This is a genomic window from Hymenobacter mellowenesis (assembly GCF_030581005.1).
Taxonomy (GTDB): domain Bacteria; phylum Bacteroidota; class Bacteroidia; order Cytophagales; family Hymenobacteraceae; genus Hymenobacter; species Hymenobacter mellowenesis.
The window spans coordinates 1-57,671 of sequence record NZ_JAUQSX010000021.1; the positions used below are offsets into that span (position 1 = coordinate 1).

Sequence of the window (57,671 nt, forward strand, 5' to 3'; positions counted from 1 at the left end):
CACTGACGATGCACGCGGCCCGTATTAAAATTGTCATCGACAAGCACAACCTCACTCTGAATTAGACCACCGCCAAAAATTCAATAGATTCTAAGGCCATCCTTTTGGTGCCGTTGGACCAACTAGCCCTATTCAATTGTAGGGTTTGAGAACTTGATACAGCAAATTGAACCCCCTGTATAAAACTGCTTTTGCCAGAGTTGTTCGCACCTATAAAAATATTAATAGGGCCCAAGACCAGATTCGCTTTATCTATCTTCTTAAATTTCTCGATTGTGATTTCCATAAATATTTCTGATTTTTTTAATCTAGGCTAAAGTAACAGTAAAAAGTGATACTAACAGATTACTCGAATGATGTAGTTGCCTACGCCCGCGTCTCCAGTCAACCCCGCGAAGCTGCCGCCGCTACCCAACGTGCTTCCCATCAGCTTTATCCACCAGCGTGCGCTCAATGCGCCGGTCGGGGATGAGCCACATCAGCGCCACGGCTACGTAGATGCCACCCGCCACCCACGGCTGCCAGAAGCTGGCCGCGATGCCCGCTAGGTAAAGCACGGGCGAGGCCTTGCCCTTGAAATCGCGCCCGACGGCGCGGGCCAGCGTCGAGTGCGGCCCTTCGAGCGCGATAATGAGGCTCTGCAAAACCCAGTAGGCCGCGCCGGCCATCAGCAGTATGGCGCCGTATACGGCCAGCGTGGCGGGGGCGAAGTGGTTTTCGCCCATCCAGCCGGTGGCGAAGGGCACCAGCGACAGCCAGAACAGCAGGTGCAGATTTGCCCACAGCACGCCGCCGGAAATTCGGCTCGTGCAGGCCAGCATCATGTGGTGGTTGTTCCAGTAAATGCCGACGTAGAGAAAGCTCAGCACGTAGCTGAGCACCACGGGCAGTAGCGGGCGCAAGGCCGCAAAGTCGGCCCCATGCGGCACCTTGATTTCCAGCACCATGATGGTGAGGATGATGGCGAGCACGCCATCGCTGAAAGCTTCGAGTCGTTGTTTATGCATGCGGGGTTTGCGGCGGACTGCCGGAGGGGCAGTGCGTGCGTTGCGAAAGTAGCGCGACGCAGCGGCCCCTACTACTTTCGTGGCGTATACTTCGTTGAACGTCATGCTGAGCGCAGTCGAAGCATCTCTACCGCACAACTAATCCTGTCGATTGGATTTACTGCTGCGGTAAAGATGCTTCGACTGCGCTCAGCATGACGGCCTTCCAGATAATTTCCCCATGCAAACCCGCGTTTCCACCGCCCTGCGCCAGCTCGAAGCCACCCACGGCATCCGCATTCTCTACGCCTGCGAGTCGGGCAGCCGGGCCTGGGGCTTTCCCTCGCCCGATTCGGACTTTGACGTCCGCTTCATTTACTGCCACCCGCCGGCCTGGTACCTTACCCTGGACGAAGGCCGCGACACCCTGAATTTCCCCGTCGATGACGAGCTGGACCTCGCCGGCTGGGAATTGCGCAAGGCCCTGCGCCTGCTGCGTGCCTCCAACGCGGCACTGTTTGAATGGCTGCAATCGCCGGTGCGCTACCACGAGGCCCTAGCTTTCCGGGCGCGGCTGGCCGACCTCCAGCCCGCCGCCTTCAACCGCAAAGCCGGCCTGCATCACTACCTGGGCCAGCTTCGGCGGGGGCTGGAGGAGGACCTGACCGGGGAAGAAGTGCGCCTCAAACGCCTTTTTTACGCCCTGCGCTCGGCCCTGGCCGCGCGCTGGATTCGGGAGCGGCCCACGGTGCCGCCCATGGAGTTTGCGCCGCTGCGGGAGCTGCTGCCCGCTGCCTTGCAGCCCGATGTGGCCGCGCTGCTGGCCCGCAAAGCCACCGCCGACGAGAAGACCCGGGTAGCCCATCCGGCCGCGCTGGTCGAATTTCTGCAAGCCGAGCTGGCGGCCGGCCAGGCGGCCCGCGATACGCTGCCGGTACTGCGGCCCGGCAACGTGGCCAGCGAGCTGGATGTGTTGTTTCAGGCCCTGATTAGCGAGGCATTTGCCGGCGAAGAATAAATTGAAAATAAGATGACCATTGCGGACCTGCGTAGCCAGAAATTAATTCTTTTCGAAGCCATCAGCGGCAGCCGCGCCTATGGTACCAATTTACCGCATTCGGATACCGATTTGAAAGGGGTATTTGTGCTGCCGGAAGCCCAGTTTTATGGACTGGATTACATTCCTCAAGTAGCCAATGAAACCAACGACGAAGTATTCTACGAGTTGCGCCGTTTCGTGGAATTATTGCTGAAAAATAACCCCACTGTATTAGAGTTATTAGGTACGCCGGCCGATTGTGTTATCTACAAACACCCGCTTTTCGAACAGTTTCAAGCCGCTGATTTCCTTTCCAAGCTCTGCCGCCAAAGCTTTGCCGAATACGCGGTGGCGCAAATTCGCAAAGCCAAGGGCCTCAATAAGAAAATAAACCATCCCGAGCCGCCGGCCCGCAAATCGGTGCTCGATTTCTGTTACGTGACGGTGGGCGCGGGGGCCCAGCCCGTGGCGAGTTGGCTGGCCCGGCAGGGCTACGAAGTAGCGCAGTGCGGCCTGGCCAACGTGCCGCATCTCACCGATTTATACGCCCTGTTTGTCGATGCCACACCGGAGCGCCTGCACCATTACCGCGGCCTGGTGCGCGACGCCGAAACCTCGCAGGATGTGCAGCTGTCGGCCGTGCCAAAAGGGGAGGAGCCCGTGGCGTATTTGTCGTTCAACCGCAACGGCTACAGCACGTACTGCCGCGTGTTTCGCGAGTACTGGGAGTGGGTGGAAAAGCGCAACGCCGAGCGTTACCAGAACACCGTGCAGCACGGCAAAAATTATGATGCCAAAAATATGCTGCACGTATTTCGCCTGTTGCAAATGGCGGAGGAAATTGCCGCAAGCGGGGTATTGAATGTGCGGCGCCCCAACCGGGAATTTCTGTTGCAAATCCGGCGCGGCGAATTTGATTACGAAGAGCTGGTAGCCGAAGCAGAAAAGCTGGTGGACCGGGTCGACGGCGCATTCGCTAAATCAGACCTGCCGGCAATGCCGGACAAAGCAACCGCCGAGCAGCTGCTGCGCCGGGTGCGCCGGGAATTTTATCGGACTGGATGATTGGCTGGACTTGCGGTATCAGAGGAGTCGGAAAAATGTATCATAAGTTTCAATAATTATTGAAACTTATGATACATTTGCTTTGCCCAATGGCAATGCCCCGAAACGAATCGGCCGGTAATTGAGCTCCAGGGCACAGGAGCATGGAACAGCCTAAGATTGTCATTGCCGGCGGGAACGGGTTTCTGGGCAGGCACTTGCGTCAACACTTTGAGCAGCTTGGCTATCGGGTGGTCGTCATCGCCCGGCGCGTGGCTCCGGGGCCCAATGCCATGGTGTGGAATGCCCGAACCCTAGGCCCCTGGGCCGCCGAGCTGGAAGGCGCCAAAGTACTGGTGAACCTGGCCGGCCGCACCGTCGATTGCCGGTACAACGAAGCCAACAAGCGCGAAATCGTCGCCAGCCGGGTGGATAGCACCCGCGTGCTGGGCCAGGCGGTGGCGGCCTGCGCCGTGCCGCCCCGGGTGTGGCTCAACTCGTCAACCGCCACTGTTTACGCCCACACCGAAGGCGATAAACCCGCCAATACCGAAGCCGCGGGCCTCATCGGAACCGGTTTCTCGGTGGCGGTAGCCAAGGCGTGGGAACAGGCTTTCCACGACTGCCACACGCCCGCTACCCGCCAGGTGGCGCTGCGCACGTCCATTGTGCTGGGGCGCGATGGGGGCGCTTTCCCGGTGATAGCCCGGCTGGCCCGCCTGGGTTTGTGCACACCGCAGGGCACCGGGCGGCAATGGATAAGCTGGCTGCACATCCAGGATTTTTGCCGCGCCGTGGAGTTTCTGGCCACCAAAACGAACGAAGCCGGTGCCTTCAATATCTGCGCACTAAACCCGCTGACCAACCGCGACTTCAACCACCTGCTTCAACAGCAGTTCCGGCCGTGGCTGCGGCTGCCCCAGCCCCGCTGGCTGCTTGAAATCGGTGCGTTCGCGCTGCGCACCGAAACCGAACTGATTCTGAAAAGCCGAAAGGTGTATCCGGAGCGGCTGCTGGCGCTGGGATTTCAATTTGAGTACCCGGCCTGCGAAGCAGCGATAAAAGATTTGCTGCATGACTAGAAACCTTTGCCAACGGCTACTAGCATCCCGTAAATTTAGTTCGCTGCTCATCACGGCAGGATTTCTAATTTTTCTGATTCCCTTATTTCAGCTCCCTGGCGCGGTATTGCTGCTATTGGGAAGCTTTGTTAATGTAGCATCCCCCAGAACCCATCGGCAAAAAGTGCTCTGGTTACTGCCATTGATACTTCATATGCTATTGGTCGTAGCCATTATTGCCTTTCAGCGCTAATCTTTTCATTTAATCCAATGGCTTCCAGTAGTTCCGAAGATTCAAACACGCTTCCTATTTCCTTGGCCGAAGCCCGTTCCCAATTCATCCACCTGTGGGGCGTGACTGGGGCTAGCTGGGGCGTGAGCAAAACCCTGGCCCAGGTGCACGCCTTGCTGCTGGTGAGTCCGGCCGCCCTGAGCACGGAGGACCTGATGGCCCAGCTAAAAATTTCACGCGGCAATGCCAGCATGACCGTGCGCGAACTGCTCGATTGGGGCCTGATTTACAAAGAACTGCGCCCCGGAGACCGCCGCGAGTTCTTCGTAGCTGAAAAAGACATGCTGCAAGTGACGCGCTGCATCATCCGGGCCCGCAAGCGCCGCGAGCTCGACCAGATGAAGCGCCGCCTCGACCAGCTGGCCGCCGTGCCCGGCGATGCGGCCGATGCCGACTACAAAGCCTTTCACACGGCCCTGGCCGATATCAAGCAGCTGGCCGACGTGTCGGATAAGTTGCTTTCCCGGCTCATGCAGGCCGAGAGAAGCTGGTTTTGGAATACGTTTATCAAGCTGTTTGTGTAACCTGGTTTCTACCTTGCACCTATGCAAAATTCCCTCGAATCTGCCGCCCGAGCTGCCCTGCTGGGCCTGGCCGTGGGCGATGCCCTCGGCGTTCCCGTCGAATTCCAGAGCCGTGCCGCCCGCCGCCTCGACCCCGTAGTGACCATGCGCGAATACGGCACCCATAATCAGCCCGCCGGCACCTGGTCCGACGATTCCTCCCTTACTTTCTGCCTGGCTCAGGCGCTGGCCGATGGCTTCACGCTCGGCAAAGCCGCCGATTACAGCCGCCGCTGGTACTACGAGCAGCTCTGGACGCCCCACGGCACCGTATTCGACATTGGCATCACCACCCGCCAAGCCCTCAGCCGCCTAAAAGGCGACCCCGACCTCATACTGGCCGGCGGCACCGACGAATACAGCAACGGCAATGGGGCGCTGATGCGGATTCTGCCGCTGGCATTTTATCAGGTGGACGCGCCCCTGCAAGAGCGGTTCCAACTCATCCGCGACGTGTCGGCTATCACCCACGGCCATATTCGCTCGGCAGTAGCGTGCTTTCTGTACCTGGAAATTGCCCACCACCTACGCGCCGGCTTGGAGCCCGCCGCCGCCTACGCCGAACTATGTCGACAGGCCCCGGTCCAGCTGTATGAGCTGCAAATTCCAGCATCCGAGGCCGATAAGTTTGAGCGCGTCCTTGATGGCCAGCTGGCCGATTTACCCCAAGCTGCCATCGACAGCGGTGGCTACGTCATGCACACCCTCGAAGCCGCCCTCTGGTGCCTGCTGCGTCACGACACCTACGCCGCCACCGTGCTGGCCGCCGTGAACCTGGGCGACGATACCGATACCACGGGCGCCGTGGCCGGCGGCCTGGCCGGGCTGGCCTATGGCGAAGCCGCCATCCCCGCCGAATGGCTGGCCGTGCTGGCCCGCCGGACCGATATTGAGGACCTGGCCGCCCGGTTGGCGCAGGCAAGTTAGGCCGCTGCTCGCGCCGGCCGCACGAGTACCCCGAAGCTCCGCTTCGGCTCGGCCGAACGAAACCCGAACGAGCAGAAAGCCCTCACGCAGGCCTAAGCCGAGCTTCAGGGTACTCGTGCTAACCTTAGCGCTTCTGAAAATCCGTCACCAGCAACTGTTCGTCGCAGAAGCCATACTCCGCCGGCACGTTGGAGCTGAGCAGCAGCGTGCGGCCCACACGGGTGGCCTGCACGTGCTCCTGGTACCAGGCCACGCCGGTGGCGTCGAGGTTGGTGGTGGGCTCGTCGAGCAGGAGCAGGGGCGCCTCGGCATACAGGGCTAGCCCCAGTTTCAGGCGCTGCTTCATGCCCGACGAAAACTCCCGCACCAGCTGGTGGCGGCCCTTTTCGAGGTACATGATGCCAATGAGCTTATCGAGCGACACACCGGCTTGCAGCGGTTTGAAGCGGGTATGAAACCGCAACAGCTCCAGCAGCGTCAACTCCTCCAGCAGCTCCAGGTAAGGCGCGGCATAGGCCAGGTGCTGCGGCACGTCTTCCACGGCTACCGGGCGGCCAGCCAGCGCGTACGTCAGCGTGCCTTCGGTCGGCAGCAGCTGGCCCGAAATCGTGTTCAGCAGCGTGCTCTTACCGGCGCCGTTGGGGCCGAGCACCGCCGTGGCGCTGCCCGGCCGAAAGGCCCGCGTCAGCCCTCGGAAAATCCAGTCGCGCTGAAAGCGCTTGCCCAAACCGGTGGCCTCAATATTCATTTATCATCCAACATTTATCATTTAACACCTTCGAGCCGGGCAGCGCCGCCTGTGAGTTAAATGTTAATTGATACCTGTTAAATGAAAATTACTCGCCTTCTTCCTCGTCGCGCTTGCGCTTGCTTGGGCCTTTGATGATGCCCCGCGACGCGGCGCGGATGAAATCAACGGCAAATTCGCGCTCGGCCGAGGCCGGCACTTCCGTGGCGATGCGCACCAGCGCTTCCTGCGTGTTCAGGCCGCCGAGGTACAGCACACGGTAAAGGTGCTGAATGGTGTTCACCTGCTCGTCGTCGTAGCCGCGGCGGCGCAGGCCCACCGAGTTGATGCCGGCGTAGGTGAGGGGCTCGCGGGCCGCCTTCACGTAGGGCGGCACGTCTTTGCGCACCAGTGAGCCGCCGCCCACAAACGCGTGCGCCCCGATGCTCACAAACTGCTGCACCAGCGTGCCGCCGCCCACGATGGCCCAGTCGCCGATGGTGACGTGCCCGGCAATCTGGGTAGCGCCCGAAATCACGCAATGGTCGCCGATGGTGCAGTCGTGGGCCACGTGCACGTAGGCTTGGAGCAGGCAGTGGGCGCCCACGCGGGTTTCGCCCCGGTCCACGGTGCCGCGGTTCACGGTCACGTATTCGCGCACCACGGTGTAGTCGCCTACATGGGCCGTGGTTTTCTCGCCGGCAAATTTCAAATCCTGCGGAATGCCCGCCACTACAGCACCCGGAAAAATCTGGCAGTGCGCCCCAATCCGGGCCCCGTTCATGATGGTGACGTTGGGCCCAATCCAAGTGCCTTCCCCGATTTCCACGTCCGCCGCGATGGTCGTAAACGGGTCAACGGTGACGCCCTCCGCCAGGCGGGCATCGGGATGAATAGAGGCGAGGGGGGAAAGCATTCTTCTTTTGGAATTAAGAATTAAGAATTAAGAATTAAAAATTGAAGACCGAGGCTTTGAAGTAGCCAGTGATTCTTAATTCTTAATTCTTAATTCTTAATTAAAAAATTAGGCATCCTTGCGGACAATGGCGGCGCTCATTTCGGCTTCGCACACCACTTTGCCGTTCACGAAGGCCTGGCCGCGCATTTTGGCAATGCCGCGCTTGATGGGGGCCAGCAGCTGGCAGTGGTAGATGATGGTGTCGCCGGGCAGTACTTTTTTGCGGAAGCGGGCATTTTCGATGCCCAGGAAGTATTGCCAGTAGTTTTCGGGGTCGGGCACGGTGTTCATCACCAGAATGCCGCCGGTCTGGGCCAGGCCTTCAATCTGGAGCACGCCGGGCATCACCGGGTTGCCCGGGAAGTGGCCCTGGAAGAAGGGCTCGTTGATGGACACGTTTTTCACGGCCGTCACCACTTGGTCGTCCAGATGAATGACCTTGTCAATCATCATGAACGGGTAGCGGTGGGGCAGTACCTGCATGATGCGGTTGATGTCCATTACCGGCTCGCGGTTCAGGTCGTACACCGGCACGGGGTTGCTCCGCGCCTCCAGCATCTTCTTCTTGATTTTCTTGGCGAAGGCCACGTTGGCCGCGTGGCCGGGCCGCGCGGCTAGAATCTGGCCCTTGAGCGGGCGGCCTACCAGGGCGAGGTCGCCCACGAGGTCAAGCAGCTTGTGGCGAGCGGGCTCGTTTTTGTGGCGCAGGTCCACATTGTTGAGTATGCCTTCTTTCTTGACGGAAACGCGGGGCTTGCCCAGCATTTTGGCCAGGTCGGTCAGCTCGTCGTCGCTCACTACGCGGTCGACCACCACAATGGCATTGCTCAAATCGCCCCCGCGGATGAGGTTGTTTTTGTAGAGCATTTCCAGCTCGTGCAAAAAGCAAAACGTGCGCGAGGAAGCAATTTCTTCGCCAAACAGGCCAATATCCGTGAGTGTGGCGTGCTGCGAGCCCAGCACCGGCGAGTTGTAGTCCACCATCACCGTCAGGCGATAGTCGGAAAGGGGCAGGGCCGCAATTTCGACGCCGCGCGCGTTGTCGACGTAGCGAATGCTCTCGGGAATCTCGTAGTAGTTGCGCAGGGCGTTTTGCTCCTGCAGGCCCACGGTTTCGATGGCCTTGATGAATTCGGCCGACGACCCGTCCATGATGGGCGGCTCGGGGCCAGAGAGCTGAATCAGCACATTATCAAGCTGCAAGCCCACGAGGGCTGCCAGCGTGTGTTCCACGGTATTGACGCGGGCGCCGTTTTGTTCGATGGTGGTGCCGCGACTCAGGTCGACCACGTTGTCCACGTCGGCGTCGACGATGGGCTGGCCGGGCATGTCTACCCGCTGAAACTTGTAGCCGTGGCCCACCGGCGCGGGGCAAAACGTCATGGTGGCTTCCACGCCGGTGTGCAGTCCGATGCCGCGCACCGTCACGGGCGCCTGAATGGTGTGTTGCTTGTCGTTCATCTCATTAGTTGTCAGTTGTTTGTTGTTAGCTGTTAGTCATTTAAAGCTTGATGGCCCAACAACTGACAACTAGCAACGAACAACTAAGAAGCTGCAAAGCTAGGGCTTTTCCGTCGCGTTTTTCGCCTTTTCCAGCTGGGCCACGCGCTGCTCCAGCTCGGGCAGGCGGCGGAACACGATTTGGGCGCGCTGGTTCTGCTTGAAATCGAAGGCCGTGGAGCCCTGCAGGATGGTCCCTTCCTGCTTCACATTCTTGCCCACGCCCGACTGGGCCGTGACGGTGGTTTTGTTGGCCAGCGTGACGTGGCCGGCCATGCCCACCTGGCCCGCCAGCACGCAATGGTCGCCGATTTTGGCCGAGCCCGCGATGCCCGTTTGGGAGGCAATGACGGTGTGGCGGCCGATTTCCACGTTGTGGGCCAGCTGCACGAGGTTGTCGATTTTGCTCCCCGTGCGCACGATGGTGGAGCCCAGCGTGGCGCAGTCGATGGTGGCGTTGGCCCCGATGCTCACGTAGTCTTCCAGCACCACGTTGCCGATTTGCGGAATGGCCTTGTAGGAGCCGTCGGGCTGCGGCGCGAAACCGAATCCATCGGAGCCCACCACCGCGCCGGCTTTGATGACGCAGAACTTGCCAATGACCGTATCCGGATAAATTTTGGCGCCGGCGTGGATGATGCTGCCCTCGCCGATGGTCACCCGGTCGCCGATGTAGGCGTGCGGGAACACCAGCACATTGTCGCCCAGCCTGCACTGCTCGCCGATGTAGGAGAAAGCGCCGCGGTAGTGCCCCGCGCCGATTTCCGACGACTTGCCGATGAACGCAGGCTCCTCTACGCCGCGCTTGCCGGTGCGGGTAGCCTGCGCGTAGAATTCCAGCAATTGGCTGAAGGCCGTGTAAGGGTTTTCGACCCGAATGAGGGCGGGCTGCACGGCCTGTTTAGGCTCCAGCGTCTGACTTACAATTACGGCCGAGGCGCCGGTTTCGTAGAGAAACGGCTCGTATTTGGCGTTGGAAAGGAAGGTGAGAGAGCCGGGCCGGGCTTCTTCAATCTTGGCCAGGCTGGAAATGCGCAGGGTGGCGTCTCCTTCCACGGTGCCGCCAAGCACCTCGGCAATTTGCTGAACGGTAAATTCCATAGGCGGCAAAAATAGTTGTCAGTTGTTGGTTGTCAGTTGTCAGATTCGGGCCATCTGCTTGAAAAGAGCCTGGCTTAGAAGCCTGGCAACTGACAACCAACAACTGACAACTAAACAATCTCCTTCGGGTAGCAGATGTAGAACTTCTCTACCCGCTGGCTGAGGGCGCGAATGTTGGGCAGGTCGGAGGCTTCCATCACGTTCACCACGTCGCCTTTTTTGGTCAGGATTTCGATGGGCTCGCCGTTGGGGTTGTAGGCGCTGTTGCTCAGGCGGCCGGGAATCATGAGCAGCTCGGCTTCTTCGGGTGGCAGGCCGAATTTCTCCTCGATTAGCTCGCGGATGCCGAGGCGAAATTCCTCGTCGAAGGGCTCTGGCGCCAGCACAATTTTGAGCAGGTTGCGGTGCAGGATGCTCTTGGCGAGGTAGCTGAGCACCACGTCGGGGTGGCCGGCCCAGGCCTTGATGGCCGACCAGATGTCGTAGTCGTCGAGCTCCACGAAGTGGCTCAGGATTTTTTCGTCGTGCTCGAATTCTTCCAGGCTCACGGCGCGGCCTAGGAAATAGCCCAGGCAGGTGTTGGCGGGCACCTCCATACCGCGCCGGGCCAGGTCGCGGGCCCGCTGCACCACCCGAATGACCATCTGCTCGGCCGAGGTCACGGTTTTGTGCAGGTACACCTGCCAGTACATCAGCCGGCGGCTTACCAGGAAATTTTCAACTGAATACACGGCTTTTTCTTCGAGCACCAGCCGCTCGTCGTGTACGCGCAGCATTTTGATAAGGCGGTCGGCGCCGGGGCGGCCTTCCTCCACGCCGGTGTAGAAGGAGTCGCGGTTGAGGTAGTCCAGCCGGTCCATGTCGAGCTGGCTGCTCACTAGCTGGTGGAAAAACGGCCGGATGTACGTGCCCTTAAACATATCAATGGCCAGGCTGAGCTTGCCGTGAAACTCGGCGTTGAGCCGCTCCATCAGAAATAAGGAAAGCTGCTCGTGCGGCACATCCTGAAAAATGGCCGTTTCGAGGGCATGGGAGAGGGGGCCGTGGCCGACGTCGTGTAGCAGAATGGCGGCCATGGCGGCCTCGCCCTCGGCCGCCGAAATCTTCACGCCTTTGTCCTTGAGCGTGCGCAGGGCCAAACTCATGAGGTGCATGGCGCCCAGCGCGTGGTGAAAGCGCGTGTGCAGCGCCCCCGGATACACAAAGCCCGTGAGCCCAAGCTGCTGAATGCGCCGCAGCCGCTGAAAGTAGCGGTGCTCGATGAGGTCGAACAGAAACTCCGTCGGGATGGTGACGAAGCCATAGACGGGGTCGTTGAAGATTTTTTTCTTATTCACAGAGGCGGCCAAAAGGGAAGGGAGCGGAAGGCAGAAAACAGAAATGCGGGCAGACTGCCACGAAACAGGCAACATTTGCACCCGCCGCCCGTCCCTGACTGAACGCGAAACTACGGCGCACCGTTTGAGCAAGCTCATCAATCCGTAGTTGAACGCCATTGCGTTTTACTATATCCATTCGGGGCGTCTTACGTTACTAATGTGAACCAAGACCCTAAGTCCCCAAGACCCCAAGTCCCTACTATGCAACAAACCACCATTCTCTGGGCCGACGACGAAATCGACTTGCTCAAGCCGCACTTGCTGTTTCTCAAGGAGAAAGGCTACGACGTGACGCCCGTCAACAGCGGCGCCGACGCCATCGAGGAAATCCAGGAAAAGAGCTACGACCTTGTTTTTCTGGACGAAAACATGCCCGGCCTCACCGGCCTCGAAACGCTGAGCGAAATCAAAGCCATCCGGCCCACCGTGCCCGTGGTGATGATTACCAAGAGCGAGGAGGAGCACATCATGGAGTCGGCCATCGGCGCCAAAATCGCCGATTACCTGATTAAGCCGGTGAACCCCAGCCAGATTCTGCTGTCGGTGAAAAAGGTGCTCGACAACAAGCGCCTTGTGAGCGAAGCCACCAACTCGGGCTACCAGCGCGATTTCCGCCAGCTCGGCATGCAGCTTTCCGACCGGCTGTCGCCCAGCGAGTGGGCCGATGTATACAAGAAGCTGGTGTACTGGGAGCTGGAAATCAACGAGACGGAAGGCAAGAGCATGGCCGAAGTCTTCAATATGCAGAAGGACGAGGCCAACACCTACTTTGGCCGCTTCATCACCGAAGATTACGAGGACTGGGTGAACGGCGACGACAAAAACGCCCCGCTCATGTCGCACCAGTTGTTCAAGGAGCGGGTGTTCCCCACGTTGAAGGCCACCGGCGACACGCCCGTGTACTTCGTGCTCATAGACAACCTGCGCTACGACCAGTGGAAGGTACTGGAACCGATTATCACCGAGATGTTTACGGTGGATAGCGAGGAGATGTACTACGCCATTCTGCCTACCACCACGGCGTATGCGCGCAACGCCATTTTCTCGGGCATGATGCCGTCGGAGATTCAGAAGAAATACCCCAACCTGTGGGTAACCGACGACGACGACGAGGGCAAAAACCTGCACGAGGCCGAGTTCATGGAAATCAACTTCCAGAAGAACAACCAGAAGGCCAAGCACAGCTACCACAAGGTGACCAACCTGCAGGCCGGCAAGGACTTGCTGGGCAAGATGAGCAACCTGCACAACAACTACAAGTGCAACGTCATCGTGTACAACTTCGTGGACATGCTCTCGCACGCCCGCACCGACATGGCCATGATACGCGAGCTGGCCGCCGACGAATCGGCCTACCGTAGCATCACCCGCTCGTGGTTCCTGCACTCGCCGCTGTATGAGATGATGCAGCAGATTGCCGAGAAAAAAGGCAAGCTCATCATCACCACCGACCACGGCACCATCCGCTGCAAGCGCCCCTACAAGATTGTGGGCGACCGCAACACCAACACCAACCTGCGCTACAAGCACGGCAAAAACCTGGGCTTCGAAGATTCGCGCGACGTGTACGTAGTGCGCAAGCCGGAAAGCATTTTCCTGCCCCGCGAAAACGTGAGCACGGCGTATGTGTTCACGATTGGCGACTATTTCTTCGCCTACCCGAACAACTATAATTACTACGTGAACTACTACAAGGACACGTTCCAGCACGGCGGTATCTCGCTGGAGGAGTGCATTATCCCGTATGTGACGTTGACGGCGAAAGGTTAAGAAACGAATTATTGGCAACAACGAAAAGAGCCGTAACCCCAAAATGGGGTTACGGCTCTTTTCGTTGTTGCCAATAATTCGTTATCCGCTAAATACTGACCTTCAGAAATTTTAGTTTACTACGAGAACATAAAATTGATACAACGACAATATGCCTGGGGTAATAAAACTATGAAACCATGCTTGTTTGGAAATCCGACTATATGCAATTAGTGAAAATCTTCTTTGCAGCTGCCATTTATTGGGATTGATAAACATGTAAGATGTAGCTATTGCAAGAACAAAGGTCAATGCATGGCTTAAATAGAAGCAAGCGTTGGCATGTATGGGTAAATGACTTTGTAAAATCGCATGAGTAAAAAATATAATAATATTACTGGCAATAAAATAAAAAAATCTTTTTAATCCTATGCTAGTGTTTATTAGTAATGCAGCACCGTAGTTAAGACAGAAAAATAACACTATTAGAAATAAGTTGGATAAGAAATGCATAGGTAAAAAAAATTATATGTATTAATGTGTTTTACAAACGCTTGTGCTGGTCCGCGTAAATTTTGGTGGTGTCTTAATTAAGGGATGAATAGCCGCCGCACCCGCCGCGAATGCGCGCTGAAGTAGCCCAGCGCGCCGCCCGAAAAGTTGGATTTGGGGTTGGCGGGGGTAGTGCTGAAGGCGGGGTTGTTCTGCAAAATCTGGTTGAGGGTGCGGAAATACTCGTACACATTAGGGTCGATGTTCTGCATTTCCACGCGCAGGCTGTCGCCGGAGGCCAGTTTGTCGAGGTCGTCGGCGGTGCCGCCGCCGCCCATGTTGCGCAGCGACTGGCTCACGCGCTTGCCGTCGGTAAACTTGTCGTTCTGAATAAAATAGGTTTTGTTGAGGCGGCCGTTGCGGTATTGCCGGAACAGGTAGCTGTTGCCCTCGCCGACGGGGTCAGTATATTCCACCACGGCCTGGATGGATTTGGTGTCGAACGTGCCGGGCTGGGTGCGGAGCCCGTCGAACGGCACCACCACGGGCAGCGTCGAGACGGCCACGTAGGCGGTGCCGCCGGTTTCCACGCGCAGGGTGTAGGCCCGGCCGGGCACGCCGCGCAGGGTGGCGCCGCGGTACTGGCCTGGGCTGGCTTCGCGCAGGGTTTCGCGGGCGCCGGTGTCGTCGCTGAGGGTGACGGTGGCGCCGGTTACGGCCGGGAAATTGTTGGTTTCGGCGTAGTTCGCCGAGCGGTTGAGGCTCACCTGGCAGGGCTGGCCGTCGTCGGCGAGGTTGCCTTCGATGACGAGCTGCGAATCGGAGGTGTTCAGCTTCAGGTCGATGGTTTTCTCGCAGCCCGTGCCGGCGAGCAGGAGGGCGGCAGCGGCCAGAAGCAGCTGTTTGTTGAGGCGCGGCATGGCTTAGAAGCTGAAATTATAGGTGGCCGAGGGGATGAATTTGAACAGGGCCGTTTGCACGGCGCGGGTGCGGCTGGGGTCGTTGGGGTCGGCCTCGAAGCGGATGCTGTAGGCGTTTTCGCGGCCCAGGGCGTTGTACACCGAGAACGTCCAGCTGCTGTGGAAGCGGTGGCCTTCCTGGTGCGGCTTCTCGTAGGTGGCGCCTAGGTCGAGGCGCTGGTAGAAGGGCATGCGGTCGGCGTTGCGTTTGCCGAAGTAACTCACTAATTGGTTGCCAATCTGGTATTTGCCTACGGGGAAAGTCACGGCGTTGCCGGTGCTCGTCACGAAGGTGCCCGAGAAGCTCCACTTCGGGTTGAACTGGTAGATGGCCACCACCGAAAGGTCGTGGGTGCGGTCCTGGCGCGAGGGGAAGTAGGCGCCTTGGTTGATTTCGGTGAACTTGCGCTCCGAGCGGCTCAGCGTGTAGCCCAGCCAGCCGGTGAGGCGCCCTACGTCCTTGCGCACCAGAAACTCGATGCCGTAAGCCCGGCCGGTGCCGTAGAGCAGGCTGGCTTCCACGTCGAAATTACCCTGCAGTTGGGTGCCGTCGCGGTAGTCGAGCTGGTTTTGCAGGGCCTTGTAGTAGGTTTCTACCGTCATCGAATACTCCTTTTTCGGGCCCAGCGTGCGGTAGTAGCCGGCCGACACCTGGTCGGCCACCTCGGGCTTCACGTTGAAGCTGGTGGGGATGTAGAGGTCGGTGGGCGAGGAGGCGTTGGCGTTGCTGAGCAGGTGCAGGTTTTGCACGTTGCGGGCGTAACTGGCCTTCACCGAGCTGGCCTCGTTCAGCTGCAGGCTGGCGGCAAAGCGCGGCTCCAGCTTCACGTAGGTTTTCAGGAATTTATTGCAGGCGTAGTCGGTGGCGGCCAGCACGTTGCCGGCTGCGTCGTAGCTCGAATACGTGCCCGGTCCCAGCAGACTAAAGCCCGATAGCCGCAGGCCGGTGGTGAAATTGAGGCGCGGCGCGGCTTGCCAGTCGTGCGAAACATACGCGGCCGTTTCCAGCGAATAATTGGTTTTGTCGGCCGTGGCGTTAATGCCCGAGGAGGCATCGGCCGTGACGTGGCCCGGCGTGATGGTGTGGTAGATGGCCTGCCCGCCAAAGCGCAGGGTCTGGGCTGAGCTAGGGTAAAATTCAAAGTCCTGCTTCAGGTTCCAGTCCTGAATTTTGGAATCGATGCTAAAATTCCGGTCGTTCGAGGAAATCTTAATCTGGTAGTCGTACTTGCTGAAAATCAGCGAGGTGTTGGAGAAAATGCGGTCCGTGAACAGGTGGTTCCAGCGCAGCGTGCCCGTCTGGTTGCCATAGGTCTGGCCGAAGGTGTTGCTGAAGCCCAGCGCGTCGCGCCCCAGGTAGCCCGAGAAAAACACGCGGTTGCGCTCGTTCAGCACGTAGTTGGCCTTGGCGTTGAGGTCGTAGAAATACAGGCTCGACTGGCGCGTGGTGGGATTGGAGGATAATTTGAGGAAAATGTCGGCGTAGGTGCGCCGGGCCGTGACGAGGAACGAGCCCTTGTCCTTGACAATGGGCCCTTCCAGCGCGAGGCGCGAGGCAATGAGCCCGATGCCGCCGCTGCCGTGCAGCTGCTGGTTGTTGCCATCTTTCATCTTGATGTCGACCACCGACGACAGCCGCCCGCCGTACTGCGCCGGCATCCCGCCCTTATACACGGTCAGGTCTTTGATGGCGTCGGAGTTGAACGTCGAGAAAAAGCCTAGTAAGTGCGAGGCGTTATATACCGTTGCTTCGTCCAGCAAAATCAGGTTCTGGTCCACTGCGCCGCCGCGTACCGTGAAGCCGCTGCTGCCCTCGCCGGCGCTTTTGATGCCCGGTAGCAAGGTCAGGGTTTTGATGACGTCTTTCTCGCCAAACAGCACCGGTACCTTAGCAATCTGTTTCAAGTCAATGGTTTCGACGCCCATCTGGGCCTTGCTAATGCCGGCATCGGTGCTGCGGGCCGTCACCAATACTTCGGTCAGTTCGCTGCCGCCGGGGACCAGCTTGAAGTCGAGCCGCTGGCTGGCCGTGGTCGTCACGCTGCGCTTTTGAGTGGCAAATCCGACAAAACTGACTTCCACCGTATAGGTGCCCGACGGCACCGTGAGCGTGAAAAAACCGTAGGCATTGGCCCCGGTGCCTACGCCGGAAAGCTCCACTATCCGAATGGTGGCGCCGCTCAGGTTTTCGCCCGACGAAGCATCTTTCACGGTCCCGCTGAGCGTGATGCGGCTTTGGGCCCAGGCCGGCCCGCTCGCCAGGAGCAGTAGCAGGCACAAGCCCAGCAAAGAAAAACGTAGGGGCATAGCAGCGAGCGCAGTTGGTTGGAAAGGCGAAATTACCGCCGGCCTGCTGAGCCGGGCCCACTTTTCTGCCAATTCCCGGTTTATTCCACCCACAAGGCTCAATTCTACGGGCGGTTTCTGCAAATGCGAACGGCTGGCGGCAAAAGCCTATTTCAGCTTATCCAGCGCGGCCTTTAGGCGGGGCAGGGAGGCCAGAATGGACTCCACCGTTTCGGCGCCCACAGAGGCGCGGAACCACGGCTCCGTGGCCGGCGAGCCGAAAGCGGAGAAAGGCACCAGGGCCAGCTGGGCTTCGGAAATGAGGTAGGAGGTGAGCTCGGCGGTGGTGCTGAGCACGGTGCCATCGGGGGCGGTGCGGCCCAGCACGTCGATTTGGGCGGTCAGGTAGATGGCCCCGGCCGGGGCCACGGCATCCACAGGATAGCCTTCGCTCTTCAGAGCTTTCAGGCCGTCGAAAAGGGCGGTGAGGGAGGTTTGCAGGCGGCCCTTGATGCTGCCCAGAAATTCATCGACGGCGGCGGTCTGGGGCAGGAATTTGCCGGTGGCCACCTGCTCAGCCTTGGGCGCCCACGCCCCGACGTGGCCCAGAATGGACTTCATCTTCTCGATGATGGCTGTCGGGCCGAAGCCGTAGCCAACGCGCACGCCGGTGGCGGCGAAGCACTTCGACGTGCCATCGATATAAACGACGTAGTCGCGCAGCTCGGGGCGCAAACTCACAGGGTCGTAGTGCTGGGCCGCGCCGAAGGTGAGGAGCCAATAAATCTGGTCGTAGAGCACGTAGAGCGGCTTCTCGTCGGGGCTGCGGCGCTTATTTTCGGCAATCACCAAATCGCAGATTTCCGCTAGGCCTTCTTTGGTGAAGACCGTGCCGGTGGGGTTCAGCGGCGAGCACAATGCCAGCAGCGTGGCGCCCGCTACGTGCGGAGCTAGGTCGGCGGCGGTGGGCATGAAGTTGTTTTCCGGGCTGGTGGGCACGGCTACCGGCGTGGCGCCCACTAGGTGGCAGTAGTGGTTGTTGTTCCAGCTGGGCAGCGGGAAAATGGCGCGGTCGCCTTCGTCGAGCAGGGCCCGGTAGGTGGCGTAGATGAGCGGGCGCGAGCCGCCGGCAATTAGGATATCGTTGGGGTTGTAGTCGAGGCCCTGGCGGTCTTTCAGGAAGGCCGACACGCTGTTGCGCAGCTCGCCCATGCCGGCCGCGGGCGGGTAGTTGGTCTGGCCGGCCTGATAAGCTTCGATGATGCCGCTGGTGAGGCCGGCCGGAATCGGGAAGATTTTAGAGTCGAAATCGCCGATGGTCAGGTTGCAGATGTTGGCGCCCTGGCGCACCTGCTCGCTTACCTGGTTGCCAATTCGAATGATTTCGGAGCCGATAAGTCCGGCTGCCATCTTGGATACTTGCATGAGGAAAAACGGGAAACGTAAGGCCACAACGGCCTGCGAAGGTAGCCCACGCTGCGCTTAATGAGGAATGAGTGGTGTGCTCGGTAACCCAAAACGTCGTGTCGAGCTTGCCGAGACATCTCGCTCGGGGCAGTAACCAAATTGATTGGTGACAGCACGCGAGATGTCTCGGCAAGCTCGACATGACGTTTCTTCTACTCACTGCCCGTTAGCGCGGCGCAGCTCTTCTTCGGCCCCGGCGGCCCGTTTGCGCGCCGCCGCCACCTTGCTGCTGCCGAATCGGTAGGTGAAGGCGGCCGTGGCCACCTGGGTATCCTGGCGCAGCCGGAAGCTTTCCGTAAAGCTGTCGTAGGTGGAGGTGGAGCGGATGGGCGCAGTGTAGAGTACGTCGGCCACATTCAGGCGCAGGGTGGCCTGCTTGGCCCAGAAGCTGCGCTGCACCCCCACCAGCAGCTGGCCACGCGGCTGCACATGCTCAAAACCCCAGATTTCGCCCGACTGAAACGTCCCGTTCAGTTCACCCAACCAGCCGTGGGGCAGGCTGAACGTGTTGCTGGCCGTGAGGAGGCAGGCCGGCTGCCGGCGGTCGAGCGCCGTGCCCGCCAGATTGCCGCGAAACCGGGAATAATAGAACACCCCGTTGGCATAGAGCGTCCACCATTTGGCCGGCTCCAATGGAGCCGTGAGGGTGAGGGCGTAGTAGTCCTGGGTGGTCAGGTTTACGTCGCGGTTCACCACCAGGCGCCCGCCGTCGGGGGCAGGCTGCACCACCGTCACGATGGGCTTGTCGGTTTGGGCATAGCTCAAAGCCGTGCTGAATTTCTGCTTGTAGGTGTGCGTCAGCTCAACGTTGTAGCTGGTCTGGGCTACCAAATCGGGGTTGCCGGCGCGGTAGGAGGTGGCATCGAAGTATGACCGCAACGGGTTGAGCTGGCCGTAGTTGGGCCGGTCGATGCGGCGGCCGGCGGCCAGCGCCAGGCTGTGCTGCGCGTTGAGCACGCGCTGCACCGACGCCGACGGAAACAACTGCAAGTAGTTCCGTTCGCGCGGCAGCTCACCGCCCTGCTCGGTGCGAATGTTCGCCATCTCGGCCCGGAGCCCGACCTGGAAAGTGGTTTTGGAAGCCGTGCCCTGTAGGTTGGCATACGCCGCCGACACTTTCTCGAAGTAGTTGAAATGACTGGAAATCGAAGGATTATAAGCCCCGTTATTCAGGAAGACCACATCGTTGCGCGAAGTCACGCTGGTGGCTTTCGCGCCGGTTTCAAGGCGGGCCCGGTGGGGCAGGGGCCGGCTGAAATCCACCTTCACGGCCCCAATCTGCAATTCGCTGAGCTGGTCGCCGGTGAGCAGGGGCGAAGCCGCTGCCGGGTACTGATAAAATGTGTTCAGGACCAGCAGGCGGGTGGTGTTGTAGCGAGCTATATCCGCATCGGCCGTGAGGGCCGCCGCCGTGGACGAGTCGGCAAACGTGTGGCGGAAATTGAGGTTGGCGCTGCCGCTGGGCCGCCAGATGTCCTGCAGCGTGCGGGAGCTGTTGCGGCTGCTTGGGGCGCCCCAGGCGTCGTTAAACTGGGTCTGGCTGGTGTTGACGGTATTGGTTTGGCTGAGCAGCGTGGTCAGCGACACGCCCAGCAACGACGCCTTAGTCAGGTTGATATCGGTGCCGACCTTGGCGCTGTGCGATTCCAGGTCCAGCAGCCGCTTACCCGCAATGATGCCGCTCAGGGCCGGCAGCGCGCCATCGGCCGCAAATTGCCGGTCGAACTCCTGGCGGGCAAAATCGCGCCGGTTGACGTAGGTATAGGTGCCGTAAAAATTGACTTTTTTGCGGCGGTGGTTGAGGGAAAGGCCCGTGGTGAACTTGCCGTATTCGCCGCGGCCGTAACTGAGGTTGGCGCTGCCGTTGGTGCCCAGGCGCTGGTCTTTCTTGAGGTTGAGGGCGATGACGCCCGCGCCGCCCTGCGCATCAAACTGCGCCGAAGGATTGGTAATCAGCTCGATGCTTTGCAGCTGCTCGGCGGGCAGGGCGCGCAGGTAGCTGGCCAGCTCCTCGCCCGTCAGGGGCACGCGCTTGCCATCTACCAGCAGCAGCAGTCCCTGGCGGCCGCGCAGCCCCAGGTTGTTGGCGGCATCCAGAGTCACGCCCGGCGCGCGGCCCAGCACATCCAGCGTGGTGGCCCCGGCCGAGAGCGGGCTGTCGGCTACGTTCACCACCGTGCGGTCGGTTAAGCGTTCAAACAACGGTTTGCGGGCCGTCACGGTTACTTCCTTTAGGGCCGTGGCCTGGCTGGTAGCCAGCGTGATGGACGGTAGCGCAACCCCCGCGCTGGTGAGCTCAAACACCGGACCCCAATACCGCACAAAGCCCACCTGACTTACCGACACCAGGTAGCGCCGGCCGCCGGCCGCTTCGAGCCGAAAAGCCCCTTTTTCGTCGCTGAAGTTCGTCTTCACCGCCACCGAATCGGTGGCCCGGTGCAGCGTCACGGTTGCAAACTCAAGCGGGAGGCCCGCTGGCGCCAGCACTGTGCCGCTCACCGCGGGCAGGCTTTGGGCCGATAGTGCCATCGGGGATGACAGCGCCAGGAGCCCGCAAACCGCCCAGCGGCCCGGAATGACGACTACAGAATGCAGCCAGGCTGGCAAAAAAAGCGGCATACGAAGAAATGGGGTAGATGCAGGAAGGAATGCAGGTAGCTCGGGCAGCCGTCAAAAGAAGCGCTACTCTCTTTTAGCTGACCACTTTATGACGGGCTGTAAAGTGTAAAGGTGTGAGTTTCGCCCCGATTATCCAAGAACGAGCAGTGGCGTCCGGCTTGCCGCCGGTAAATTTGCCTTATGCTACCCCAAACCATTGCCATACCCACCCTGGCCGCACTGCCCATTGCCGCCGAGGCACTCCACGCTGCCATTGCCGAGGCCGGCTGCTCCGTGGTGGCCTTCGAAGGCGAGATGGGCGCGGGCAAAACCACGCTCATCCGGGCGCTGGCGGCCACGCTCGGCGTCACGGACGATGTGAGCAGCCCCACCTTCGCGCTGGTAAACGAATACCGCGACGGCCGCCAGCAGCCCGTGTACCACTTCGATTTTTACCGCATCAATTCCATCGCAGAAGCTGAACAAATGGGCGCCTCAGAGTACCTCGATTCGGGGTATCTTTGCCTGGTGGAGTGGCCGGCCCGTGTGGCCGATTTATTGCCCACGCCCCGGCTGGAAACGCGGCTGACAGTGCTGGACGATGAAAGCCGGAAAATGGAGTTACGGATTATTAATTAATGCTTGAACAACTACAGAACGTCATGCTCATCTGGCGTCCGCGCAGCCGAAGCATCTTTGTCCGCTTCGTTGATTCGATTGAATTAGTTGCGCGATAGAGATGCTTCGACTGCGCGGACGCCAGATGAGCATGACGTACTAATTCTACTTAATTATTAATTAGTCGAATCATTTATAATTATTAATTCATAATTTATAATTTCCCAAAATGCCCGAACAGCTGCCCTCCGGTTTTGAGTCTTTGGCCACGAGCCGCGCCTATTTCACCCAGGAATCGATGCTGGCCGTGGAGACGCGCAAGCGCAAGCTGTTTATCGGCCTGCCGCGCGAAACCTCGCTCCAGGAAAATCGGCTGGGCCTCACGCCCGAAGCCGTGCAACACCTCGTATCGGCGGGCCACGAAGTGGTGATGGAAGCCGGCGCGGGCGAGCCCAGCAAGTACGCCGACCATGCCTATTCCGAGGCCGGCGCCCAGATTGCCTACTCCACCGAGGAGGTGTTCAAGGCCGATATTCTGCTGAAAGTGGCGCCGCCCACGCTGGAGGAAATTGAGATGCTGCACGCGGGCCAGACGCTCATTTCAGCTCTGCAAATGGGCTCGATGACGCCGGAATACATCGCGGCGCTCTCGCGCAAGAAAATTAATGCCATCGGCTTCGAGCTGATGAAGGACCCCAGCGGCGCCCGCCCCGTGGTGCGCGCCATGAGCGAAATCGCCGGCTCGACGGTGATGCTGATTGCGGCCGAGTACCTGGCCCGCTCCAACGAGGGCAAGGGTATTATTCTGGGCGGTATCACGGGAGTGCCGCCGTCGCAGGTGGTCATCCTCGGGGCCGGCACGGTGGCCGAGTACGCCGCCCGCGCCGCCACCGGCCTCGGCGCCGAGGTGAAGGTGTTCGACAACCACCTCTACAAGCTGCGCCGCCTCAAGCACAACCTGGGCATGCAACTCTACACCAGTACCTTGGATACGTTTGCCCTGAGCCAGCAAATCCGGCGGGCCGACGTCGTCATCGGCGCGCTGGCGGTGGAGGATGGCCGCATTCCGTTCATGGTGCCCGAGGAAATGGTGGCCAGCATGTCGCCCGGCTCCATCGTCATCGACGTGAGCATCGACCAGGGCGGCTGCTTCGAAACCAGCGAGATGACCAGCCACAGCAACCCGGTTTTCCGCAAGTACGACGTCATCCACTACTGCGTGCCCAACATTGCCTCGCGCGTGCCCCGCACCGCCACCAATGCGTTGAGCAACATATTCACGCCCATCCTGCAGGAAATTAGCCAGCACGGCGGCATCAACGAAGTGCTGTTCACCAACGAGCATTTCCGCAGCGGCGTCTACATCTACCGCGGCTCGCTGACCAATTCGATGATTGCGAAGAAGTTTAATTTGCGGTACAAGGAATTGGGGCTGCTGATTGCGGTGCGGAATTGAGACTTCTAACGGGATTAATTATATGCGAATAATGCCTGTTGTTTTTGATTCTTTATTTGCAATTTCAATTATTGGGAAGTCAAAGGAGTTAGGTTGTAATGAATTGCGTTCACATAGGGCAGTAATTATGATGTCCTATGTTATTGGGTTACTGCTATCCAGTTCCATGCTATTCATGATATCATGTTTTGTGAGCATACAACGGCTTAGCATTGGATTGTTCATCTTCTTGTTTGTTGTCTGTTTGGTTGGACCGTATTTTATAGTAAATAAAGTTTATATACAGTGTGAGAGGTATTTAAAAGACGCCGTATTAACTAAGGCAATATTTTATTCCGATAAAAGAACATTGTTTTCACTTATTTATCTATTTGCTCATTTTTATTTCTTGTATATCGGGTTTCTTGCTGGAAAGAATTAACATACAATTTCTCTTAAGTAAACTGCAGTATCTGCTTTATAGACAACGCCTTCCAAGCCTCCGCCACCTTCCCTTCCGCCAGCAACTCTCTCCCCAGCTGCAGCAATTGCTTCTTAAGCTCCGGCGCGTCGGCGCGGTATTTATTCATTAGATAAGCCACCATTGGTTCGGATTTAAATTCCTCGACTTGCGCTGGCGTGGGCAGGGCGTCGCTCTCGATGTTGGCCAGGCGGCCCAGTTCGTTGCCGGTGAGGACGTCGGAGTTGCGCAGGTGCTCGGGCAGCTGGTCGATGCCGATGCCGATGTGGCGGTTGGGCTTGGGCACTTCGAAAAGGCTGGCGCCGCTGGCCCGGCAGTACCAGTCGCCGCCGAGGCGGGCCACGGCGTCGAGCTTGAAGGGGTCGATGCCGGTGGCGTCGGGCAGGAGGATATCTTGGCGGAAGTGGGCGCGCACCACGCGGCAGATGATGAGGTTGCCGGCCCCGTTGTTCTGGCCCAACTCAATGATTTGCTCCACCACGCACTCGAAGGCTGCTGGGGCCTCGGCCACTCGGGGCGGGCGCACCAGTTCCGAAGTCAGTTCAGTGAGGCCGGCTTTAGTAAATTCATTAACTTCCTTGCCATACTCGGTGCTGGCCAGCGACATCTGCTCCACCAGCGCGAAATCGCAGATGTTGATGACGACCTCGGGCACTTCGCGCACGTTTTGCAGCGTGTGTTTCTGGGTGTTGTCGCGCACGCGGTTGGCCGGCGAAAACACGAGGATGGGCGGGTTGGAGCTGAAGGCGTTGAAGAAGCTGTAGGGGCTCAGGTTCACGCGCCCTTCGGCGTCGATGGTGCTGGCGAAGGCGACGGGACGCGGGGCCACGGCGCCCACCAGAAACGGGTGCCACTGGGCGGGCGTGAGGTCGGTGGGGGTGAGGGAGTGGAATTCGGCCATAGGGCCGCAAAGAAACGGCGGCAGATTGTAGCGCGGGCTTTTAGCCCGCGCTTTTCAGGCCCATATGCAGCCAAGGGGTTTTCAGCTGCGCCTCGCGGACTAAAAGTCCGCGCTACTTTGCGGATTCAACCTTCACCAGCTGCTTGTGAACCAACCGCTACTCACCCCCTCTGCCACCACTCGCCCCGCCGTGGGCGTTTTCAGCGCCATTGTGTTGGTGGCCTCGCTGGGCAATTTTGTCGACCTCTACGACTTGGTTCTATTCGGAATTGTGAGGGTGCAGAGCCTGCACGACCTCGGCATCAGCGACCCGGCGGAAGTGACGAGCAGAGGCCTTTACCTGATGAACATGCAGATGGGCGGCATGCTGCTCGGCGGCTTGTTTTGGGGTATGCTGGGCGACAAGCGCGGCCGGCTCTCGGTGCTGTTCGGCTCCATTCTGCTGTATTCGCTGGCCAACATTGCCAACGGCTTCGTGCAGACCGTGGACCAGTACGCCTGGCTCCGGCTGATTGCCGGCATTGGGCTGGCCGGCGAGCTGGGCGCGGGCGTTACGCTGGTGGCCGAAACGCTGCCCAAGGCAAAGCGCGGCTACGGCACCATGCTGGTGACGTCGGTGGGGGTGCCGGGCGCGTTGCTGGCCTATTGGGTGGGAGAGCATTTTGGCTGGCGCAATGCATATTTCATGGGCGGCGGGTTGGGACTGGCGCTGCTGGTCCTGCGGGCGGGCGTGTTCGAGTCGGGCATGTTTGAGCACACCCGGCAGACCAGCGTGGCGCGTGGCAACTTCTTGAGTTTGTTTGCCAACCGGTTTCAGGCCTCGAAATACCTTCGTTGTCTGCTACTGGGCGTCCCGTTCTGGTTCATGGCGGGCATTTTGATTACGCTGGCACCGGAATTTGGCCGGGCCTTCCAGCTGCAAGGGGCCGTGACGGGCGGCGCCAGCATTGCCTGGTGCTACCTGGGCTGCACGGTGGGCGATTTCACCAGCGGGGCGCTGGGGCAGCTTTTGCGCAGCCGGCTGCGGGTGCTGCGCTACTTTTTCGGGGCCAGCGCTGTGGCGGTTGGCTGGTTTTTGTTTGGGCTGAACGGGGCCAGCGTGGCGGCGTTTTATTTCGCGTGCTTTCTGGTGGGCGTGGCCGGCGGTTTCTGGACGCTTTTCGTGACGGTGGCGGCCGAATCGTTCGGCACCAACATCCGGGCCACGGTGGCCACCACGGCCCCCAACTTTGCCCGGGGCTCGCTGGTTCTCGTGTCGCTGCTGTTTAAAGGCCTGAAGGAGATGCCCGCCCTGGGCATGGTGGGCGCGGCCGCGCTGCTGGGCGCGGTGCTGCTGGGGCTGGCCATTTTCAGTGCCAGCACTTTGCCCGAGACGTATGGCAAAGAGTTGGACTACGTGGAAGAAGTGTAGGGTCGGGGCAATTTAGTTGGGGGAGAGACGCAATAGTTGGAGTTTCGTCGTTGAACGGCTTGCGGTAGAACCGTGCAACGATTTCGTTTAGCGGTGAGACACAAATAGTGCGTTTCTACTACGTCGTATTTTAATCCACCCGGTCAAACTGCATGAAATCAATTCTGGCGCTGCTACTATGCTTGCTGATAGGCGAAGCGAAAGCTGCCATCTCAAACCCACCCGCCGATACCGCCCGGCTGCGTCAGCATCTGCAGTTTCTCACTGCTACCCCGCAGCCGCGCAATTACCAGCACCCGGCCGTGCTCGATTCGGTGGCGGCTTACATTCAAAGCCAACTACAGGCCGCTGGCGCGCACGAAATCGGCACGCAGCCCTACGTGGTGCGTGGCCAAACCTACCGCAATGTGCTGGCCTCGTTCGGCCCACTGGACGGGCCGCGCCTGGTAATCGGGGCGCACTACGATGTGTGCGGTGAGCAGCCCGGCGCCGACGACAATGGCACCGGTGTGGCCGCTCTGCTGGAACTGGCCCGCCTGTTGGGCAGGCGGCCGGCCCTGCCGTACCGCATCGACCTAGTGGCTTACACACTAGAGGAGCCGCCGTTTTTCCGCACCACCAACATGGGCAGCTACGTGCATGCCGCCGCACTGAAAGCCGCCGGCGTGCCCGTGCGCGGCATGGTGGCGCTCGAAATGCTGGGCTATTACGATGACCGCCGAGGCTCGCAGCGCTATCCCATCAGCCCGCTAAAATTCATTTATGGCAGCCGGGGAAATTATGTGACCGTGGCGCAGAAATTTGGCAACGGGCGGTTCGGGCGGCGCTTTGCGCGACAGTACCGGCAGGCGGCGCAGTTGCCGGTGAAGCGCTTCAAAGCACCGGCTTGGTTGCCGGGCATCGACTTTTCTGACCATCTCAACTACTGGAAATTCGACTTCCCGGCCGTGCTGCTCACCGATACTGCTTTCTACCGCAACCGCAGCTACCACGAAGCTACCGATACCCTGGCCCGGCTGGACATACGCCGCCTGGGACTAGCCGTGGATGCGCTGCTGGCGACAGTGTTGGCTAATTAATAAATTGTCATTCAATATTATATTGATGGCAGGCCGACGCGTAGTAGCGCCAACTTTGTCGTTCGCGTCTTCACGCCTTTTGACCTGTTTGAATAGCGCGGGGACGTGAACGACAAAGTTGGCGCTGACCCCGCTGCTGATGCGGCCTACACACTGACCCCGAAACCACTTCACATGAGGCTTGGATGGGCTCAAGCGCATGGCCTGGTAAAACCTAGCGAGCCCGTAATGAGTTGGAAGGGACTAGCTACGTCTTTCCCCCCAACTTGTATTATGCTAAAAACCCGCTACGCACTAGCCTTCAGCAGCCTGCTGTTTGCCGGCACCACCTTTGGCCAGGTGATTCCGCCTGCCACGGGCACCGCCCCACCACCCGCCGCGCCCACGCCGCCGCCGGCCCCCGCGCCCGCGCCGGCTAAGTCGACCGCCTACGGGCCCGGCATGAAGGTGAACCTTTCGCCCGACGGCTCCAAATACCTGCGCTTTATGCTCTGGACGCAGGTTTTCACGCGCTATAACGAAAACAACACCGGCACGCTGCGGGCGCCTAATCTGCCCAAAGCCAGCCAGGTCGATTTCGGCATCCGCCGTTCGCGCATGGTCATCATCGCCCAGCTCAACCCGCGCTTTCTCATCTACACGCACTTGGGCATTAACAACCAAAACGCAGTGAGCGGCGGCGTGAGCCCCACCGTGGACGGAAAAAAGCCGCAGTTCTTCATTCACGAAGCCGTGACGGAGTACAAGGTGAACAAGTACCTTAATCTGGGCGCCGGCCTGCATTACTACAACGGCATCTCGCGGCTGAGCAATGCCAGCACCACCAGCATCCTGGGCGTCGATTTGCCCCAAACTAATTTTCCGACCATCGATTTGCTCGACCAGTTCATCCGCTGGATGGGCGTGTACGCCAAGGGCCGGGTGGGCAAGTTCGACTACCGCGTGTCGGTGAGCGACCCGTTTCTGACCAACCTGCCCGGCAGCCCCAACTATGTGGTGGGCGGCGTGCAAACCGGTAACCCGCTGGGCTTGGGCATCACTAACGTCGCCACCGGCATCAACACCGGCACCAACACCGCGCAGTACAACCCGCAGGATGTCAACCACGTGTACCAGGGCTATTTCAGCTATAATTTCCTGGAGCCCGAGGCCAACCTGCTGCCCTACATGCAGGGTTCCTACCTGGGCACGAAGCGCGTGCTGAGCATCGGCGCGGGCTTTTTCTACAACAAGGACGGCACCTTCTCGCGCCCGGCCAACAGCACCGTGGCCCTGAGCAGCCTCACGCCCGGTACCGACCTGTTTGCCGCCGTGCCCACCACCAAGCACGATATCACGCTCCTTGGCGCCGACGTGTTCTACGACGTGCCGCTCGACACCGCCAAGGGTACGGCCCTCACGCTCTACGGCGTGTATTACAACTTCGATTTCGGCCCGAACTACGTGCGTTACGTGGGTACCGAAAACCCCGGCTATGGCGCGTCCGCCTTGCGCGGCAACGCCGTGCCCCAAGCCGGCACCGGCAACTCGGTGTACGTGCAAGGCGGTTTCCTACTTCCCAAAAACCTGCTCGGCCCCAAAGCCCGCCTGCAGCCCTACGTCGACTACCTGCACTGCAGCTACGAAGGCCTGCAAAACACCGCCGGCAACCGCCGCGGCGTAAACGTGTACGACGCCGGCGTGAACGTGCTACTCGATGGCCACAATGCCAAGCTTACGCTCAACTACCGCGCCCGCCCCGATTTCACCAATCAGGCGCCCCTGCCCGAAGGCGGTGTGCTGGTGAACGACGTGAAATACCGCCCCGAAATCACGCTGCAGACGCAAGTGTTTTTGTAAGCAGGAGAGTTAGAGTCGGCATATCTAACAACAGCACGTCATGCTGAGCGCAGCCGAAGCATCTCTACCGCAGCAGTAACTAAATTACTTGTGTGGTAGAGATGCTTCGGCTGCGTTCAGCATGGCGTGCTTTTTTTGGTGATTACTCAAAAACGTTCTCAGCCTGCTTTTCACCCAATCGCACCTATCCATTCCCTTCCGCCCACCATTGGGTTGTATGTTGCCGCCCGGTTTCAACTCCAACCCCACCCAGCACTACATGGAACAAGGTTTACCCCACGCAACGGACGCCGCGCCCGTGGCGCACGACAATAACACCACCACCACCGGCCAAATCTGGCAAGTGATAACCGCCTCGTCGGTGGGCACGGTCATCGAGTGGTACGACTTCTATATATTCGGCTCGCTGGCTGCTATCATCGGGCCGGTTTTGTTCGGCTCGAAGGGCAAGCCTGAGGACACATTGCTGGGTGCCCTAGCCGTGTTTGGGGCCGGCTTTGTGGTGCGGCCGTTCGGGGCGCTGGTGTTCGGGCGCATCGGCGACATGGTGGGCCGCAAGTATACTTTCCTGCTCACGCTGCTGATGATGGGCGGGGCCACCGTGGCCACCGGCCTGGTGCCGAGCTACGACAAAATCGGCATTCTGGCCCCGAGCATCGTGTTGGTGCTACGCCTGCTGCAGGGCCTCGCGCTGGGCGGTGAATACGGTGGCGCCGCCACCTACGTAGCCGAATACGCCCCCGACAAACGCCGTGGCTACTTCACCAGCTACATCCAGATTACGGCCACCGCCGGCCTTATCCTGAGCATTCTGGTGATTGTGCTCACCAAAAAATCCATGCCCGACGCCGACTTCAAGGAGTGGGGCTGGCGCATTCCGTTCCTGCTTTCGGGCGTGCTGATTATTGCTTCCTACTACATCCGCAAGCAGCTGCACGAGTCGCCACTCTTTGCCAAAGTCAAGGCCGAAGGCAAAACCAGCCGCAACCCCATCGCCGAAACATTCGGCAACCCCGTGAACCGCCGGCTGGTGCTCATTGCACTGTTTGGGGCCACCATGGGGCAGGGCGTGGTGTTCTACACCAGCCAGTTCTACGCCTATTCCTTCATGCAAAACACGCTGAAGCTCGATTTGGTCGATGCCTCCATCGTCCTCGTCGTGAGCATGCTCGTGGCCACGCCGCTCTTCGTCTACTTCGGCGCGCTGTCCGACCGCATCGGGCGCAAGCGCATCATCATGGCCGGCATGCTGTGCGCGGCGCTGTTCACCATCCCGCTCTTCTACGGCCTGCAGGCCTACGCCGGCCCACTCACCGAGGTGACGCCCGCCACCGTAGATGCCGCCGGGCAGGCCGTGGCCGCCGTGCAAAAAGCCCTCGCGCCCAACCTGACAATGATGACGGTGCTCACCTTTTTCCTGGTGCTGTTCGTCACGATGGTGTACGGCCCCATCGCTGCCTACCTCGTTGAGCTCTTTCCCACCAAGGTGCGCTACACCTCGCTCTCGGTGCCTTATCACATCGGCAACGGCATTTTCGGCGGCTTCGTGCCGTTGGTGGCCACTTGGATTGCCGTGTGGGCCAAGGGGCAGCCGGCCGGTTCCTTCGCCCACGAGCACGCCACGCTAACCGGTTTGGTTTACCCGGTTGTCATTGCAGCGTTGTGCTGGTTTATAGGTTCAGCGATGATGAAGGACACCCGCGATGTGCGGATTATGGATTAGGGAAGAAGGACAGTCTAAAAAAGAACGTCATGCTGAGCACAGTCGAAGCATCTCTATTGCAATGGTAACTATTTACTTGCGTGGTAGAGATGCTTCGACTGCGCTCAGCATGACTTCCTAATAGCTAAGACTCCAAGCCCGCAATCCTCTCAATCTTTGCCATAATCCTCTCAAACCTTCCAAGTAGGGTGTTTTTTCGTGCAAAAAGGTTTCTATTTGCCGATTAGAATCCTGCTTTCCTTCTCGCCAATTCCTCCCGCCATGTCCGTCTCCCGCATCCGCACTCTCGAAGAATACCACGCCGCCTACCAAAAATCCGTTGATGACCCCGACGGCTTCTGGGCCGAAGTAGCCGAGCCTTTCACCTGGCGCCGCAAGTGGGACACCGTGCGCAGCGGCGAGTTTTCGCCGGCCGGCGATAGCAAGTGGTTCGACGGCGCCCGCCTTAACATCACCGAGAACTGCCTCGACCGCCACCTGGCCCAGCGCGGCAATAAGCTGGCCCTTATCTTCGAGCCCAACGACCCCAAAACCCGTCACCTGCGCCTGACCTACCGCGAGCTGTACCAGCAAGTCTGCCAGTTCGCCAACGTGCTGCACGCCAACGGCGTCGAAAAAGGCGACCGGGTTATTATCTACCTGCCCATGATTCCGCAGCTGGCCATTGCCGTGCTGGCCTGCGCCCGCATTGGGGCGGTGCATTCGGTGGTGTTCGCGGGCTTCTCGGCCACGGCCATTGCCGACCGCGTGAACGACGCCGACGCTCACTTCGTCCTCACTGCCGACGGCCTGAACCGCGGCCCCAAGCAGATTCCGGTCAAAAGTGTGGTCGATGAGGCCCTGCTGCATTGCCCCGGCGTGCGCCGCGTCATCGTGGTGGAGCACCTGGGCTGGCCCGTGCACATGCAGGCCGGGCGCGACGTCTGGTTTCACGAGGAAGCCCACGGCGTGCCCCTGACCTGCCCGGCCGAGGAGATGAAGGCCGAAGACCCGCTGTTCATCCTCTACACCAGCGGTAGCACCGGCAAGCCCAAGGGCGTGGTGCACACCACCGCCGGCTACATGGTGTGGGCCGACTACACCTTCCGCAACGTGTTTCAGGTAGAAGAAAATGACGTGTACTGGTGCACCGCCGACATCGGCTGGGTCACGGGGCACACGTATTTGCTCTACGGCCCGCTGCTGGCCGGCAGCACCAGCCTGCAGTTCGAAGGCGTGCCCACCTACCCGGATGCCGGTCGCTTCTGGGAGGTGATTGACAAGCACAACGTCACCATTTTCTACACCGCGCCCACGGCCATCCGCAGCCTCATGGCCACGCCTTTGGATAATGTGCTCAGCTACTCGCTGAGCAGCCTGCGCGTGCTCGGCTCGGTGGGCGAGCCCATCAACGAGGAGGCCTGGCATTGGTATAACACGCACATCGGCAAGGGCCGCTGCCCCATCGTGGATACCTGGTGGCAGACCGAAACCGGCGGCATCATGCTCTCGGCCCTGGCCGACATCACGCCCAGCGTGCCCGCCCGCGCCGGCCTGCCGCTGCCCGGCGTGCAACCCGTGCTGCTCAACCAGGACGGCACCGAAATCGAAGGCAACGACCAGGAGGGCTACCTCGCCATCAAGGCCAGCTGGCCGGCCGTCATCCGCACCACCTGGGGCGACCATGAGCGGGCCCGGCAGACGTATTTCCAGCCCTATCCGGGTTACTACTTCACCGGCGACGGTGCCCGGCGCGACGAAAACGGTCTTTATCGCATCATCGGCCGCGTCGATGACGTCATCAACGTTTCGGGCCACCGCTTCGGCACGGCCGAAATCGAAAACGCCATCAACCAGAATGAGCACGTGGTGGAGTCGGCCGTGGTGGGCTTCCCGCACGATGTGAAGGGCCAGGGCATTTACGCCTACGTCATCTGCCAGGGCGGCCCGCCCAAAAACGCCGCCGAGGCCAAGCAGTGGGAAGCCAGCATTATCGAAACCGTGGTGGCCGAAATCGGCAAAATCGCTAAGCCCGACAAGATTCAGCTCGTGTCGGGCCTGCCCAAAACTCGCTCCGGTAAAATCATGCGCCGCATCCTGCGCAAAGTAGCCGAGGGCGAAACCACCAACTTGGGCGACGTGACCACGCTCCTGGACCCGGCCGTGGTGGACGAGATTCTGGCGGGGAAGAAGTAAGCTGGGGTTATTATCTAAACAAAGAAAGCCGACTCATTGAGCCGGCTTTCTTTGTTTAAACGGGTTGCCCAACTGCGCCACCTAGCGCTTGCCACCCTTCTTAGGCAGCAGCAGGAACACCACGCCCGCCGCCACGGCCGTGACGGTTGCCAGCGTCACAGCCAAGCCTTTTTTATCGTATTTCCACTCCGAGTTGTAGCCCTTTTCGGCCCAGATGTTGGGCACGGTGCCGTGGGCCAGGTCGTCGATAAGGCCTTCGATGATGTTGATTTTGTCGGCTGCAATCAGGGGCAGCCAGTGCAGGTACTCGTTTTCGCTGTAGCGGAAGGCGAAGCACCGTATGAGGCCGCTCAGGCCGGAGGGCGGCACCGAGTTGCCGACCACGGCCGTGTAATTGGGCCGCTCAATAGAATGCAACACCTCTTGGTCGAGCACTTGTTGGTCGGGCCGAATCCAGGAGCGGCCGTCGTGCTCCTCGCCCGTGCGCTGGCGCATGGGGTAAGTGGGTTCGTTTTTCGGGTCGGCATCGATGCCCCAGCCGGGGATGTGCGCGAAGTCTGCTGCGGTCTTTTTCATGGGAGAAGCTTACGAGTTGGCGGTGGGAGGGAGGAGCACCGGCTTTATCATGTTATCGAGCTTGGCCGAAAACATGTGGTAGCCCTCGGCCACGTCTTCCAGCGGAATGCGGTGGGTGATGAGCAGGCTGGGCTTCAGAATACCGTTCATCACATGGTCGATGAGGCGGGGCAGGTGGCGCTTCACCGACGCCTGGTTGCCGCGAATGGTGAGGCCCTTGTTCATGGCGTTGCCGATGGGCACGAGATTGTCGGTCGGGCCGTACACGCCCACTATCGAAACCACGCCGCCCTTGCGCACCGAGTTGATGGCCCAATGCACCGCCGTGGCCGAGCCGGCCTGCAGCAGCGACTTGCGCCCCGTGATAGTTTGCAGGGCGTTGCCCTGTGCTTCGGCACCCACCGCGTCGATGCAGGCATCGGGGCCAATCCAGTCAGTTTGCTTCTTCAGAAACATAACCGGGTCTTCCATATCGGTTTCGAAGTTGTAGGCTTCGCACTTGGCGAAGTTCTTGGCAAATTCCAGGCGGTAATCGAGGCGGTCGAGGATGATGACGCGGCCCGCGCCGAACAGCCAGCAGCAGCGCGCGGCCATAATGCCCACCGGCCCGGCCCCGAACACCACCACCGTGTCGCCGGGCTGAATGCCGGCCATTTCGGCGGCCTGGTAGCCGGTCGGGGTCACGTCGGTCAACATCACGGCATCGTCCAGGTCCATGCCGGCCGGAATCACCGTGGGGCCGAAGTTGGCGTAGGGCACCCGCACGTACTCGGCCTGGCCGCCGTTGTGGCCGCCGGCGGTGTGCGAGTAGCCGTAAATGGCGCCCACGGCCGTGGCTTCGGAGTTCGATTCGTGGCAGTTGCCGAACATGCCCTGCTTGCAGAAAATACACCGCCCGCAGGCGATGTTGAAGGGCACCATCACGTTGTCGCCCACCTTCACTTCGGTGACCTCGGAACCGATTTCCACGATTTCGCCGATGAACTCATGCCCGAAGGTCATGCCCACGCGGGTGTCGGGCACGTTGCCGTTGTAGAGGTGCAGGTCCGACCCGCAGATGCAGGTGCGCTTCACGCGCACAATCGCATCCTCGGGATGCTTGATTTCGGGCATGGGTTTTTGCACGGCGCGGACCCGGCGGGGCCCGCGAAAATCCATTGCTAACATAGGAAAGTAGGTTAAGGGTGACTGTAAGGTTTCGCGTGATTTGCCGCAGCACCCTGAGTTCCCTGAACCCACAATACCCCATCAAGTGATGGATAAGCTTACTCTATCCCCACTGTTAAGTTGTCCTTTTCCAGTTGTGCACTGGGAAACCGGTATTTATACTACCTGCCCGGTATAAGCACGTAAGGGTGGGCTGAAAACCGCGCCGCGCCACCTCATTACGCTGATAACCTGGGCGGTCAGCACAAGCAGCTATTTAGTCCACCACCAGCCGGCAGCTAAGGGCGCTCCCGGTGGCCGCGTCCTGCACCCGCAGCAGGTACAGGCCCGGGGCCAGGCCCGCGGGCAGTCGCAGGGGCACGGCTTCGGTGCCCGCCGCGTGGCGAATGGCTTGCGGCGAAGCCAGGGCCCGGCCCAGCGCATCGGTCAGCTGCGCCCGCAACTCGCGGGCCGGGCCGTCGAGGTGCAGCGTCGGGGCCGTGCCCTGGCCGGCGGGGTTGGGCGCCACCGCGGCCATGAAGTCTAGTAGCACTCCGGCGCGGGCCGCCAGCGGCGTGAAGGTGCCTTCGTCGGCCCCAATGTCCGGCCGTGTGGCGTTGCGGGTGTCGCCGTCCACGTCGGTGGGCACGGGTAGGGCCGTGGCAGTGAGCGACGTGCCGCCGCCTTCGGCGCGGGTGGGCTGCCCGGCCTGCAGGTGCGGGTCGGTGAGGGCGTTGACGAAGGGCGGCAGCTCGGTGAGCGAGGCCTGTTCCACGCCGGGCACGCGGGCCTGGTACTGGGCCAGGGTTAGGTCGAGGCCGGCGGGGGTGGTGCCCACGGCGGCCCCGTAGAAAACCGGCTTTTCGGCCGAGGGCGGGCCGGCGTAGTAGATGTTGTTGTTCGTGCCAGCGCTCAGGCTGGTCATCACGGTGTTGTTTTTGAAAAAGGCCGCCGCGATGCCGCCACCGCCCGGCGTCAGGCCGCTCACCAGGTTCACGAAGATGTTGTTGCGCAAATCCACGGTCTGGCCGCCCGACATGAATAGGGCCCCGCTCTTATTGGTCGGGTTAGTGGCCGCGTAGCCGATGACCACCGTGTTGTGGTAGGCGTAGCTGTTGCCGCCCCGGAAGCTGAAGGCCCGCACCGACGTGCCGGCGCCGCTGGCGGCGGCCCGCACGTCGTAAATCAGGTTGTTGGCCAGGTAGTTATTGGTACCTGCCGTGATGTCGAAGCCCGCCGCGAAGCCGCTCGTGCCAAGGGCCTCGATGTCGTAGGCCTTGTTGCGCAGGAAGCGGTGGGTGGTGCCGCTGTTCACGTAGTAGCCCATCACAATGCCGGTGCTGCCGCTGCCACTCATGGCGTGTACCCGGCAATCGGTCACGTCCACGCTGTTGGTGGTGCCGGTGGAGTAGATGCCGTACACGCCGCTGGTGCCGGTCACGCCGTTCACCTCGGTGGCAAAAACGCGCGCATTAGTTTGCCGGTTCAGGTAGATGCCGTAGGTGGCGAAGGCAATACCGCCCGGTGTACCCGCCGGCGGCACCCCAATGCTGAGCACCCGGCTGGGCACGGGGAAGCCCGGCAGCGGCCCCGGAAACTGCCCGATTTCCGTGCCGTCGTCGGGCAGGGCGGCGGTGCCCTCCAGGTCATAGCCATAGGAGCAGTTCTGCACCGTGAGGCCGTAGAAGTGGTTATTGTTGTTGCCGCCGTTGAGCATCACCACGCCATTGGTGCGGTTGGTGTTGGCCCGGTTCAGGGTCACGGTTCCATTCAGTAAGGTGTTGTTGGTGGCCCCGTTTTGCAGCAGAATACCGTTTTCGAGCTGTTGCACTGCCGTGGTGTTGGCCGCTTTGTCTTCCACATCAATGCCGGTGAACTGCACATAGTCGGCCCCGTCCAGCGTCAGAGCGGCATCGGCTGCTCCCGTGCCGGTCCCCTGAATCCTGGGGTTCGCCCCGTTGCCGCTCCGCACAAAGACGATGGGTCCGGCCGCCGTCCCGCTCACTATGATAGGCGGGACGATTTCATCGTACACCACCCCCGCTTCCACGTTGAAGATGACGCCCGCGGACGCTACGCCCGCCGCATTCAGCGCCGTGACTGCCGCCCCAAAGGTGGGATAGTTGTTCGTTCCCAAGCCGGCCGGATTGATGGTTTTGACGCCGCTGAGCTGAGCCTGGGCATTGGGCGACACGGCCAGCAGCGAGCTGCCGAATAGGAGAGTAAGTACCGGTTTTTTCATGGGATCAGCAAGGGAAAGGTGGCACATTCAGAAGGCTAAATGTAACCATTTCCCGCCACGCGCTGCCCTCACCCAAATATCTTCACCTTCTCGCCCTTACGTTTGATGCGCAGATGGTTGCGGATAATCTGTTGAATGTCCTTGTTGTCGGTATACTCCTTAATAACGTCCCGAAAATCGGCCAGCTTGCGGGCCGAAAACGTCTCGTCCACGTAGCCGAAACCGCGGTAGCGCCCGTTTTCCACCAGCACAATGCTCTTCTCCAACTCCGTGCGCCCGGGCCCGATGACCACAAACGACTCGTGCTCGTAGCTGATGCTGTCGATGGCCTCGTCCACACGCAGGTTGTAGCTCTCCGGCGATTCTTCGCCCACGCAGGCGCCCTGGCAGCGGTGCACCTGATAGTCGAAGCAAGGCCCTTGGGTTTTGTACAGCCCGCACAGCTTCTGGCACAGATTATACTTAGCCACTTTGTGGTACAGAAACCCCTGGGCCTTGTATTGGTTGCCCAGCGCAATGATGGGAATTTCTGCATTGCGGGCATCGGCCCGTCCGTAGGCTAAGCGCTTGTAGCCCTGCTCATCAATGCGCAGGTAGATACCCGCCGGAAACACCGAGCGCCGCTGCGCCCGATTATAGGCCGGTTTCATCTGCTTGATGAGGTGCGACTCGTACAGCAGCGCCACCAGCTCTGAGCCCGTCAGCTCCCAGGTAATATCAGCAATGGAGTTTTTGAATTCCAGGCTCTTGCGCGACTTCACATCAATGGCAAAGTGCTGCTGAATGCGCTTGTAGATATTAATGGACTTGCCCACGTAAATCACCTCGCCCGCCTCGTTGTGGAAGTAGTACACGCCCGTGGCCTGCGGCAGATTGGCCACCACCGAGGCCGGCAGCAACGGCGGCATCAGCGCCTCCTTGATGGCCGTTTGAACGGCCGCCACGCGCTTGGGCGAGGGCGTTTTGGTGCCGTCGGGCCGGCGGCCTGCCGGGGCCAGGGCATCCACGCGGGCCAGGGTGTGGCTGGTGTCAGTGCCGTGGGGCAGGTCGTCGCTTTCGCTCGTGATTTTGAGGAGCTTGCCGAAAAGCAGGGCCGTGGCATGAGCGTCGCCGGCGGCGCGGTGCCGGCCTTCGAGCGGAATGCCGATGTTTTGGCACAGCTTGCCGAGGCTGTAGCTTGGCTGGCCCGGAATGAGGCTGCGCGAGAGCCGCACGGTGCACAGCGTTTTGCGCGAGTAGTTATAGCCCAAATCGGCAAACTCCTTCTTCAGAAACGAGTAGTCGAAGCGGACGTTATGGGCGACGAACACGCAGCCCTCGGTCATTTCCACCACCTTACGGGCCACCTCGTGGAACTTGGGCGCGTCGCTCACCATGTCGTTGGTGATGCCCGTGAGCTGCGTGATGAACGGCGGAATGGCCCGCCCGGGGTTGAGCAGCGTGGCGTACTCGTCCACGATTTTCTCGCCGTCGTGAATGTAAATGGCTATTTCGGTGATGCGGTCCTGGGTGGGCTGCCCGCCGGTGGTTTCAAGGTCGATGATGGCGTACAAGGGCGCGCGGGAAAGTGGTCGGTAGGAAAGCTAACAAACTTAGCCCCGCAGAAGGTTGCAAGAAAAAAGGGCCCCGTCAGAACGGTCATGCCGAACGCAGCCGAGGCATCTCGCGTGCCACCACTAATCCTTGCGATTGGATTACTGTTGCACACGAGATGCCTCGGCGACGCTCGGCATGACATTCTTAATTGACCACTAACATCACATGCGCTTCACCATGTGCCAGAACGTGCCCCACACCTTGCGCACGCCGGTCGGCTTCTCGCTCGGTTTGGGGTTCGACGAATCCTCGCCCTCAGCCACGTCGCCAAGCAGGAAGCCCCAGGGCTCGGTGGATTTGCTGGCGTCAAGCACCACTTTAATCACAGCTATCAGCGGGATGCTCAAAATCATGCCCGGCGTGCCCCACAGCTCGCCGCCCAGAATCAGGGCCACGATGGCGGCCATGGGGTTGATGCTCACCTTCGAGCCCGTGACCATGGGCGTGATGAAATTGCCTTCTAGAAACTGCACCACCAAAAACACGCCCACCACGGCCGCCGCCTTGGCCGGCGAGCCGGTTTCGACCAGCGTAATCACGGCCGGAATGGTGGCGCCCACCATGATGCCGATGTAGGGAATAACGGCCAGCACCGAGGCGAAAATGGCAAAAAACACGGCAAACTTCACCCCCAGCAGCAGCAGCCCGATGGCATTAAGCACCGCCACGATGACGATGACCGTGAACAGCCCCTGAATGTAGGCCTGCACCACGGTCTGCACGCCGTCCATGGTGTGGAGCACGGAGGTGCGCTTGTCGGGGGCCACGAAGCGGAACAGAAACTGCCGCATGTGGTCGCGGTAGTACAGAAAGCAAAAGATGTAAATAGGTATCAGCGTGGTCACGCTCAGCACGGTGGCCGTGGTGCTCAGCGTGGAGCCCAGGTAGCCGCCGGCCGATTCCTTGAGGCTGTTCAGGGAGTTGTCAATCACTTCCTCCTTGCTCATGGGGTGGTAGCCGAACTTCACGCTGGCCCACTGCTGCAGTTGGTCGAAGAAAACAATGCCCTTTTCCTGGAGCTTGGGCCACTCGTCGCGCAAACTCATAAGCTGCGTGCCAAACAGGAAAAACATGCCCACCACGGCCCCAATCACTACCAACAGCGCCACGATGATGGCCCAGATGCGCGACAGCTTGTGCCGCTCCAGCCAGGTGACGAGCGGCAGCAGCAGCACCGACAGCAGCGCGGCGTAGAGAATGGGCAGCAGCACGCCGTCGAGCTTGCGCAGCACGAACACGAGCAGCGACATGCCGATGAGCAAAAACGTGTAGTACACCACCGGCGTCTGCCGCACCTCGGCCGGGGCGTGGTGCTGCGAGGCGGAGGGAATGTTGCGGGGCAGGTTGAAATTGCTGGCGCGCGGAAGCGTAGTGGGAGGAAGCATAACTGGGAATAGGGGAGAGGCGGCTGGCGTGAACCCCAGCCGGGGCGCGGGTGTTGGTGGCTAAAGAATTTGGCGGATTTGGCTAAGCAGCTTGGCGGGACGGGCTTGGCTTGCCGCCGTTTTCTGCGTTATTTTACTGCCAAACTGCCCCGCTTACGTATTTTTTGGAATGAACGACGAACAATTACCGCTCGCGCCCGCCGTGCCCGACCACGGCTACACCGAAGACAGCATCCGCTCGCTCGACTGGCGCGAGCACATTCGGCTGCGGCCGGGCATGTACATCGGCAAACTCGGCGACGGCTCGGCCTACGACGACGGCATCTACGTGCTGGTGAAGGAAGTCGTCGATAACTGCATCGACGAGCACGTGATGGGCCACGGCCGCACCATCGACATCAAGATTTCGGACTCCCGGGTGCAGGTGCGCGACTACGGCCGCGGCATCCCGCTGGGCAAGGTGGTCGACGTGGTGAGCAAAATCAACACCGGCGGCAAGTACGACAGCAAGGTGTTCCAGAAGTCGGTAGGCCTCAACGGCGTGGGCACCAAGGCCGTGAACGCCCTGAGCGGCTATTTCCTGGTGCAAAGCGTGCGCGAAGGCGTGCTCAAAGCCGCCGAGTTTGCCCAGGGCAAGCTCGTGAGCGACCCCAAGCCCCAGAAAACCAGCCAGCGCAACGGCACGCTCGTCACCTTCCAGCCCGACGACACGATTTTCAAAAACTACCGCTTCATTCCGGAGTACCTCGAAAATCAAATCTGGAACTACGTCTACCTCAACGCCGGCCTCACCATCAACTTCAACGGCCAGAAGTACTACTCCGAAAACGGCCTGCGCGACCTCCTCGCCCGCAAAGCCGACGAGGAGAGCATGCGCTACCCCATTATCCACCTCAAAGCCCCGGATATTGAGATGGCCATGACCCACGGCAACGACTACGGCGAGGAATATTATTCCTTCGTCAATGGCCAGTACACCACCCAGGGCGGCACGCACTTGGCGGCTTTCCGCGAGGCCGTGGTGAAGGCCGTGCGCGAGTTTTACAAGAAGGATTACGACGCATCCGACATCAGGGCCAGCATCATTGCCGCTATTTCGGTGCGCGTACAGGAGCCGGTGTTTGAATCCCAGACCAAAACCAAGCTCGGCTCTGTGAACATGGGTGAGGACGGCCCCACGGTACGCGGCTTCATCGTCGATTTCGTCAAGGACAACCTCGACAATTACCTGCACAAAAACCCGGTGGTGGCCGAGGCCCTGCGCAAGCGCATTGAGCAGAGCGAGCGGGAGCGCAAGGACATGGCCGGCGTGAAAAAGCTGGCCAACCAGCGCGCCAAAAAAGCCAACCTGCACAATCGCAAGCTGCGCGACTGCCGCTTCCACCTGGGCGAAAATGCCAAGGACGGCGCCGAAAAGGAATTGCTAACCACCCTTTTCATCACCGAGGGCGACTCGGCCAGCGGCAGCATCACCAAAAGCCGCAACGTGGAGCTGGAGGCCGTGTTCAGCCTGCGTGGCAAGCCGCTGAACTGCTTCGGCCTCAAGAAGAAAATCGTGTACGAGAACGAGGAGCTGAACCTCTTGCAGCACGCCCTCAATATCGAGGAAGGCATTGAGCATCTGCGCTACAACCGCGTGGTGGTGGCCACCGACGCCGACGTCGACGGCATGCACATCCGGCTGCTGCTGCTCACCTTCTTCCTGCAGTTCTTCCCCGATTTGGTGCGCAACGGCCACGTTTTTATTCTCGAAACGCCGCTGTTCCGCGTCCGCAATAAGAAGGAAACCATCTACTGCTACAACGAGCAGGAGAAGCAGAACGCCATGCGCAAGCTGGGCAAAAACCCCGAAATCACCCGCTTCAAGGGCCTCGGCGAGATTTCGCCTGACGAATTCGGTAAGTTCATCGGCGAAAACATCAAGCTGGAGCCCGTGATTTTGCAGTCCGACCGCAGCATTCAGCAGGTGCTCACCTACTACATGGGCAAAAACACCCCCGCCCGCCAGGAATTCATTATTGACAACCTGCGGTTGGAAAAGGACCTGATTACGTCGGATGTGCTGCCAGCCGCTGAAGTGGTAGAAGCTGATTAAATTTTTTTAGCACGTATTGCCTAGCAATGAAAGCGTCTGCACTGAGCCTGGTTATGCTGTAAATTATTAATAATTATTTATATAGATTGGACTATCTGCTTTCCCGTTTTTAGAAAAAAGGGGCCAACGCAAACAACTGAACAAGAAAATGTCTCCCAATTCATGCTTGACTTTTGGGAATTATCATTTTTGTGTGTAGGTTTGAACCGTCGGCCAGGGGTAGACTGGTCGACAAATTCCACGGAAAAGCCCGAGCCTTTGGTTCGGGCTTTTTTCGTGAATTGGTTTTGACTCAGAATTGCGAAGCTTCTTTCGACTGGTAATTTTGCTTATTGGCTATTTTATTTAGCTTGTTTGTGAGCTGAAAAATAGCGTATTTTGGAGTGTTAACCCATTATTGTATCCGCAGTCGGCAGTTTGCTGAATCAGGCGTCGCTAATAATTTTGGGAACTTTCCGGCCCCAGCTGGAATTGTAATTTGTTGCGCTCCGCGCTGATTCCGGTATTTTTGACGGCACTTCGCCGACCTCATTCGTTTCCCTCGTGGCTACTCTCGATACTCCCGCTTCCGACACTCCCGACCAGGATTTTTTGCAACCCGGCGATTCGGTGGATTTTGACTTAGGCGCATTCTCGCCCGCCGCGGCCGCCGATTCAATCGAGCCGACTGATTTTCAGGACGCTGCCTTGAGCGAAGGCGCCGGCGAAGCAACCGATGAGGAAACCGATGAAACGGCTCCAGCGCCCGACTTATTCGGCCATTTGGCGCCCGAGGTGGAAGCCCCGCCCGTGACCGAACCCGAAACTGAGGAGGAGCCCAAATTCGCCCCCGGCGAAACCATCCACGACGTGGCCACCGTGCGCGGCATGTACCAGAACTGGTTTCTGGACTATGCTTCCTACGTGATTCTGGAGCGTGCCGTACCGGCCATTGAGGACGGCCTCAAGCCCGTGCAGCGGCGCATTTTGCACGCCATGAAGGAGATGGACGACGGCCGCTTCAACAAGGTGGCCAACGTCATCGGCCAGACCATGCAGTACCACCCGCACGGCGACGCCAGCATCGGCGACGCCATGGTGAACCTGGGCCAGAAAGACCTGCTCATCGAAACCCAGGGCAACTGGGGCGACGTGCGCACCGGCGACGGCGCCGCCGCGCCCCGCTACATCGAGGCCCGCCTGAGCAAATTCGCGCTCGACGTGGTGTTCAACCCCGACACCACCGAGTGGCAGCTCAGCTACGATGGGCGCAAGCGCGAGCCCACCACGCTGCCCGTGAAGTTCCCGCTGCTGCTGGCGCAGGGCGTGGAGGGCATTGCCGTGGGCCTCAGCACCAAGATTATGCCCCACAACTTCCAGGAGCTGTGCCGGGCCAGCATCGACGTGCTGAAAGGGCGCGAGGTGCAGCTGTTTCCGGACTTCTCGACCGGCGGCCTGTGCGACGTGAGCAACTACAACTCGGGCATGCGCGGCAGCAAAATCCGCCTGCGCGCCACCATCGAGAAGGTGGATAAGACCTTGCTCGTCATCCGCGACATTCCCTATGGCTCCACCACCACGGCGCTGATGGAGAGCATTGTGAAGGCGAGCGAGGCCAACAAAATCAAGATTAAGAAGGTGGTCGACAACACGGCGGCCGACGTGGAAATCCAGGTGCAACTGCCCACCGGCGTGAGCCCCGACCTGACCATGGACGCGCTGTACGCCTTCACCGACTGCGAAATCAGCATCTCGCCCAATACCTGCGTCATCATCGACGAGAAGCCGCGCTTCGTGGGCGTGGAGGACGTGCTGCGCCAGAGCACCAAGGCCACCGTGCGCCTGCTGGAGCGCGAGCTCGAAATCCGCCAGGACGAGCTGTGGGAGAAGTGGCACAACGCCTCGCTGGAGAAAATTTTCATCGAAAACCGCATCTACCGCAAGATTGAGGAGTGCGAAACCTGGGAGGAAATCCTCGAAACGATTGACAAGGGACTCAAGAAATTTGTGCGCGTGGAAGGGGAGAAGGCCCGCGCCGACGATTCGCGCATCGTACTGCGCCGCCCCATCACAGAGGACGACCTCACGCGCCTGACCGAAATCCGCATCAAGCGCATCTCGAAGTTCGACGGTTTCAAGGCTGACGAATACCTGCAGCGCCTCGAAACCGAGCTGGCCGAAGTGGCCGACCACCTGGCCAACCTCACGCGCTACGCCATTCGCTACTTTGAGGGCCTGCTGAAGAAGTACGGCGTGGGCCGCGAGCGCCGCACGCAGCTGCGCACTTTCGACGTGGTGACGGCTCAGAAAGTGGCCGTGGCCAACCAGAAGCTATACGTGAACTACGCCGACGGCTTCGTGGGCTACGGCCTGAAAAAGGACGAAAACGCGGTAACCATCTGCGACTGTTCGGACCTGGACGACATCATCGCCATCCGGCGCGACGGCACCTTCACGGTAAGCAAAATCGCCGAAAAGACCTTCGTGGGCAAGGACATTCTGCATGTCGGCGTCTATAATAAGAACGACGACCGGCTGGTATATAATATGGTCTACCTGGATGGCACCTCGGGCATCAGCTTCGCCAAGCGCTTCCTGGTGTCGGGCATCACGCGCGACAAGGTGTACGACCTCACCAAGGGCACCAAGGGCACCAAAACGCTCTACCTCACGGCTAACCCCAATTCGGAGTCGGAAATCGTTAGCATTCAGCTTTCCGATAAGGCCCCGGCGCGGGTGAAGCAGTTCGACTTTGATTTTGCCGACCTCGCCATTAAGGGCAAGGGCTCGATGGGCAACATCGTGACCAAACAGCCCATCAAAAAAATCACCCAAAAGTCGCTGGGCGACTCCACGCTGGGCGGGCGCGAAATGTTTTTCGACAGCGTGGTGGGCCGCCTCACCACCTCGGCGCACGGCCGCTACCTGGGCGCTTTCGATACGGATGACACCATTCTGGTGGTGTTCAAGGACGGCAGCTACGAGCTGACGCCGCCGGATACGGCCATCCACTTCGACGTGCCCAATATTCTAATACTGCGCAAGTTCGAGCCCGATACCGTTCTTTCGACGGTGTATATGGACGGCGAAACTAAAATTCACTATGTGAAGCGTTTCAAGATTGAAACCAGCACGCTGAGCAAGCGCTTCACCTTTATTTCCGAAACCAAGGGCTCGAAGCTGCTGGCCGTGACGGCCAACTCCGAGCCGCTGGTGGAATTGAAAGTGCAGAAGGACAAGAAGGCCGACAAGGAAACCGAGAAAATCGGCCTGCACGAGTTCATCGACGTGAAGGGCTGGAAGGCGATGGGCAACAAGCTCAACTTCTACAAAATCCACTCCCTCGCCCTGCTCACCGACGAAGGCCCCGAGCCCCAGCGCCGCGAGCAAGCCAAGAAGCGCGCCCTGCCCAAGCCCGGTGAAACTAGTTCGGTAGCGGAGGACGCAACCCGCCCGGAGCCCGCCGGCCCCGTCGACGTGACGGCCGAGGAGGTGGCCCGCGCTCAGGAGTTGCTCAAGCGGCCCAAGGCGCAACTGGGGTTGTTTTAAAGGAACCGAAAGAATCTGTGGAAAAAGATGGGCGCCGTTCTCGTTGTAAGCGGGAACGGCGCCCATCTATTATTTTACGCTATAGAGCTAGGCGCTGTGCCGTTTCTTTGCGTTTATGCCCGTGTTGCGCTTTTTCCTGTTTCTGCTGGGCTTGGCCCAATTGCGTCGGGCCGGGCTGTTGCTTGGGCTTGGGATGCTGGCCGCCGTGCCGGCCCGGGCGCAGTTCAGGGACAAGCCACACAAGCCGGCCACTGTAACGGCCCGGCCGCCGGCCGCGGTTTTGCCCGCCGACCCGCCGGCCGTGCGCGTCAAGCTGTTTCAGGCGGCCAGTTTGGCCAATCAGTTCAAGGATTCCGAGGCTCTGGCCGTGTACCAGGAAGTGCTGGGGCTCGCGCCCACCCACTACCTGGCGCTGTGGCAGTCGGCGGTGCTGAGTGTGCGCATTGGCGGGCGCTACTCCGATGAAACCCGCAAATCGGCCTATTTCAACGCGGCTAGGGGCTACGCCGACCGCGCCCTGCTGCTGCGGCCCGAAGGCGGCGAAAGCAACTACGCCGTGGCCCTGGCCCTGTTCAACCAGGCCACCCTCTACAGCGCGGGCGCCCGGCTCACGGCCTTCCGCGACCTGCGCTCGCACGTGTACCTCGCCACCGAGCGCCGGCCCGACCTGCCCGAAGCCTGGCAGCTGCTGGGCCGCTGGCAGTACCGCGTGGCGCACTACAACCTGCTGGAGCGCATTTACAGCAAGCTCGTGCTCGGCGACGTGCCCGACGGCGGCGACAGCCGCGAGGCCATGGACGACCTCGAAAAGGCGCATCAGCTGGCTCCTAAAAACCTGCAGTTCTGCTACGACCTGGCCCGCATGTGCCGCTACCAAGGGCGTCGGCGCCGCGCCATCGAGGTGTTGCGTGCGGCCGAGAAAATCCCCCCTATTACCAGCGACGACCTCGTCATAAGCCGCCTGTGCCGGAAAATGCTTCCGCCCTTGCTCCGCGCCGATGCCCGCTACCAAAAGCGCCAGGGCCGCGACCGGGTGCCACCGGCGGCGTCCGATTCTGCAAAATCGGCGGTGGGCAGCACCGGCAGGAGCGAATAATGGCTGCGGACATCTCCACGTCCTGCTTGCTGGCCACGCAGCTGTTTTCTTTGTAGTAATTCTACGGGCATCCCATGTATGTTAATCGGTTTTTCAGGCTGACTCTTGTGCCGCTGCTTCTGCTGGCTGCCCCGGCCTGCCAAACCGCGCCCGACGAGCGCGCCGATACCTTGGTTAACTTAGCCACCGTGCAAAGCGGCCCTCGCGTACAGGCCGACGAGTTGAACGGCGCCATCGCCCGCGCGCCCCAAAACACCGCCCTGCTGGCCAAGCGCGCCACCCTGCGCCTCGCCGCCGGCCAGCCCCGCGCCGCTCTCACCGACGTGGCCGCCGCCCTGGCCATCGACGACACCGACGGCAGCCTCTACTTTCTGCAGGCCCGCGCCTTCCGGGCCCTGGGCCAGCTCAACGAGGCCCTGGCCGCCGCGCGGCGGGCGGCCGGGCACGGCTTCGGCGGCCCCGAGCTGCCTTTGCTGGTAGGGGAGACGCACCTGGCTGGCCGCAACTACCCCGCCGCCCTCGATAACCTCGACCGTACCCTGCGCCTCGACCCCGACCAGCCCGCCGCCCTTTTCTACAAAGGCTTAGCCTACGCCGCCACGGCCGACACCAGCACCGCCGTGCAATACCTGCAAGATGCCCTGGCCCGCGACCCCCGCGAGCCGGAAATCCTGCACCAGCTGGCTTTTTTGCTCAACGCCTGGCGCATTCCCGCCGAAGCTGCCCGCTACGCCGCCCAAGGCATGAAGCTGGATACGACCTCGGGCCTGCTACGCTACGACTACGGCCGCCAGCTCGAATTGCAGGGCCGCCCCGACAGCGCCCTCTGGTACTACCGCCGCGCCCTGACCCTCGACACCACCGTTTACCGGGCCGACTACCGCCTGGGTCTGGCCGCTGCCAAAGCCAAACAGCCCAAAGCCGTAATCCAGCACCTCGGCCGCGCCATCCGCCGCAACGCCCGCCTGCCCGAGGCCCGCGCTCTGCTGGCCGAAGCTTACGAAGCCCAAAACCGCCTGCCCGAAGCCCTCGACCAATACCGCCGCCTGGTGGCCGAAAACCCGGGCAACGCGCACTGGACCTACAAAGTCTGGAAAACCAACGGACTGGTGCAGGCTTCCCTACCCGATAGCCTACGCACCGGGCCGCGCTACTACTATCGTCGGCCGCTGGCGCCGCATCGTCCGGCGCCTATCGCCCCGCTGCCGACACGCGCCCCGCAAGCCGACTAACGGCGAAAAGGCACTTGCCAAGCCAGCGGGACGTTAATAATCTCGTCATTCGTTATTTCACGGGCCGGATTCCGCTTTAAATCAAGCAACGCGTAACTTGCGCCCCATTTTGCCGCTCAGGCACCCATTCTGCTTTATATGCTCAACATCACCCTCCCCGACGGCTCCCAGCGCCAGCTAGCCGACGGCGCCACCGGCTACGACGTCGCCGCCAGCATCTCCGAAGGCCTCGCCCGCAACGCCCTCGCCGTCACCGTCAACGGTGAAGTCCGCGACCTGCACCGCGCCCTGCCCGACAACGCCACCGTCAGCATCCTCACCTGGAACGACCCCAGCGGCAAATCCACCTATTGGCACTCCTCGGCCCACCTCATGGCCGAGGCGCTCGAAGCCCTGTACCCCGGCGTGAAGCTGGCCATCGGCCCGGCCATCGAAAACGGCTTCTACTACGATGTCGACCTCGGCGAGGGCCGCAGCATCAGCAGCGAGGACTTCCCCGAAATTGAGAAGAAAATGCTGGAGCTGGCCAAAAACAAGAGCCGCTACGAGCGCAAGGAAGTCTCGAAAGCCGATGCCATTGCCTACTTCACCGAGAAGCAGGACCCCTACAAGCTGGAGCTGCTCGAAAACCTCGAAGACGGCAACATCACCTTCTATACGCAGGGCAACTTCACCGACCTCTGCCGCGGCCCGCACATTCCCGACACCGGCACCATCAAAGCTGCCAAGCTCATGAACGTGGGCGGCGTGTTCTGGCGCGGCGATGCCAACCGCCAGCAGCTCACCCGCGTCTACGGCATCACTTTCCCCAAAGCCAAGGACCTCACCGAGTACCTCGAACGCCTCGAAGAAGCCAAGCGCCGCGACCACCGCAAACTGGGCAAAGAGCTGAAGCTGTTTGCTTTCTCCGAGAAAGTAGGAGCGGGGCTGCCCCTGTGGTTGCCCAAAGGCACGGCCCTGCGCGAGCGCCTTGAACAGTTCCTGCGCAAAGCTCAGGTGAAGGCTGGCTACCTACCCGTCGTGACGCCCCACATCGGCGCCAAGGAGCTGTACGTGACCAGCGGCCACTACGAGAAGTACGGCGCCGACTCGTTCCAGCCCATCAAAACGCCCAACCCCGGCGAGGAATTCTTCCTCAAGCCGATGAATTGCCCGCACCACTGCGAAATCTACAAAACCGAGCCCCGCAGCTACCGCGACCTGCCCGTGCGCTTCGCCGAGTTCGGCACCGTGTACCGCTACGAGCAGTCGGGCGAGCTGCACGGCCTCACCCGCGTGCGCGGCTTCACGCAGGACGACGCCCACCTCTTCTGCCGCCCCGACCAAGTGAAGGACGAGTTCATGAAGGTGATTGACATCGTGCTCTACGTGCTCAAGGCGCTGGATTTTAACGATTTCACCGCCCAGATTTCACTGCGTGACCCCGAAAACAAAGCCAAGTACATCGGCACCGACGAAAACTGGGCCCTGGCCGAAAGCGCCATCATCGAAGCCGCCGCCGAAAAAGGCCTCACCACCACCACCGAGCTGGGCGAAGCCGCCTTCTACGGCCCCAAGCTCGACTTCATGGTGCGCGACGCTATTGGCCGCCGCTGGCAGCTCGGCACCATCCAGGTCGATTACAACCTGCCCGAGCGCTTCGACCTCGAATACACCGCCGCCGACAACTCCAAGCAGCGCCCGGTGATGATTCACCGCGCCCCCTTCGGCTCGCTGGAGCGTTTCGTGGCCGTGCTCATCGAGCACTGCGGCGGCAATTTCCCGCTCTGGCTCACGCCCGAGCAGTTCATAGTGCTCCCGATTTCCGATAAGTACAGCGACTACGCCTATCAGGTGAAAGCCCAGCTGGAGCAGCACGACCTGCGCGGCACCGTGGATGGCCGCGACGAGCGCATCGGCCGCAAAATCCGCGACGCCGAAATGGGCAAAATCCCTTATCTGCTGGTAGTAGGGGAGAAGGAAGCCCAGGACAACATCATCTCCGTCCGCAAGCACGGCGAAGGCGACCTCGGCTCCATGCCGCTGGCCGATTTCGTGAAGAGCGTGCAAAGCCAGATGGTAGAGGCAATGTAGTTTCGTCTAAGTGCATAGAACGTCATGCTGAGCGAAGTCGAAGCATCTTTACCGCAATAGTAATTATTTACTCTCGCGGCAGAGATGCTTCGATTTCGCTCAGCATGACGTTCTTTTTTGCCCTTTTAAGCTCCCTCACAAATTCCTTCTGTAATCAGCTTGCCTTTCCCATTTTAAATACCGATATTTGCCCCTTGATAGCCAGGCCTTACCCGGCCTGAACTGCCTAGAATCTCATTCCCCGCCACTTTTTTAGCAGGAGGACCAAACCATAGCAACCCCGAATCGTCGGTACGTGCCCCGCCAGCAGGTGGAAGAGCCGTTCAAAATCAATCAGAAAATCACGGCCCGCGAAGTGCGTCTCGTTGGCGACAACGTCGAGCAAGGCGTTTACCCGACCGACCAGGCCCGCAAAATGGCCCAAGAGCAAAATCTCGACCTCGTTGAGATTTCGCCCACGGCCACGCCGCCCGTTTGCCGCGTCATCGACTACTCGAAATTCAAGTACGAGCAGAAGAAGAAAACCCGCGAGCTGAAAGCCAAGCAAACCAAAGTCGTCCTCAAGGAAATCCGCTTCGGCCCCAACACCGACGAGCACGACTTCGCCTTCAAAGTGAAGCACGCCCAGGAGTTTTTGCGCGAAGGCGCGAAAATCAAGAGCTACGTGCACTTCGTCGGCCGCAGCATCGTGTTCAAGGAGAGGGGCGAAATCCTGCTGCTCAAGTTTGCCCAGGCCCTTGAGGACCTCGCCAAAGTAGAGCAGCTGCCCAAGCTCGAAGGCAAGCGCATGTTCCTCTACCTCGCCCCCAAGGCCGCGGTAGTGGCCAAAGCCGCCGCCTCGGCCAAGCCCGCCGCCCCGGCCGACGCCAAGCCCAAGGCGCCCAAGCCAGCCGAGCCCAAAGCCGACGCCACCGACAAGACCTCCGAACCGGCCCCAGCTCCCGCTGCCGACGCCGCCGAATAGCATTTACCCGGTTGAAGATGGCTTCCCGACCACTGGTCAGTCAGCAATCAACAATCAACAACCAACCCTCCAACAACCACTACAATGCCGAAAGTAAAGACCAAATCCGGTGCTAAGAAGCGCTTTGCGCTCACCGGAACGGGCAAGGTGAAGCGGAAGCACGCCTTCAAATCGCACATTCTGACCAAGAAGACGACCAAGCAGAAGCGCGGCCTGACCCACACGGGCTTGGTAAGCAGCGCCGACATGAACCGCGTGCGTCAGATGCTCAACATCTGAGTTAACTAACAAGCAATTTTCACCAGGCTTCCGGCTCTAAGACTCAATCCGTCGCCGGCTGCCAAAAACTCCCTAGGTTATGCCAAGAAGTGTCAACCACGTGGCCTCGCGCCACCGCCGTAAGAAAATCATGCGTTTGGCGAAAGGCTACTACGGCCGTCGCAAAAACGTGTGGACCGTAGCCAAGAACGCCGTTGAAAAAGGCCTGCTCTACGCTTACCGCGACCGTAAAGTAAAGAAGCGCGAATTCCGCGCCCTCTGGATTCAGCGTATCAACGCCGGCGCTCGTGAGCACGGCCTGTCGTATTCGCAACTGATGGGCGGCCTGAAAAAGGCTGGCATCGAGCTCAACCGCAAAGTGCTGGCTGACTTGGCCCTGAACCACCCCGAAGCCTTCAAAGGCATCGTGGAAAAAGCGAAATAGTCGCTTCCGGCCGCTATTGACCAAGAAGACGCTGGCCACTGAGTGGGTCCAGCGTCTTCTTGTTTCAGGCTTTCCCAATTTCGCGCCGTTTGATACGTTGGGCCGCTAGGCTGACGTTTGACAAAAAGGCCGGAAACGAAAAAACCGCTCCAGCGCAATGCTGAAACGGTTTTCGATGTAGCGGGAGGCGGGCTCGAACCGCCGACCTCAGGGTTATGAATCCTGTGCTCTAACCAGCTGAGCTACCCCGCCGGGTTTTGTGGGTGCAAAGGTACGCTGACGAAAAGCCGCCGTGCAAGCCCACAGGCCAAAAAACACTGTTTTTATCTTGCGCCCCGTTGTTTTCAAACCAGGGAGGGCGCCGAATTTCCGACTTCCTCTGATGGCTTTATCTGATACTCAAACGAAAGCGCGCTTCGTGGTGGAATTCCCCATCAATGCCTCGCCCAAAATTCTTTTCCCTTATCTGGCCACCGCCTCGGGCCTTTCCCAGTGGTTTTGCGACGATGTGCGCTATGTGGAGGGCCAGCGCCTCAATTTTATCTGGGACAACGACAACCATTACGCCGAAATTTCGGGCCAGCGCCTGAATCGTGCCGTGCGCTTCGTTTTCCTCGATGAGCAGCGCCAGCCCGTGACCGATGCCAGCTTCCTGGAGTTCACCCTCGACTCCTCGCAGGTGACGGATGAGGTTTACTTGCGCGTAATTGATTATTCGGCGGCCCACGATGCGCGCGAACAGCATGAAATGTGGGAAGGCCTGGTGGGCAAATTGCGCGAGCAGGTGGGAGGATAGGCTGAAATTTGGCCAGACCGGGTATTTCCGGGCCTAGCGGTACTTTTTCCTTCCTGTCATCGTTTTGCCCAAAGCCACAACCGATGCCAAGGGGCACATTTTATGCTTAAGAAGCTCGATAAACTTATTCTTAAGGCCTTTGCCGGGCCCTTCCTGCTCACATTCGCCGTAGTGCAGTTCATTCTGCTCACCCACACGCTGTTGAAATACCTCGACGATATCATCGGCAAGGACTTGGGCACGGGGGTATTGCTGAAATTGCTATTCTACTTCAGTGTCCTGATTGTCCCTGTTTCGCTGCCGTTGGCCGTACTGCTGTCGTCGCTGATGACGTACGGCAACCTAGGCGAACACCACGAACTGACGGCTATTAAAGCCTCTGGCATTGCGCTAACGCGCATTTTGCGCCCAGTGCTGCTGTTGACAGCGGCGCTGGCCGTAGGCGCTTTCTGGTTTAACGAAACGATTGTGCCGCGCGCTAATCTGAATGCCTACAGTTTGTTGTGGGATGTGCGCCAGCAGAAATTGGCCTTGGATATCCGGGAAGGCGTTTTCTACAACGGCATTCCCGGCTACACCATCAAAGTGAATAAGAAAACCGGCGAAAACGGTGACCGACTGCACGGCGTTATGATTTACGACCATACCCAGAAGTCGGGCAACGCTACTGTGATGCTAGCAGATTCAGGCCGTATGCGCACAACACACGGTGGCGGGTATTTAGCTTTTGAACTCTTTCATGGCCACAACTACGTGGAGCAGCCCGATGCCCAAGACCGGGCCGGAGCAAGCTTCGTTCGCCAGGCATTCGACCACAACGTAATTACGTTTTCGCTCGCTTCCTTCGGCATGACGACAACTAAAAAAGAGTTGTTTGCGCAAAACCGGATGATGCTGAACATACCACAGCTACACTACGCCACCGATTCGGTGCAGAAAAAAATGCACCGCGAGGAGCAACTTCTGCCGATGCAGATGAATTCGTACTATTCTTATTTGCGCTTTGATACGACGGGACGGGCGGCCAATCGCAAAGTAGAAGGCTGGCAGGTGCCCGTGAAGCGGCTGGCTACGCTGACGCCGCCGGTTATGGAGCAGGCCCTCAATCGCGCCCGCAACCTGAAAACATATGCCGATTCCTCGGCGGAGCGACTGACGGACTTGGCCAAAAATTCGGCCTTGTTTCGCATTGAGATTTTTCGCAAATATTCGCAATCCGTTGCAGTACTGCTCATGTTTTTGATTGGCGCGCCGCTTGGTTCCATTATCAAAAAAGGCGGCTTGGGTGTGCCCATTCTCATTTCCATCCTCTTCTTCATCGTGTACTACGTGCTCAGCATCATGGGCGAGAAGTACGGCCGCGAGTTTGTGATGCCGGTGGGCATCGGCATGTGGATGTCGAATCTGGTGCTGCTGCCAGCGGGGTTGTTTTTCCTATATCAGGCGTACAACGACTCCGGCTTGCTGGAACTGGATTTCTGGCGTCGGCTGCCGCAGCGGCTGGGCATTCCGGCCCTGCGCAAAATCACGGAGCCGGAAGAAGAGTTGGTGGCTTAAGCGTCGGCTTCTACGACAAAACTTTCGACGCTGCTTTCATCCTGTTTTTAAATTTCGTACCTTTGCGGCACCCCAATGTGTGGGGTAGTCAAATTTTCTTTTTTCATCCTAAAATCTAAGACGGGGTCACACCTATCAACCGATGATTTTAAATACCGAAGCCAAACAGGCCATCTTCGAAAAGAACAGCCTGCAGAAGTCAAAAACCGATACCGGTTCGGCCGAGTCGCAAATCGCCCTCTTCACCCACCGCATCACCCACCTCACCGAGCACCTCAAGGTGAACAAGAAGGACCACAGCACCCGTCTGGGCCTCCTGAAGCTCGTAGGTAAGCGCCGCAGCATGCTGGATTACCTGCAGCACCGCGAAATCAACCGCTACCGCGCCATCATCAAGGAGCTGGGCATCCGTAAGTAAGTCCAGAATCTGAGAGTAGGGAGCCTTCCAACGAAGGTTCCCTACTCTTTTTTTGTTCGGGTTGGTTTGGCGCCGAGGCTACCCCCGACGGTTGGTTTTATCGGCGCACCGCTGTTATCAATACCTGAGTAACGAGGGCCGCTGGCGGCACTCGTTTTTGGCTGCTCGCCCGCTGTCGCTTTTCCAAGCAAACCCCGCTGATGTCCCAACCCCACGCCATTACCAAAACCCTGGCGCTGCCCGACGGCCGCGTCATCTCCATCGAAACCGGCAAGCTGGCCAAATTCGCTGACGGCGCCGTCGTGGTGCGTCTCGGCGACACCATGCTGCTCGCCACGGTGGTGTCGGCCCCGAGCCAGCGCGAAGGCGTTGATTTCCTGCCGCTGTCGGTTGATTACCAGGAGAAATTCGGCTCGGCCGGCAAGATTCCCGGCTCGTTTCAACGCCGCGAAGGCCGCTTGAGCGACTACGAAATCCTGATTTGCCGCCTCGTCGACCGCATCCTGCGGCCGATGTTCCCCAAAGACTACCACTACGAGGTGCAGGTGATGATTACCCTCATCTCGGCCGATAAAGAAGTGCAGCCCGACGCGCTGGCCGCCCTGGCCGCCTCGGCCGCGCTGTCGATTTCTGATATTCCGTTTGCTGGCCCGATTTCGGAAGTGCGCGTGGCGCGCATCGACGGCCAGTTTCAGATTAACCCCAAGACCTCCGACCTTGCCCGCGCCGACATGGACCTGATGGTGGGCGCTACGGCCGACTCGGTGGCCATGGTGGAAGGCGCCATGAAGGAAGTGAGCGAGGAGGAAATGGTGGCGGCCATTGCCTTCGGCCACGAAGCCATCAAGGCCCAGTGCCAGTTGCAGAAGGAACTAGCGGAGGCCGTGGGCCGCACGCCGGAGTCGCAGCCCCGCGAGTACCCCAAGTACGAGGAAAACGAGGCGCTGAAAAAGCTCATTCAGGAAGGCGTTTACCAGGGTGCTTACGACGTGGCCCGCTCGGGCAACACCAGCAAGGGCGGCCGCAAGGAAGGCTTCTCGGGCGTGAAGAAGGCGTTCCTCGACAAACTCGTGGCCGAGCAGCCGGAGCTGGACATGAAAATGTTCAGCCGCTATTATGGCTCGGCCGAGAAGAAGGCCATTCGCGACATGATGGTGAAGGAGCGGGTGCGCCTCGACGGCCGCCAGCTCACCGAAATCCGCCCCATCTGGTCGGAAATCAACTATTTGCCCGGTGCGCACGGCTCGGCCATCTTCACCCGCGGCGAAACCCAAAGCTTGACTACGGCCACGCTCGGCACCAAGCTCGATGAGCAAATTATCGACCAGCCGCTGACCAAGGGCTACTCGAAGTTCATGCTGCACTATAACTTCCCCGGTTTCTCGACCGGCGAAGTGAAGCCAAACCGCGGCGCTGGCCGCCGCGAAATCGGCCACGGCAACCTGGCCCTGCGTTCACTGCGCCAGGTGCTGCCTTCGGAAGAAGAAAACCCCTACACCATCCGCATCGTGTCGGACATCCTGGAGTCGAATGGCTCCAGCTCGATGGCTACCGTGTGCGCCGGTTCGCTGGCTTTGATGGACGCGGGTGTGAAAATTACGTCGGCCGTGGCGGGTATCGCCATGGGCTTGGTGCAGGATAAGGAAACCGGTGAGTACGCGGTGTTGAGCGACATTCTTGGCGACGAGGACCACCTTGGCGACATGGACTTCAAGGTGACCGGCACGGAGAAAGGTATTTGCGCTTGCCAGATGGACATTAAAATCCAGGGTCTGAGCAATGAGATACTGACCGCTGCTTTGCATCAGGCACGGGAAGGCCGCTTGCACATTCTGCGTGAGATGGCGAAGACGATTTCGGCCCCGGCTCCGGAGCTGAAACCGCATACCCCGCGTTCGCACAAGATGCTCATCGACAAAGAGTTTATTGGTGCGGTAATCGGGCCGGGCGGCAAGGTGATTCAGCAGATTCAGAAGGACACCAATGCCACGGTGATTATTGAGGAGAAGGACGAGAAGGGCCACGTGAGTATTTACGCCTCCAACCAGGAGGACATGCAGGGCGCCATCGACCGGATTCGCGCCATCGCGGCCCAGCCCGAAGTGGGCGAGGTGTACAAAGGCAAAGTGCGCAGCATTCAGCCCTACGGCGCTTTCGTGGAGATTATGCCGGGCAAAGACGGCCTGCTGCACATCTCGGAAGTGACGCACGAGCGGATTCAGACGCTGGAAGGCCTGTTGGAAGTGGGTCAGGACATTGACGTGAAACTGGTGGAAATCGATAAGAAAACCGGCAAGTACCGGCTCTCGCGCAAAGTGCTGCTGCCGAAACCGGAAGGTGCGGCTGCCAGCAACGGCGAAGCCAAAGCCTAAGCCCAACCGTAGGCCTGAACTAATAGCAGAGGAAGCCTGTTGGCTTCCTCTGACTTAGGGACTGCCCGAACGGACTTTTCTTTCGTATAACCCCATCAGATATCGTTCTTACCTAGTCCCCCATGAGACAGCTAAAAATTAGTAAGCAGATTACCAACCGCGAAAGCCAGTCGCTGGACAAGTACCTCCAGGAGATTGGCAAGGTTGATTTGCTCACGCCCGATGAGGAGGTGACGCTCGCGCAGCGCATCCGCGACGGGGACCAGCAGGCGCTGGAAAAATTGACCAAAGCCAACCTGCGTTTCGTCGTGTCGGTTGCTAAACAGTATCAGAACCAGGGCCTTTCGCTGGGTGACCTTATCAACGAAGGCAACCTCGGCCTCATCAAAGCCGCTAAGCGCTTCGACGAAACCCGTGGTTTTAAATTCATTTCGTACGCCGTTTGGTGGATTCGTCAGTCGATTCTGCAAGCCTTGGCCGAGCAGAGCCGCATTGTGCGTCTGCCTCTGAACCGGGTGGGTTCGCTTAACAAAATCAGCAAGTCCTTCTCCGAGTTGGAGCAGAAATTTGAGCGCGAGCCTTCGCCCGAGGAAATTGCTGAAGTGCTGGAACTGACTACTTCGGAAGTGGTGGACACGCTGAAAATCAGCGGCCGCCACGTGTCCGTGGATGCGCCTTTTGTGCAGGGCGAGGAAAACCGTCTGCTCGACGTGCTCGAAAACGAGGACGAGGAGTCGCCGGACATGGCCCTGATGAATGACTCGCTCCGCAAGGAAGTGCAGCGGGCGTTGAGCACGTTGACCAAGCGCGAGGCCGATGTGATTACACTCTACTTCGGGCTGAATGGCGAGGCTGCGCTGACGCTCGAAGAAATCGGTGAGAAGTTCAACTTGACCCGTGAGCGGGTGCGTCAGATTAAGGAAAAGGCCATTCGGCGGTTGCGGCACACGTCGCGCTCGAAGGCGCTGAAACCGTATCTGGGCTAACTTCTGCTTAGTTTTGTTGTTGCAAAAACCCCGGCTGTAAGGTTGGGGTTTTTTGTACAACCTGTGCGGTGAGCTTGGGCTTACCGTGAGACTTTTATCTTGAAAAATAGCTTCAA

Annotated in this window: 42 protein-coding genes, 1 tRNA gene and 1 pseudogene; 26 read left to right on the top strand and 18 right to left on the bottom strand. The window is 59.8% G+C overall.

Translation table 11 applies throughout. The features are described from left to right. Positions 1–61: 61 nt before the first annotated feature. Both Q5H92_RS26800 and Q5H92_RS25555 read right to left on the bottom strand, forming a co-directional pair. Entirely contained in the window at positions 62–286 is a 225-nt protein-coding gene (locus Q5H92_RS26800) for an AAA family ATPase (RefSeq protein ID WP_369811180.1), read from the bottom strand. Positions 287–407: 121 nt separating this feature from the next. Beyond that, positions 408–1,007, bottom strand: a complete 600-nt coding sequence (locus tag Q5H92_RS25555; protein WP_305014420.1) for a TMEM175 family protein — start codon at positions 1,005–1,007, stop codon at positions 408–410. Between the two features lie 220 nt (positions 1,008–1,227). Here Q5H92_RS25555 and Q5H92_RS25560 point away from each other — a divergent pair, with 220 nt between their 5' ends. From Q5H92_RS25560 to Q5H92_RS25580, 5 genes are all read left to right on the top strand, one after another. Next, positions 1,228–2,004 (top strand): nucleotidyltransferase domain-containing protein, encoded by a 777-nt coding sequence (locus Q5H92_RS25560; protein ID WP_305014421.1) that lies wholly within the window; start codon positions 1,228–1,230, stop codon positions 2,002–2,004. A 12-nt stretch (positions 2,005–2,016) separates the two neighbouring features. Next, positions 2,017–3,090: a DNA polymerase beta superfamily protein gene (locus tag Q5H92_RS25565; protein WP_305014422.1), complete on the top strand. Its 1,074-nt coding sequence runs from the start codon at positions 2,017–2,019 to the stop codon at positions 3,088–3,090. A gap of 143 nt (positions 3,091–3,233) precedes the next feature. Then, a complete protein-coding gene (locus tag Q5H92_RS25570) occupies positions 3,234–4,151 on the top strand; it encodes a TIGR01777 family oxidoreductase (RefSeq protein ID WP_305014423.1) in 918 nt (305 codons plus the stop codon). 294 nt (positions 4,152–4,445) lie between these two features. Beyond that, a complete protein-coding gene (locus Q5H92_RS25575) occupies positions 4,446–4,946 on the top strand; it encodes a GbsR/MarR family transcriptional regulator (RefSeq protein WP_305014424.1) in 501 nt (166 codons plus the stop codon). Between the two features lie 21 nt (positions 4,947–4,967). After that, on the top strand, positions 4,968–5,912 hold the full coding sequence (locus Q5H92_RS25580; protein ID WP_305014425.1) for an ADP-ribosylglycohydrolase family protein: 945 nt from the start codon (positions 4,968–4,970) through the stop codon (positions 5,910–5,912). Positions 5,913–6,036: 124 nt separating this feature from the next. Here the strand turns inward: Q5H92_RS25580 and Q5H92_RS25585 are convergent, their stop codons facing one another. The 5 genes from Q5H92_RS25585 to Q5H92_RS25605 all read right to left on the bottom strand — a co-directional run bounded on the left by Q5H92_RS25585 (position 6,037) and on the right by Q5H92_RS25605 (position 11,535). Next, on the bottom strand, positions 6,037–6,660 hold the full coding sequence (locus Q5H92_RS25585; protein WP_305014426.1) for an ABC transporter ATP-binding protein: 624 nt from the start codon (positions 6,658–6,660) through the stop codon (positions 6,037–6,039). Between the two features lie 88 nt (positions 6,661–6,748). Then, entirely contained in the window at positions 6,749–7,555 is an 807-nt protein-coding gene (lpxA, locus tag Q5H92_RS25590; protein WP_305014427.1) for an acyl-ACP--UDP-N-acetylglucosamine O-acyltransferase, read from the bottom strand. Positions 7,556–7,663: 108 nt separating this feature from the next. Further along, positions 7,664–9,058: a bifunctional UDP-3-O-[3-hydroxymyristoyl] N-acetylglucosamine deacetylase/3-hydroxyacyl-ACP dehydratase gene (locus Q5H92_RS25595; RefSeq protein ID WP_305014428.1), complete on the bottom strand. Its 1,395-nt coding sequence runs from the start codon at positions 9,056–9,058 to the stop codon at positions 7,664–7,666. 99 nt (positions 9,059–9,157) lie between these two features. After that, positions 9,158–10,198 (bottom strand): UDP-3-O-(3-hydroxymyristoyl)glucosamine N-acyltransferase, encoded by a 1,041-nt coding sequence (gene lpxD, locus Q5H92_RS25600; RefSeq protein ID WP_305014429.1) that lies wholly within the window; start codon positions 10,196–10,198, stop codon positions 9,158–9,160. Positions 10,199–10,308: 110 nt separating this feature from the next. After that, positions 10,309–11,535, bottom strand: a complete 1,227-nt coding sequence (locus tag Q5H92_RS25605) for an HD domain-containing protein (RefSeq protein ID WP_305014430.1) — start codon at positions 11,533–11,535, stop codon at positions 10,309–10,311. A gap of 243 nt (positions 11,536–11,778) precedes the next feature. On the opposite strand from Q5H92_RS25605, the gene porX reads away from it, so the two are divergent. Next, a complete protein-coding gene (porX, locus tag Q5H92_RS25610; RefSeq protein ID WP_305014431.1) occupies positions 11,779–13,347 on the top strand; it encodes a T9SS response regulator signal transducer PorX in 1,569 nt (522 codons plus the stop codon). Between the two features lie 569 nt (positions 13,348–13,916). Here porX and Q5H92_RS25615 read toward each other — a convergent pair. The 4 genes from Q5H92_RS25615 to Q5H92_RS25630 form a co-directional block, all read right to left on the bottom strand. Continuing rightward, complete coding sequence (locus Q5H92_RS25615; protein ID WP_305014432.1) at positions 13,917–14,738, bottom strand: DUF4249 domain-containing protein; 822 nt, start codon at positions 14,736–14,738, stop codon at positions 13,917–13,919. Positions 14,739–14,741: 3 nt separating this feature from the next. Then, positions 14,742–17,084 carry a TonB-dependent receptor gene (locus Q5H92_RS25620; protein WP_305014433.1) on the bottom strand — a complete coding sequence of 781 codons (2,343 nt, stop codon included), beginning with the start codon at positions 17,082–17,084 and terminating at the stop codon, positions 14,742–14,744. A gap of 147 nt (positions 17,085–17,231) precedes the next feature. After that, positions 17,232–18,488: a pyridoxal phosphate-dependent aminotransferase gene (locus tag Q5H92_RS25625; protein ID WP_305014434.1), complete on the bottom strand. Its 1,257-nt coding sequence runs from the start codon at positions 18,486–18,488 to the stop codon at positions 17,232–17,234. Between the two features lie 198 nt (positions 18,489–18,686). Continuing rightward, positions 18,687–21,059: an outer membrane beta-barrel protein gene (locus Q5H92_RS25630; RefSeq protein ID WP_305014435.1), complete on the bottom strand. Its 2,373-nt coding sequence runs from the start codon at positions 21,057–21,059 to the stop codon at positions 18,687–18,689. 270 nt (positions 21,060–21,329) lie between these two features. On the opposite strand from Q5H92_RS25630, the gene tsaE reads away from it, so the two are divergent. Then, complete coding sequence (gene tsaE / locus Q5H92_RS25635; RefSeq protein ID WP_305014436.1) at positions 21,330–21,767, top strand: tRNA (adenosine(37)-N6)-threonylcarbamoyltransferase complex ATPase subunit type 1 TsaE; 438 nt, start codon at positions 21,330–21,332, stop codon at positions 21,765–21,767. Positions 21,768–21,975: 208 nt separating this feature from the next. Beyond that, positions 21,976–23,202: an alanine dehydrogenase gene (locus Q5H92_RS25640; RefSeq protein ID WP_305014437.1), complete on the top strand. Its 1,227-nt coding sequence runs from the start codon at positions 21,976–21,978 to the stop codon at positions 23,200–23,202. 434 nt (positions 23,203–23,636) lie between these two features. Here the strand turns inward: Q5H92_RS25640 and Q5H92_RS25645 are convergent, their stop codons facing one another. Then, positions 23,637–24,563: a flavin reductase family protein gene (locus Q5H92_RS25645; RefSeq protein ID WP_305014438.1), complete on the bottom strand. Its 927-nt coding sequence runs from the start codon at positions 24,561–24,563 to the stop codon at positions 23,637–23,639. Between the two features lie 145 nt (positions 24,564–24,708). On the opposite strand from Q5H92_RS25645, the gene Q5H92_RS25650 reads away from it, so the two are divergent. The 5 genes from Q5H92_RS25650 to acs all read left to right on the top strand — a co-directional run bounded on the left by Q5H92_RS25650 (position 24,709) and on the right by acs (position 32,790). Continuing rightward, complete coding sequence (locus Q5H92_RS25650) at positions 24,709–25,974, top strand: MFS transporter (RefSeq protein WP_305014439.1); 1,266 nt, start codon at positions 24,709–24,711, stop codon at positions 25,972–25,974. A gap of 152 nt (positions 25,975–26,126) precedes the next feature. Next, positions 26,127–27,053, top strand: a complete 927-nt coding sequence (locus Q5H92_RS25655; protein ID WP_305014440.1) for a M28 family peptidase — start codon at positions 26,127–26,129, stop codon at positions 27,051–27,053. Positions 27,054–27,326: 273 nt separating this feature from the next. Continuing rightward, positions 27,327–28,892: a hypothetical protein gene (locus tag Q5H92_RS25660; protein WP_305014441.1), complete on the top strand. Its 1,566-nt coding sequence runs from the start codon at positions 27,327–27,329 to the stop codon at positions 28,890–28,892. A gap of 217 nt (positions 28,893–29,109) precedes the next feature. Beyond that, positions 29,110–30,615, top strand: coding sequence for an MFS transporter (locus Q5H92_RS25665; protein WP_305014442.1), 1,506 nt, complete (start codon positions 29,110–29,112; stop codon positions 30,613–30,615). Positions 30,616–30,876: 261 nt separating this feature from the next. Continuing rightward, positions 30,877–32,790 carry an acetate--CoA ligase gene (gene acs, locus Q5H92_RS25670; protein WP_305014443.1) on the top strand — a complete coding sequence of 638 codons (1,914 nt, stop codon included), beginning with the start codon at positions 30,877–30,879 and terminating at the stop codon, positions 32,788–32,790. A gap of 81 nt (positions 32,791–32,871) precedes the next feature. Here acs and Q5H92_RS25675 read toward each other — a convergent pair whose 3' ends face one another. From Q5H92_RS25675 to Q5H92_RS25695, 5 genes are all read right to left on the bottom strand, one after another. Beyond that, on the bottom strand, positions 32,872–33,366 hold the full coding sequence (locus Q5H92_RS25675; RefSeq protein WP_305014444.1) for a hypothetical protein: 495 nt from the start codon (positions 33,364–33,366) through the stop codon (positions 32,872–32,874). Positions 33,367–33,375: 9 nt separating this feature from the next. Then, positions 33,376–34,533, bottom strand: a complete 1,158-nt coding sequence (locus Q5H92_RS25680; RefSeq protein ID WP_305014445.1) for a zinc-dependent alcohol dehydrogenase — start codon at positions 34,531–34,533, stop codon at positions 33,376–33,378. Between the two features lie 256 nt (positions 34,534–34,789). Then, complete coding sequence (locus tag Q5H92_RS25685) at positions 34,790–36,754, bottom strand: hypothetical protein (protein WP_305014446.1); 1,965 nt, start codon at positions 36,752–36,754, stop codon at positions 34,790–34,792. 68 nt (positions 36,755–36,822) lie between these two features. Next, a complete protein-coding gene (locus Q5H92_RS25690) occupies positions 36,823–38,307 on the bottom strand; it encodes an exonuclease domain-containing protein (protein ID WP_305014447.1) in 1,485 nt (494 codons plus the stop codon). A 204-nt stretch (positions 38,308–38,511) separates the two neighbouring features. Then, complete coding sequence (locus Q5H92_RS25695; RefSeq protein WP_305014448.1) at positions 38,512–39,735, bottom strand: AI-2E family transporter; 1,224 nt, start codon at positions 39,733–39,735, stop codon at positions 38,512–38,514. A gap of 169 nt (positions 39,736–39,904) precedes the next feature. On the opposite strand from Q5H92_RS25695, the gene Q5H92_RS25700 reads away from it, so the two are divergent. From Q5H92_RS25700 to rplT, 8 genes and pseudogenes are all read left to right on the top strand, one after another. Then, entirely contained in the window at positions 39,905–41,830 is a 1,926-nt protein-coding gene (locus Q5H92_RS25700) for a DNA topoisomerase IV subunit B (RefSeq protein ID WP_305014449.1), read from the top strand. Between the two features lie 774 nt (positions 41,831–42,604). Next, positions 42,605–45,358, top strand: coding sequence for a DNA gyrase/topoisomerase IV subunit A (locus tag Q5H92_RS25705; protein ID WP_369811183.1), 2,754 nt, complete (start codon positions 42,605–42,607; stop codon positions 45,356–45,358). A 115-nt stretch (positions 45,359–45,473) separates the two neighbouring features. Further along, positions 45,474–46,454 (top strand): tetratricopeptide repeat protein, encoded by a 981-nt coding sequence (locus Q5H92_RS25710; protein WP_305014450.1) that lies wholly within the window; start codon positions 45,474–45,476, stop codon positions 46,452–46,454. Positions 46,455–46,561: 107 nt separating this feature from the next. After that, a complete protein-coding gene (locus Q5H92_RS25715; protein ID WP_305014451.1) occupies positions 46,562–47,686 on the top strand; it encodes a tetratricopeptide repeat protein in 1,125 nt (374 codons plus the stop codon). A gap of 138 nt (positions 47,687–47,824) precedes the next feature. Next, positions 47,825–49,759, top strand: coding sequence for a threonine--tRNA ligase (gene thrS / locus Q5H92_RS25720; RefSeq protein WP_305014452.1), 1,935 nt, complete (start codon positions 47,825–47,827; stop codon positions 49,757–49,759). A 271-nt stretch (positions 49,760–50,030) separates the two neighbouring features. Further along, positions 50,031–50,588: pseudogene (gene infC / locus Q5H92_RS25725) on the top strand (translation initiation factor IF-3); the annotation flags it as partial. Between the two features lie 219 nt (positions 50,589–50,807). Then, on the top strand, positions 50,808–51,002 hold the full coding sequence (gene rpmI, locus Q5H92_RS25730) for a 50S ribosomal protein L35 (RefSeq protein ID WP_046242504.1): 195 nt from the start codon (positions 50,808–50,810) through the stop codon (positions 51,000–51,002). Between the two features lie 79 nt (positions 51,003–51,081). After that, positions 51,082–51,426, top strand: a complete 345-nt coding sequence (gene rplT / locus Q5H92_RS25735) for a 50S ribosomal protein L20 (RefSeq protein ID WP_168672944.1) — start codon at positions 51,082–51,084, stop codon at positions 51,424–51,426. Positions 51,427–51,604: 178 nt separating this feature from the next. On the opposite strand, the gene Q5H92_RS25740 is transcribed toward rplT, so the two are convergent. Further along, positions 51,605–51,678, bottom strand: a tRNA-Met gene (locus Q5H92_RS25740). A gap of 130 nt (positions 51,679–51,808) precedes the next feature. On the opposite strand from Q5H92_RS25740, the gene Q5H92_RS25745 reads away from it, so the two are divergent. The 5 genes from Q5H92_RS25745 to Q5H92_RS25765 all read left to right on the top strand — a co-directional run bounded on the left by Q5H92_RS25745 (position 51,809) and on the right by Q5H92_RS25765 (position 57,555). Next, positions 51,809–52,222: an START-like domain-containing protein gene (locus Q5H92_RS25745; protein WP_305014453.1), complete on the top strand. Its 414-nt coding sequence runs from the start codon at positions 51,809–51,811 to the stop codon at positions 52,220–52,222. A 102-nt stretch (positions 52,223–52,324) separates the two neighbouring features. Then, positions 52,325–53,779, top strand: a complete 1,455-nt coding sequence (locus tag Q5H92_RS25750) for an LptF/LptG family permease (protein ID WP_305014454.1) — start codon at positions 52,325–52,327, stop codon at positions 53,777–53,779. Positions 53,780–53,921: 142 nt separating this feature from the next. Further along, positions 53,922–54,197, top strand: coding sequence for a 30S ribosomal protein S15 (rpsO, locus tag Q5H92_RS25755; RefSeq protein ID WP_305014455.1), 276 nt, complete (start codon positions 53,922–53,924; stop codon positions 54,195–54,197). Positions 54,198–54,397: 200 nt separating this feature from the next. Beyond that, on the top strand, positions 54,398–56,569 hold the full coding sequence (pnp, locus tag Q5H92_RS25760; protein WP_305014456.1) for a polyribonucleotide nucleotidyltransferase: 2,172 nt from the start codon (positions 54,398–54,400) through the stop codon (positions 56,567–56,569). 122 nt (positions 56,570–56,691) lie between these two features. Then, on the top strand, positions 56,692–57,555 hold the full coding sequence (locus Q5H92_RS25765) for a sigma-70 family RNA polymerase sigma factor (protein WP_035566352.1): 864 nt from the start codon (positions 56,692–56,694) through the stop codon (positions 57,553–57,555). Positions 57,556–57,671 lie beyond the last annotated feature (116 nt).

What these genes read in the sequence shown, in the direction of transcription:
- Q5H92_RS25685 (WP_305014446.1), bottom strand. Translation starts at nt 36,754, where the DNA reads ATGAAAAAACCGGTACTTACTCTCCTATTCGGCAGCTCGCTGCTGGCC.
- rpmI (WP_046242504.1), top strand. Translation starts at nt 50,808, where the DNA reads ATGCCGAAAGTAAAGACCAAATCCGGTGCTAAGAAGCGCTTTGCGCTC.
- porX (WP_305014431.1), top strand. Translation starts at nt 11,779, where the DNA reads ATGCAACAAACCACCATTCTCTGGGCCGACGACGAAATCGACTTGCTC.
- Q5H92_RS25665 (WP_305014442.1), top strand. Translation starts at nt 29,110, where the DNA reads ATGTTGCCGCCCGGTTTCAACTCCAACCCCACCCAGCACTACATGGAA.
- Q5H92_RS25745 (WP_305014453.1), top strand. Translation starts at nt 51,809, where the DNA reads ATGGCTTTATCTGATACTCAAACGAAAGCGCGCTTCGTGGTGGAATTC.
- Q5H92_RS25695 (WP_305014448.1), bottom strand. Translation starts at nt 39,735, where the DNA reads ATGCTTCCTCCCACTACGCTTCCGCGCGCCAGCAATTTCAACCTGCCC.
- Q5H92_RS26800 (WP_369811180.1), bottom strand. Translation starts at nt 286, where the DNA reads ATGGAAATCACAATCGAGAAATTTAAGAAGATAGATAAAGCGAATCTG.
- Q5H92_RS25595 (WP_305014428.1), bottom strand. Translation starts at nt 9,058, where the DNA reads ATGAACGACAAGCAACACACCATTCAGGCGCCCGTGACGGTGCGCGGC.
- Q5H92_RS25660 (WP_305014441.1), top strand. Translation starts at nt 27,327, where the DNA reads ATGCTAAAAACCCGCTACGCACTAGCCTTCAGCAGCCTGCTGTTTGCC.
- thrS (WP_305014452.1), top strand. Translation starts at nt 47,825, where the DNA reads ATGCTCAACATCACCCTCCCCGACGGCTCCCAGCGCCAGCTAGCCGAC.
- pnp (WP_305014456.1), top strand. Translation starts at nt 54,398, where the DNA reads ATGTCCCAACCCCACGCCATTACCAAAACCCTGGCGCTGCCCGACGGC.
- rplT (WP_168672944.1), top strand. Translation starts at nt 51,082, where the DNA reads ATGCCAAGAAGTGTCAACCACGTGGCCTCGCGCCACCGCCGTAAGAAA.
- Q5H92_RS25675 (WP_305014444.1), bottom strand. Translation starts at nt 33,366, where the DNA reads ATGAAAAAGACCGCAGCAGACTTCGCGCACATCCCCGGCTGGGGCATC.
- Q5H92_RS25710 (WP_305014450.1), top strand. Translation starts at nt 45,474, where the DNA reads ATGCCCGTGTTGCGCTTTTTCCTGTTTCTGCTGGGCTTGGCCCAATTG.
- Q5H92_RS25570 (WP_305014423.1), top strand. Translation starts at nt 3,234, where the DNA reads ATGGAACAGCCTAAGATTGTCATTGCCGGCGGGAACGGGTTTCTGGGC.
- Q5H92_RS25750 (WP_305014454.1), top strand. Translation starts at nt 52,325, where the DNA reads ATGCTTAAGAAGCTCGATAAACTTATTCTTAAGGCCTTTGCCGGGCCC.
- Q5H92_RS25700 (WP_305014449.1), top strand. Translation starts at nt 39,905, where the DNA reads ATGAACGACGAACAATTACCGCTCGCGCCCGCCGTGCCCGACCACGGC.
- Q5H92_RS25555 (WP_305014420.1), bottom strand. Translation starts at nt 1,007, where the DNA reads ATGCATAAACAACGACTCGAAGCTTTCAGCGATGGCGTGCTCGCCATC.
- Q5H92_RS25680 (WP_305014445.1), bottom strand. Translation starts at nt 34,533, where the DNA reads ATGTTAGCAATGGATTTTCGCGGGCCCCGCCGGGTCCGCGCCGTGCAA.
- rpsO (WP_305014455.1), top strand. Translation starts at nt 53,922, where the DNA reads ATGATTTTAAATACCGAAGCCAAACAGGCCATCTTCGAAAAGAACAGC.
- Q5H92_RS25585 (WP_305014426.1), bottom strand. Translation starts at nt 6,660, where the DNA reads ATGAATATTGAGGCCACCGGTTTGGGCAAGCGCTTTCAGCGCGACTGG.
- Q5H92_RS25630 (WP_305014435.1), bottom strand. Translation starts at nt 21,059, where the DNA reads ATGGCACTATCGGCCCAAAGCCTGCCCGCGGTGAGCGGCACAGTGCTG.
- Q5H92_RS25560 (WP_305014421.1), top strand. Translation starts at nt 1,228, where the DNA reads ATGCAAACCCGCGTTTCCACCGCCCTGCGCCAGCTCGAAGCCACCCAC.
- Q5H92_RS25655 (WP_305014440.1), top strand. Translation starts at nt 26,127, where the DNA reads ATGAAATCAATTCTGGCGCTGCTACTATGCTTGCTGATAGGCGAAGCG.
- Q5H92_RS25625 (WP_305014434.1), bottom strand. Translation starts at nt 18,488, where the DNA reads ATGCAAGTATCCAAGATGGCAGCCGGACTTATCGGCTCCGAAATCATT.
- Q5H92_RS25640 (WP_305014437.1), top strand. Translation starts at nt 21,976, where the DNA reads ATGCCCGAACAGCTGCCCTCCGGTTTTGAGTCTTTGGCCACGAGCCGC.
- Q5H92_RS25620 (WP_305014433.1), bottom strand. Translation starts at nt 17,084, where the DNA reads ATGCCCCTACGTTTTTCTTTGCTGGGCTTGTGCCTGCTACTGCTCCTG.
- Q5H92_RS25565 (WP_305014422.1), top strand. Translation starts at nt 2,017, where the DNA reads ATGACCATTGCGGACCTGCGTAGCCAGAAATTAATTCTTTTCGAAGCC.
- Q5H92_RS25765 (WP_035566352.1), top strand. Translation starts at nt 56,692, where the DNA reads ATGAGACAGCTAAAAATTAGTAAGCAGATTACCAACCGCGAAAGCCAG.
- tsaE (WP_305014436.1), top strand. Translation starts at nt 21,330, where the DNA reads ATGCTACCCCAAACCATTGCCATACCCACCCTGGCCGCACTGCCCATT.
- Q5H92_RS25645 (WP_305014438.1), bottom strand. Translation starts at nt 24,563, where the DNA reads ATGGCCGAATTCCACTCCCTCACCCCCACCGACCTCACGCCCGCCCAG.
- lpxA (WP_305014427.1), bottom strand. Translation starts at nt 7,555, where the DNA reads ATGCTTTCCCCCCTCGCCTCTATTCATCCCGATGCCCGCCTGGCGGAG.
- Q5H92_RS25580 (WP_305014425.1), top strand. Translation starts at nt 4,968, where the DNA reads ATGCAAAATTCCCTCGAATCTGCCGCCCGAGCTGCCCTGCTGGGCCTG.
- acs (WP_305014443.1), top strand. Translation starts at nt 30,877, where the DNA reads ATGTCCGTCTCCCGCATCCGCACTCTCGAAGAATACCACGCCGCCTAC.
- lpxD (WP_305014429.1), bottom strand. Translation starts at nt 10,198, where the DNA reads ATGGAATTTACCGTTCAGCAAATTGCCGAGGTGCTTGGCGGCACCGTG.
- Q5H92_RS25615 (WP_305014432.1), bottom strand. Translation starts at nt 14,738, where the DNA reads ATGCCGCGCCTCAACAAACAGCTGCTTCTGGCCGCTGCCGCCCTCCTG.